Source organism: Bacillus sp. DB-2 (genome assembly GCF_003315125.1).
In the GTDB taxonomy this organism is placed as follows: domain Bacteria; phylum Bacillota; class Bacilli; order Bacillales; family Bacillaceae_G; genus Bacillus_A; species Bacillus_A mycoides.
This window is the reverse complement of sequence record NZ_QNRN01000001.1, coordinates 284,910-342,580: the sequence shown is the minus strand read 5'-3', so window position 1 is coordinate 342,580 and position 57,671 is coordinate 284,910. Positions and strand designations below refer to the sequence as shown.

Sequence of the window (57,671 nt, the reverse complement as noted above, 5' to 3'; positions counted from 1 at the left end):
AAATTAATGAAACTTGAATGGAAGAAACATAAATTATCTAGTTACTGTAAAGGGGTAGCTATTTGTATTATAGCAATTTTTGCTGCGGTAAGTCTTATGGGGATGGGAGCAAAAGGTGAGGGAGATGCGGCGCTCACTGATTTCACAAAGTATATGACGTTAGCAAATATCTTTATTAGGATGACATTTCTTATTTTTAGTGCGGTCATTTTATCACGTTTAGTAATTGATGAGTATAAGAATAAAACAATGCAACTACTATTTATGTACCCATTACAAAGGAAATTGCTAATGAGGGCGAAATTAACAATTGTTTTTAGTTTTTGTTTTATTAGCATGATTATTGCTACTTTCAGTATTAGTTTGCTCATATTTTTTATGAACCCAATGATGGGGCTGTTTGAAACACCTATGACGATGGGGGAAATAATAGCTACCGTTCCAGCTACTTTTATAAGTGCATTTATGATATCTGGTATAAGTTTAATTCCTTTATTTTTTGGGATGAGAAAGAAATCGACACCGACAACGATTACTTCTGCAGTAATAATTGGGATGTTAGTGAACAGTAACTATGGAAATGGTGTAAGCTTTTATGATTATATTGTTATTCCAATTACACTCTGTTTATTAGGAATTTTTATTAGTTATCTATCGTATCGTAAAATCGACAAGATTGATGTGGCGTAAAATAAGCTTAAAACAACAATGAACTGGGGTATGAATGGTGAAAAAAATAATAGTAATAGCAATTTTATTTCTGACAATTGCTAGTGCGATTTTTGGTTTTAAGACATTTCAGGGGAAAGATTTTACGAAAGAAAAGTCTTTTGAGATAAATCATATAAAAGAAATAGAAGTGGACAATGAAAACTGGGATGTTGAATTTAAAAGTACAGATGCTAACAAAATAGTAATTTCGGCTCAAGGTAAACGAGTAGATAAAGAGATAGATCCCGTCGAAATAGAACATGAAGGGAATAAAGTTATAGTTAAGCAAAAACAAAAGGCGGCCAGATTTTTTAATGGTTTTACGTTTAGGAAGAAAAATAGTATATCTATAGCTATCCCGAAGAAAGAAATAGATAAAATTGTATTAAATAATAAATCGGGTGATGTGAAAATAAGCGATATAGTAGTAAAAAGTATCGTGACAAAAGGCAAGTCTGGAGATGAAATGATTGTAGGACTATCAGCCGAGAAAGGTGAATTCATATCGCAAAGTGGAGAGTTAGCTGTAAAAGATAGTTCAGTACAAGAATTAAATATAAAGTCTACGACTGGTGATAACTATATAACAAATGTAAGTAACTCAAATATAAACATCACTTCAACATCCGGTGAAGTATTACTGAAAGATATGAAAGAAGGAAAATCGTTATTTGTAGAAACAAAATCAGGAGATATTGGCGTACGGTATAAAGGTGTTCCGACATCTTTAAAACTTACGGCTAAAAGTAATTCGTCTGACGTAATGGTGAATGTAAATGGACTTAAGAAAAATAAAAATACAGAAAAAATAAAAGCGGGAACCATTGGTGATGCAAAAAACGAAGTGAAGATTTTAAGTAAAACAGGAGCGATTTATATCGATTAAAATGTAAATGAAAGGAGGACTATTATGCTACATCTTATGAAGCTAGAAATGAAGAAGTTTAAGCTTGGATGGTATGTAAGGGGAGCGATTATTGCAAATATCGCTATACTGGCATTAATGATCTTTACGAGCATCGTTGCTCAAGTAGAAGGTGATCCGGAAATAAGGGATCCGCAGATGATGTTATTAACGGCTAGTACATTAGTAAGAGCAACATTTATTATTTTTGGTAGTGTATTAATCGCAAGGTTAATAATTAGTGAATATAAAAACAAAACAATCCTACTTATGTTTTCTTATCCTATTAATCGGAGGAAAATGATGAGTAGTAAGTTGGCCATTATAGCGATAGTAACATTTATAACAGTTATTTTATCTAACATTTTAGTGGTGGGAGTTTTCTTTGGGATAGATAGCTATTTTTCAATTCTTCCTAATTCATTCACAATAGATCAATTGAAGCAAGAAGGGATAAACCTTGTTCCTTTAGCCATTGCAACTGCGGGAATAAGTTTAATCCCTCTATATTTCGGAATGCGTAAACGTTCGGTGCCAACTACAATTGTTTCATCTCTGATTGTTGTATCAATTGCAATTAATAACACTCCTATGCTTTCTACAGCAACTTTTCTTCCCCTTCAACTAGCACTTGCTGCGATTGGAGCTGCGATTGCATATTACGGAATTAAAAATATAGAGAAGGAAGATATAACAGTATGACAAGAATACGTAAAAAAAGAGTTGGCGTTATACCAACTCTTTTTTGTATATGTATGCTTCGTTACTACTCTGTAAATTTATAGTGTTTGCTTAAATACTCTTGCACTCCTGGAGAAATGTTAAAGTTATTAGGACCTTTATATTCGATAGTAAATTCTCCATCTTCAATTGTTTCAAAGGCGATTGCATAGCTATTCATTTTAGAATCGTAAGAAGTATTTTTGACTTTTGCATCTAGATTAAAGTATTTTGTAATATAATTTTTTGATTCTGCAATTGCTGTTTGTTTTCCCCAAGGGGTACCATAACTTGTGAAGTAAAGAGATACACTGATAACTCCAATGATAGAAGTTAGTAAGAGAGTTCTTATTGTTATTTTTTTGTTTTTTGTATTCAATTTAGTTCCCTCCAATTAATATGAATTTATCTTAACGTATTTTCTCATAAAATACCATTTAGTAGAAAATAGTTTCACATGAAACAAGTTACAGAAAAAGACAAGGTGCATAAACACCTTGTCTTTTTCTGTCGTTACATTTGGGGAGCTTCCATTCCAGTAGCAGCCCATTCTTCTTTTGCAGGACCATATACACCAGGGACTGTTAAGCCAGCTTGACGCATTAAAACAGTCATCTGTCCGCGGTGGTGATTTTGATGATTGATGAGTGTCATTAAAAATATAGAATTCGGCATAGGACGACCAAAGAAGTTATTAATAGTAGTTAAGTCTTCATCAGTCCACTCACTTTGAAGTGCTTCAATAAAAGCCGTATTCACTTTGCGATACCCATCTGCAATTGTTTTTGCTGAAGTTGGTACAGGATAATCTTTCGTTTCTCCTTCAAACTTAAGCCCTGTCCCTGATAGCATAACAGGAAGTGCTGTAACGATATGCCAAGCGACTCTCCCTAAAGTCCAGTGCCCAGGTGCAATTTCTTGTGATAAAGATTCATCGGTTAATGCATCGAGCATCTTCTGAGTAGACTCAGCTTCATATTTCCATGATTGTAAAAAGTTTTCAATTGTTTGGTACATTTTTATCCCCCTCATTTATATTCATAAGTTAAATTCGTGAAGAAAAACGAGGTTCCTTGTAAATAATACAAAAAATAATTAAGGAGGCTTCTAACACGAAGCCTCCTTAATTAACTAACTTTTTTCCCACTCTTCCTCATCAACCACAAGAAATAAGGCGCTCCAAGTACAGCAACGTTTAAATTTGCCCTAACGATAAAGATTTGAATAATCGCTGAACCGAGCGCTGAAATTTCGATTCCAATTAAGGCAAGAGCTGTTGGGCTAAATCCTGATTTCCATGAGAAGAAGAGGAAATTCGTTTAATGAGGAAGGCGAAAGTACAAGCGAAAGGAGAGAGAATTGCATGTAATAATTATTAGAATGTTAGGAACGAACCTTTGTCTATAAAAGGTTTGTTTTAGAACGGGTAGTTGATAGTGAAAATAAAACCAAGTTTTTATTAGAATGATGTTTCTTAATTGTTGGCTGTACTTAAAAGATTGAACACGAAGGAAGGGATCAGCATGTCTTTATGGAGCAATAATTGTGGGTGTAATAATCAAAACGGTGTACATGTTGATTCATGCTGTTTTAGTTGCGATGGGACAGTTCCTAAGTTGGGGCCAACAGGGCCAACAGGAGCAACGGGTCCAACAGGATCGACAGGAATAACAGGAGCAACAGGAATAACGGGAGCAACAGGTCCAACAGGAGCAACGGGAGTAACAGGCCCAACAGGTCCAACGGGAGCGACGGGAATAACGGGAGCAACAGGCCCAACAGGTCCAACAGGAGTAACGGGAGTAACGGGCCCAACAGGTCCAACAGGAGTAACGGGCCCAACAGGCCCAACAGGTCCAACGGGAGCAACCGGAATAACAGGAGCAACAGGAGCAACGGGTCCAACGGGAGTAACGGGCCCAACAGGTCCAACAGGAGTAACGGGAGCAACAGGCCCAACAGGTCCAACGGGAGCGACGGGAGTAACGGGTCCAACAGGTCCAACGGGAGCGACGGGAATAACAGGTCCAACAGGTCCAACAGGTCCAACAGGAGCAACAGGTCCAACAGGCCCAACAGGAGTAATAGGAGTAACAGGTCCAACAGGTCCAACAGGAGTAACAGGATCAACAGGTTCAACGGGAGTAACGGGAGCAACAGGTTCAACGGGAGTAACAGGAGCAACAGGAGAAACGGGAGTAACAGGAGAAACGGGAGTAACAGGAGCAACAGGAGCAACAGGTCCAACAGGTCCAACAGGTCCAACAGGAGCGACAGGAGCGACAGGAGCAACGGGAGTAACAGGAGAAACGGGAGTAACAGGAGCAACGGGAGTAACAGGAGCAACGGGAGTAACAGGAGCAACGGGAGCAACAGGTCCAACAGGCCCAACCGGAGTAACAGGAGCAACAGGAGCAACAGGTCCAACGGGAGCAACAGGAGTAACGGGAGCAACAGGCCCAACAGGCCCAACAGGAGTAACGGGAGCAACAGGTCCAACAGGAGCAACAGGAGCAACAGGAGCAACAGGAGCAACAGGAGCAACAGGAGCAACAGGAGCGACAGGTTCAACGGGAGCAACAGGCCCAACGGGAGCGACAGGTTCAACGGGAGTAACGGGAGCAACAGGAGCAACAGGAGCAACAGGAGTAACGGGAGCAACAGGCCCAACAGGCCCAACAGGAGTAACGGGAGCAACAGGTCCAACAGGAGCAACAGGAGATACAGGTACAAGTATAACTGCTACGTATGCATTTGCGAATAATACATCGGGTACGGCAATATCAGTATTACTTGGTGGGACAAATGTCACACTTCCAAATAATCAAAATATCGGTCCGGGAATTACTGTGTCTGGGGGGAATACAGTATTTACGGCCGCAAATGCCGGGAATTATTATATTTCATATACAATTAATATAACGGCCTCATTATTAGTCAGTTCGCGGATTACAATTAATGGAGCAGCGCTTGCTGGAACTATCAATTCCCCTGCATTAGCAACGACATCATTTAGTGCAACAATTATTACGACTCTTGCAGCGGGGAGTGCAATTAGTTTGCAGTTATTTGGATTGTTAGCTGTTGCCACGTTATCAACGACTACACCTGGTGCAGTTTTAACGATTATAAGATTAAGCTAAGTAACGTGAACTCTCTTATTCTTTTAAAATTAGGAGAGTTTCTACATATAATAAGAAGTTAAGGAAGTAAAGCATAGTTATAAAAATTCAGAATATTATGATTGTAACGCTGTTATGACTATAATATAATGAAAACAACTATCATGAATGAACATTCATTTATTTTCACAAGTATTGGAAGGGGGAATGAGAGTGGAAAAACCTTGGCTGCAGAGTTATCCAGATGAAATTCCAGGGACAATTTCTTATGATATTCAGCCACTTCATGGATATTTAGAGAAAATGGCTGCTCGTTATCCAGAAAAGAAAGCGCTTCACTTTTTAGGTAAAGATGTTACATTTTCAGATTTCCATGACAAGGTAAAGAAATTTGCGAATTACCTTCAAAGGCTTGGTATTGAAAAAGGCGATAGAGTTGCGATTATGTTACCGAATTGTCCGCAATCTGTAATTGGTTATTATGGTACTTTGCTTGTGGGAGGGATTGTCGTACAAACGAATCCTCTTTATACAGAAAGAGAGCTGGAGTACCAACTTCATGACTCAGGGGCAAAAGTTATTCTGTGCCTTGATTTAGTGTTTCCGAGAGTTACTAACGTTCAAACTGCAACAAAGCTTGAGCACATTATCGTGACCCGTATTGCAGATTTTTTACCATTTCCTAAAAATTTACTTTATCCATTTGTACAAAAAAAGCAGGCAAATCTTGTTGTGAATGTGTCGGAAAGCGAAACGATTCATCTTTGGAAATCGGTAGAAAGAGAAAGTAATGTTGATGTTGAAGTTCCATGTGATCCTGAAAATGATCTAGCCCTTTTGCAGTATACAGGGGGAACGACAGGGTTTCCAAAAGGGGTTATGTTAACGCATAAAAACCTCGTTTCGAACACTTTAATGGGAGCGCATTGGTTATATAATTGTAAAGAAGGAGAAGAGGTAATTCTTGGTGTTCTTCCGTTTTTTCATGTGTACGGGATGACAGCTGTAATGAATCTAAGTATTATGCAAGGATATAAAATGGTGCTTATTCCGAAGTTTGATATGAAAATGGTTTTTGAAGCAATTAAGAAACATAAAGTTACACTATTTCCAGGAGCACCAACCATTTATATTGCTCTATTAAATAGTCCTCTTTTAAAAGAATATGATATTTCTTCAATTCAGGCTTGTATTAGTGGTTCTGCACCGCTTCCTGTAGAAGTGCAGGAGGAGTTTGAGAGAGTTACAGGTGGTAAATTAGTAGAGGGTTATGGATTAACGGAGTCATCACCAGTTACACATGGGAATTTTTTGTGGGAAAAGCGTGTGCCGGGAAGTATTGGGGTACCGTGGCCGGATACAGAGGCAATCATCATGTCACTTGAAACAGGAGAGTCATTACCTCCAGGTGAAATTGGTGAAATTGTTGTAAAGGGCCCACAAATTATGAAAGGGTATTGGAATAAGCCAGAAGAAACGGCAGCTGTACTGCAAGATGGCTGGCTCCATACAGGTGATGTAGGATACATGGATGAGGATGGCTTTTTCTATGTGAAAGATCGTAAGAAAGATATGATCGTTGCTAGTGGCTTTAACGTATATCCTCGTGAAGTAGAAGAAGTGTTATATGAACACGAAAAGGTGCAAGAAGTGGTAACAATCGGTGTTCCTGATCCGTATCGAGGGGAAACTGTAAAAGCGTTTGTTGTTTTGAAAGAAGGTGCTGAGTGTTCTGAAGAAGAATTAGATCAGTTTGCACGTAAATATTTAGCAGCTTACAAAGTTCCGAAGGTATATGAGTTTAGAAGTGAGTTGCCGAAGACGACAGTCGGAAAAATTTTACGTCGTGTCCTAATAGATGAAGAGAAGAGAAAGAATGAGGATGAGCAAACGGGCTAAGGCCCTTTCTTTTTGAAAAAATAGGATTGACACTTTTCTAAATAGTCAGTATTATAAGAATATGAATGACTATTCATTCAGTCATCTTCTTGAAGGGGACAGTAAAGTGAAGAAAAATAGACCGAAATACAATCAGATTATTGATGCTGCAGTCATTGTGATTGCGGAGAATGGATACCATCAAGCGCAAGTTTCTAAAATTGCAAAGCAAGCTGGGGTAGCTGATGGCACGATTTATTTATATTTTAAAAATAAAGAAGATATATTAATATCCTTATTCCAAGAGAAGATGGGAGAATTTGTTGAAACAATTCGTCAAAAAATAGCAGGAATTGAAAGCGCTGTAGCGAAGTTATTCATGTTGGTAGAAACGCACTTCTTGCTGTTGTCACAAAATGATCCTCTTGCTATCGTTACGCAATTAGAGCTAAGGCAGTCCAATCAAGACTTGCGCCTTAAAATAAATGAAGTATTAAAAGGCTACTTACAAGTTATGGATGAGATTTTAGAGACAGGTATAAAGCAAGGTGAATTTCAGGCGGATTTAAACGTTCGCGTGGCAAGACAAATGATCTTTGGAACAGTAGATGAAGTTGTGACCAATTGGGTAATGAGCGATCATAAGTATGATCTGGTCGCACTTTCAAAAACGGTACATGGGCTACTTATTGCAGCTTGTGGTTATCGTAAATAATGGGAGGGATCATGTTGAAATTCCTATCTGTAAAAGTTGAAGATCATATCGCGGTGGCGACGTTAAACCATGCTCCAGCTAATGCGATGTCTTCACAAGTTATGCATGACGTTACTGAATTAATCGATCAAGTGGAAAAGGATGATAACATTCGTGTTGTTGTTCTACATGGTGAAGGACGCTTCTTCTCAGCAGGGGCAGATATTAAAGAATTTACATCTGTTACTGAAGCGAAGCAAGCAACAGAGTTAGCACAGCTTGGACAAGTTACGTTTGAGCGTGTTGAAAAATGTTCAAAACCAGTTATTGCGGCAATTCATGGAGCGGCACTTGGCGGCGGCCTGGAGTTTGCTATGTCTTGCCACATGCGCTTTGTAACTGAAAGTACAAAGCTTGGTTTACCTGAATTAACACTTGGATTAATTCCTGGTTTTGCAGGTACACAGCGCTTACCACGTTATGTTGGTAAAGCGAAAGCTTGTGAAATGATGTTAACAAGTACACCAATTACTGGCGCAGAAGCATTACAATGGGGACTTGTTAACGGAGTGTTTTCTGAAGAATCCATTTTAGAAGATACGCTTAAAATTGCAAAACAGATTGCTGGAAAAAGCCCAGCAACAACCCGTGCTGTGCTAGAGTTATTACAAACGACAAAATCGTCTCATTATTATGAAGGTGTACAGCGTGAATCACAGATTTTTGGTGAAGTATTTACGAGTGAAGATGGAAGAGAAGGCGTAGCAGCGTTTTTAGAAAAACGTAAGCCTTCATTTAGTGGTAGGTAATCCAATTATTTTTTTAATACAAATTAACAGAATTTTAAAATTGATAGAATCTTTCTGAAAAATAAGGGGGTAAATGAAATGAACATCTACGTACTCATGAAACGAACATTTGATACAGAAGAAAAAATCGTAATTAAAAACGGTGCAATTTACGATGGCGAAGCGGAATTCATCATCAACCCTTACGATGAATATGCGATTGAAGAAGCAATTCAAGTAAGAGATGCACAAGGTGGAGAAGTTACTGTTATAACAGTTGGTGGCGAGGATAGTGAAAAAGAACTTCGCACAGCATTGGCGATGGGCTGCGATAAAGCGGTACTAATTAACATTGAAGATGATGTTGAGAATGGTGACCAATTTACAACAGCAAAAGTACTTGCTGAATATTTAAAAGATAAAGAAATAGATTTAATTTTAGGCGGGAACGTTGCGATTGACGGTGCATCTGGACAAGTTGGTCCACGAGTAGCTGAAGCGTTAAATATCCCATACGTAACGACGATTACGAAGCTTGAAATTGATGGTACAAATGTGAAGATTGAGCGTGATGTTGAAGGGGATACAGAAGTAATTGAATCATCATTACCTCTTCTAGTAACAGCGCAACAAGGTTTAAATGAACCGCGTTATCCATCACTTCCAGGTATTATGAAAGCGAAGAAGAAGCCACTAGAAGAAGTAGAATTAGATGATTTAGATTTAGAAGAAGATGATGTGGAAGCAAAAACAAAAACAATTGAAATCTATTTGCCTCCTAAGAAAGATGCAGGAAAAGTGTTACAAGGCGAGCTGCAAGATCAAGTAAAAGAACTTGTATCGTTGCTCCATACAGAAGCGAAAGTAATCTAATAAAATACGAAATTATATATGCAGGAGGGAAAATCTATGGCTCGTAAAGTATTAGTAATGGGTGAAGTTCGTGATGGATCGCTACGCAACGTTTCGTTTGAAGCGGTAGCAGCAGCAAAAACAATTGCAGAAGGCGGTGAAGTGGTAGGTCTTCTAGTTGGAGACAGCGTTGCCTCTTTTGCAAATGAATTGATTCATTACGGTGCAGATCGCGTTGTGACAGTTGAAAATGATAAATTAAAATCATATACATCTGATGGATATGCACAAGCGTTTTTAGCTGTATATGCTGAAGAGAAGCCAGAAGGCATTGTATTTGGACATACGGCACTTGGTAAAGATTTATCACCAAAATTAGCAGCGAAATTAGAAGCTGGTTTAATTTCTGACGTAACGGCTTTAGAAGTTGAAGGTGGAAATGTTATCTTCACTCGCCCGATTTACTCTGGTAAAGCATTTGAGAAGAAGATTGTAACAGAGGGTATCTTATTTGCGACAGTGCGTCCAAATAACATTGCAACTCTTGAAAAAGACGAGTCTCGCAGTGGTGACGTGTCTTCTATTACAGTAGATGTGAAAGATTTACGTACAATCATTCAAGATGTTGTCCGTAAAACTGCAGAGGGTGTTGATCTTTCTGAAGCGAAAGTCATTATAGCTGGCGGACGTGGTGTGAAGAGTGAAGAAGGATTTAAACCGTTAAAAGAATTAGCTGACGTACTAGGCGGCGCTGTTGGAGCATCTCGTGGTGCTTGTGATGCAGAGTACTGTGATTATTCATTACAAATTGGTCAAACAGGTAAAGTTGTTACACCAGACCTATACATTGCATGCGGAATTTCTGGTGCGATTCAGCATTTAGCTGGTATGTCTAATTCAAAAATAATTGTTGCGATTAATAAAGATCCAGAAGCAAGTATCTTCAAAGTAGCTGACTATGGTATTGTCGGAGATCTGTTTGAAGTATTACCTCTTTTAACAGAAGAGTTTAAAAAGTTAAAAGTACATTCATGATTTGAGTACCCTTGAGTTCCAAGTGAAGTACCCCTATATATAGAAAAAGGTGAGAGATCCCCTGTCTCTCATCTTTTTAGTATTTCATCCATATTTTTATATAGTATAAAGGAACATTTTTTTGTTACAATACATAACGATACATAATATTCGCCACGTATAAAAGTTAATGATATACTCTTGGTAGAATATACTTGAAGGAGGAAATAAAATGGCAATTATAAATGCAAATGACCAAAGCTTCGCAGCTGAAACTAGCGAAGGTGTTGTACTATTAGATTTCTGGGCGCCTTGGTGCGGACCTTGTAAAATGATCGCTCCTGTATTAGAGGAAATCGATTCAGAGTTAGGCGAGAAAGTAAAAGTAGTAAAAGTTGACGTTGATGAAAACCAAGAAACTGCTCGTCAATTCGAAGTAATGAGCATTCCAGCTCTTTTCGTATTAAAAGACGGTAAAGTGGTTGATCAAGCGTTAGGATATAAACCGAAAGAAGCGTTAGTAGAATTAGTTTCTAAACACTTCTAAAATAAAGAAGCTACCATTTGGTAGCTTTTTTTATTTTCTTTTTTACAACCTTTCCGTTACAATAAAAGAACGTATGTTGGGTGTTTTGGCATAGTATGTTTTTATGTGAAAATAAAAATGATAAGCATGTAGAAATGGAGGGAGACGAGTGCACGAGCATTTAAAAGAGAAGTTAGCAATTTTGCCCGATCAACCTGGTTGTTATTTAATGAAGGATAAGCAGGGAACGGTTATATATGTCGGAAAAGCAAAGGTACTCAAAAATCGTGTGCGCTCGTACTTTACTGGTTCGCATGATGGGAAAACACTTCGGCTTGTTGGAGAAATTGTTGATTTTGAATATATTGTGACTTCCTCAAATTTGGAGGCTCTTATTTTAGAGTTAAATTTAATAAAAAAATATGATCCAAAATATAATATTCAATTAAAAGATGATAAAACATATCCTTTCATTAAAATTACAGCCGAAAAACAGCCGCGCTTACTCATTACGCGAAATGTAAAAAAGGATAAAGGAAAGTACTTTGGGCCTTATCCAAATGCGCAATCGGCACATGAAACAAAGAAATTATTAGATCGTATGTATCCACTTCGTAAATGTTCAAATATGCCAGATAAAGTTTGCTTGTATTATCATATGGGTCAATGTTTAGCACCTTGTGTGAAAGAAGTAACGGATGAGCAAAACAAAGAAATTGTTGATGAAATTATTAAATTCTTAAACGGTGGGCATAAAGAAATTCGTTCAGAATTAGAAACGAAGATGTATGAGGCTTCAGAAAAGCTAGAATTTGAACGGGCGAAAGAGTTGCGAGATCAAATTGCTCATATTGATGCAATTATGGAAAAGCAAAAGATGATTATGAGTGATTTAGTGGATCGTGATGTGTTTGGATATGCAGTTGATAAAGGGTGGATGTGTGTTCAAGTTTTCTTCGTTCGAAAAGGAAAGCTAATTGAACGTGATGTTTCTATGTTCCCGATTTATGATGAACCAGAAGAGGGATTTTTAACTTTTATCGGTCAATTTTATGAAAACAGTAGTCATTTCAAGCCGAAGGAAATTGTTGTTCCAGGAAGTATAGATTCAGAATTAGTAGAGCGCTTTTTAGAAGTTGAAGCGACACAGCCGAAGCGTGGGAAGAAAAAAGATCTTGTGGAATTAGCAAATAAAAATGCAAAAATTGCACTAGAAGAGAAATTTCACTTAATTGAACGTGATGAAGAACGGACGATTAAAGCTGTTGATAATCTCGGGAGGCAACTAGGGATTGAAACACCATATCGTATTGAAGCGTTTGATAATTCGAATATTCAAGGAACAAATCCTGTTTCAGCAATGATTGCTTTTATCGATGGGAAACCAGCGAAGAAAGAATATCGGAAATATAAAATTAAAACGGTTCAAGGTCCTGATGATTACGAGTCTATGAGGGAAGTTGTAAGACGTCGTTATACGAGGGCGCTTAAAGAAAATTTACCTTTACCAGATTTAATCATTATTGATGGTGGAAAAGGCCATCTGGCCGCTACAAGTGATGTTCTGGAGAATGAACTCGGATTATATATTCCAATGGCAGGGCTTGTAAAAGATGACAAGCATAAAACATCACATTTAATCATTGGAGATCCGCCTGAACCTGTGATGCTTGAGAGGAATAGCCAAGAATTTTATTTATTGCAACGCATTCAAGATGAAGTGCATAGATTTGCAATTACATTCCATCGCCAGTTGCACGGGAAATCGGTCATTCAATCAGCATTGGATGATATTCCAGGAATCGGTGATAAACGAAAAAAGGTATTGTTAAAACATTTTGGCTCGTTAAAAAAGATGAAAGAAGCTTCCATAGCTGAATTTGTCGAAGCAGGTATGCCGAAAAATATTGCAGAGATGATATATACTTATTTAACAGATAAGAAGACGTTGTAGTTTACAACGTCTTCTGTTTTTTGGTATAATTTCTGAAGATTTAAAATAAACTCACCTGAATGAATATACAAAAAAGTCAACTAAACTTATATGTCTAGTTGACTGTAAGTAGATGCTACACTTCAATGAGATCTTTTATATCCCATTTAACAAGAAATGTAATAGAGTCTGAACGTTTTTTCTGTTCCTCATAGGACTCTGCAACGACGTTTCTTTGTTTTTGAATTTGCTCGGCGATAAATCCAGCTTCTAATTGATAAGATGAATGTCTTTTTTGTTTTTGACGCTCAGTAATAAGTGTACCTTTAAGTTGAAACTGCATTTCACGACGTTTATGTTCAATGATGCTTAAAGTGCCCCAACCAGCTTTTTCAAAAAACTGAATGACTTCTTCAATTGTTTCTAGCGGATATTTTCTCCCAAGGTTTCTACCGGCCCAGTATAAAATACCATCTAAATCGTTACCAATTAAATCAGGTAGTAATTCTTCACGTAGCAATTCATAAGCGAAGGCGTTCAATGAAACATCTTCTAAAGATGTTATATCGATTGTATTTTTGCTCACAATATTCCCCTCTTTCTATAGGGATTATTATATAACATTTTTCATTTATAAAAACAGATTTTTCTTTGGGTAAATCTGAATATATAAGAAAAAAAAAGAATTGGCAAATTATATGCAAATTATGTATACGTTTTCTTGACGCTTCGACAAAAATAGGGGTAAAATGAACTTGGAATCAAATTATGCTGAAATATTTTGAATAATTTTTTCAGTTTTTCTTATGCCAATAGTGAAAAAACATTATTGTTGTAAATTAATCTGAAAACAGCAGTCAAACATTCAAGGGGGTAATGGGGACATGAAAGGCCGCGAGTATACGTTTCGTAAGTGGCACTCATTAATGGGGGTCATCCCGGTTGGTGTCTTTTTGACGCAACATTTAATTGTAAACAACTTTGCAACAAGAGGAGCAGAGGCTTTTAACAAAGCTGCAGGCTTTATGGAGCTCCTTCCATTCCGGTATGCGCTAGAAATTTTCATCATCTTTTTACCTATACTGTACCATGCTATATATGGCTTATATATTGCATTTACAGCTAAGAACAATGCGGTATCTTACGGCTATTTCCGTAACTGGATGTTCGTCTTCCAACGAATTTCAGGTATCGTTACGCTGATCTTCATTTCTTGGCACGTCTGGGAAACTCGTATTCAAGCATTGTTAGGTAAAGAGGTAAACTATGATATGATGGCAGATATTTTAAACAACCCATTTATGTTTGGTTTCTATTTAGTTGGTGTTGTTTCAACAATTTTCCACTTTGCAAATGGACTATGGACATTCTGCATAAGCTGGGGAATTACAGTATCTCCACGTTCACAAAGAATCTCTACTTATGTAACATTAGCTATTTTCTTAGGTCTATCTTATGTAGGTGTGAGTGCATTATTAGCGTTCATCGATCCACAGCTAGCAAACCAGTAAGGAGTGGGAGAGCATGAAAGGGAAACTTATAGTAGTCGGCGGTGGCTTGGCCGGCTTAATGGCAACGATTAAAGCGGCAGAAGCAGGAGTAAATGTTGAACTATTTTCTTTAGTACCAGTAAAACGTTCACATTCTGTATGTGCCCAAGGTGGAATTAACGGTGCCGTAAATACAAAAGGTGAAGGGGATTCTCCATGGATCCACTTTGACGATACAATTTATGGTGGGGACTTCTTAGCGAACCAACCACCAGTTAAAGCGATGTGTGATGCAGCACCTGGTATTATTCATTTAATGGACCGCATGGGTGTTATGTTCAACCGTACGGAAGAAGGACTTCTGGATTTCCGTCGTTTCGGTGGAACACAACATCACCGTACAGCATTTGCTGGCGCAACAACTGGTCAACAATTACTATATGCATTAGATGAGCAAGTACGTCGTCATGAAGTAGCAGGACTTGTAACGAAATATGAAGGTTGGGATTTCTTACGAGCTGTTGTAGATGATGAAGGTGTGTGCCGAGGAATCGTCGCGCAAGACTTACAAACTATGGAGATAAAAAGTTTCCAAGCTGATGCCGTGATTATGGCAACAGGGGGCCCTGGTATCATCTTTGGAAAATCAACAAACTCTATTATTAATACAGGTACAGCAGCGTCTGCTGTATATCAACAAGGTGCATATTATGCGAACGGTGAGTTCATTCAAATTCATCCAACGGCAATTCCTGGAGACGATAAGTTACGTCTTATGAGTGAATCTGCACGTGGTGAAGGTGGACGTGTTTGGACGTATAAAGATGGTAAGCCATGGTACTTCTTAGAAGAAAAATATCCAGCTTACGGAAACCTTGTACCTCGTGATATTGCAACGCGTGAAATCTTTGATGTTTGCGTAGAGCAAAAACTAGGTATTAACGGTGAAAACATGGTGTACTTAGATCTTTCTCATAAAGATCCGAAAGAACTAGATATTAAACTTGGTGGAATTATTGAAATCTATGAGAAATTTACAGGTGATGATCCTCGTAAACTACCAATGAAAATCTTCCCAGCAGTTCACTATTCAATGGGCGGATTATGGGTTGATTATAAGCAAATGACAAGTATTCCAGGTTTATTTGCAGCAGGTGAGTGTGATTATTCTATGCACGGTGGTAACCGCCTTGGTGCGAACTCATTATTATCAGCAATTTACGGTGGTATGGTAGCAGGACCGAACGCAATTGAGTATATGAAAGGTCTTTCTAAATCATCTGATGCTGTTTCATCTACTGTATATGAGCAAAATGAATTAATCGAAACAGAGAAATTTAACAATATTTTAATGCTTGATGGTAACGAAAATGCATATGTTCTTCATAAAGAGCTTGGAGAATGGATGACAGATAACGTTACAGTAGTTCGTGAAAATAAAAAGTTACTAGAAACTGATGCGAAAATTGAAGAGTTAATGGCGCGTTACAAACGCATTAACATTAACGATACAGCAAGATGGAGTAACCAGGGTGCTTCATTTACACGCCAACTTGCAAATATGTTCGAGTTAGCACGTGTTATTACAATTGGCGCATATAACCGTAATGAAAGCCGCGGAGCGCATTACAAACCAGAATTCCCAAATCGTGATGATGCAAACTTCTTAAAAACTACGATGGCGAAATTTGAGGGAGAAGGAAAGGCACCAGCATTCCATTACGAAGAAGTGGATGTTTCATTAATTAAACCACGTAAACGTGACTATTCCTCAAAACATGATGTAGCTGCTAAGGGTGAAGAGAAGGGGGATAAACAACATGTCTGAGAAAACAATCCGCCTCATCATTACGAGACAAGATGGCCCAGATGCACAAGAGTTTGACCAAGAGTTTGAAATTCCATATCGTCCTAATATGAATATTATTTCGGCGCTTATGGAAATTCGCCGTAATCCTGTCGACTCAAAAGGGAACCAAACAACTCCGATCGCATGGGATATGAACTGCTTAGAGGAAGTATGTGGAGCATGTTCGATGGTGATTAACGGAAAACCACGTCAATCATGTACAGCCCTTATTGACCAGTTAGAGCAACCAATTCGCTTAAAGCCGATGAAGACATTCCCGATTGTACGTGATTTACAAGTTGACCGTAGCCGTATGTTTAACGCGTTAAAACGTGTTAAAGCTTGGATTCCAATCGACGGTACGTACGACCTAGGACCAGGTCCAAGAATGCCAGAGAAAAAGCGTCAATGGGCATATGAACTTTCGAAATGTATGACATGTGGTGTTTGCTTAGAGTCATGTCCGAACGTAAACAGTAAGTCTGACTTTATTGGACCAGCACCGCTTTCACAAGCGCGTTTATTTAACTCGCATCCAACTGGTGAAATGCATAAAGCAGATCGCTTACGTGCAATTATGGGTGATGGAGGACTTGCAAACTGTGGTAACTCTCAAAACTGTGTGCAATCATGTCCGAAAGGTATTCCATTAACAACTTCAATTGCAGCATTAAACCGTGATACAACAATTCAATCGTTCAAAGATTTCTTTGGTAGCGACAATAACTATTAATAAACATTGCCTCTTCTTGTTGAAGAGGCAATGTTTATAAGTTTATTTTTCTGTTTATTCTGTTTATCTCGCATTAACGGGCAGTAAAACTCCCACCTCAAAATTCAGGTGGAGCAAAGAAGCTAGGTGGGAGATCAACTGCCCGTAACCGCCCGATTGGTGAAGGCAAATAATCAGTGGGGGATGAACAAAACCCCCACTGATTAAAGTTTCACTTTATTTTAAGGACGAAAAGGAGAGGGAACGATGAAGAGAATTTCTTATATTGAAGACTTTGAGCAATGGGAAAGTGGTTTTTCATTTTATAATCCTGTCAAAGTTCGTTTTGGTGAAGTAGATATGTTTGGACATGTAAATAATGTGGTTGCTTTTACATATTTTGAAGAAGCGCGTATCGCATTGTTTAAAGAACTCGGATTTATGCAAGAATGGACACATGAATCATCAGAAACGATGATAGTCGTCGCAGATCTACAATGCAATTTTATTAAACAAATTTATTTTGATGAGCAGTTGAAAGTATATGTAAAGGCGGGAGCGGTTGGGAATTCCTCTTTAGATTTACACTATATGGTCAAAAATGCAGAAGGAGAAGTTTGTTTAGTTGGACGCGGTATGATGGTCCAAGCATCGAAAAAAACTGGAAGAGGCGAACCGTGGCCGGAGGAATGGAAAAAATTGCTGATATAATAGAATAAAAGAAAAATAAGAGAGCGATTCGCTCTCTTATTTTGTGTCCTCCATCGCCTCTTCTAATGTTAGATGGTGTTTATATATGTATGCGGCATATGGATTGCCGACGTAGCGTAAGTGCCACGGTTCGTATGAATACTCTGTTGTCTTTGTTTTATCCTCTAAATAACGAATGACAAATCCGAACTCATGGGCATGTTCTGCAACCCATTTTCCTTCTGCTGTCTCTCCGAAGATTGGTTCTAATTGGAATTTAGCAGATTTTGAGCTAATATCCATTGCTAGACCAGTTTGATGCTCACTTGTTCCAGGAATTGCACTTACCGAATCAGCTTCAGCTTTTCCTTGGCGTTTAATATATGTGTTATGTAATGACTGTTGGCGTTTGTAAGAACGGTAACCTGAAACTGCTGTAAGTTCTAAACCTTCTTCTTTTGCTGCTTGGAACATCTGCTCAAGAGCGTCTGCAGCATCTTTACGAAGTAATGTTTTCTCTTTATCTTTTGGACTAGTAAATGGTACGTTCGGTTTCGTCAAATCTTCTGGAATGTACCCATCTGGTAATTTACGATGTTTATTGACTAATACAAGAGCAGAATCTGGGTTTGTTACAACGGAAAATTTATCATTTAGTTTCTTTGCATTATGATCAGCTTTTGGAAAAGCAGGGATTTCTTCTTTTGGATGGTTACTATGCTTTTGACTTTCGACAGCTTTCGCCTCGTTTTGCAGTGGTGATTTAGGACCAAAGTAAGCGAAAGATGTGATACCGATTACAATAGTAGCGGCAGAAATAATTATTATCTTTTTCATGATACCTTGTAATCACTGTCCTTTCTTAATAAAATATGTATCGGTTTTATTATAAGTCTAGCTTATTGAAAAAGAAATATAAGAGTCGTAACGTAATAGAAATGCAAAGAAAATGTCAGAAAATGTAGTGTTTTTTCATATAATTCATTTCTTATCTTTCATGAAGTTCATTTTTTATGTAATATATGTATATAAGAAGATGTAGCGATTATCAAGAATAAAGGACTTCTTGTATAGACTAGGAGTGAATGGGAATGGATTTTGCAACAATTATTGGAATCATTTTAGGAGTGTTGGCAGTAGTAGTAGGGATGGTGGTCAAGGGTGCTGACATAACAGCCTTACTAAATCCTGCCGCAGCACTAATTATTTTCGTCGGTACATTTGCTGCAGTGTGTATTGCATTTCCGATGAATCAACTAAAAAGAGTTCCAAAATTATTTAAAGTTCTTTTTGGTTCAAATAAAAAAGATTTAAGTTATGAACAATTGCTAGAATTATTTGTTCATTGGACATCTGAGAGTAGAAAATACGGTATTTTGTCTTTAGAGCAACAATTAGATGAAATTGAAGATGAATTTCTTTTGCGTGGTATGAAATTTGTTATTGATGGCGTATCTGCGGAAGATTTAGAACAAATTTTAGAAGCCGAATTAGAAGCAATTGAAGAGAGGCATGCAAAAGGAGCTGCTATTTTCTCACAAGCAGGTACATATGCACCTACACTAGGGGTTTTAGGTGCTGTTATTGGTCTTGTAGCTGCACTTGGAAATTTAACTGATATTGAAAAGCTAGGGCATGCTATTTCAGGTGCGTTTATTGCAACGATTTTCGGTATTTTTTCAGGTTACGTATTATGGCATCCATTTGCAAACAAATTGAAGCAAAAGTCTGCTGCTGAATTAGAGAAGAAACGTTTAATTATTGATTGTTTATTAATGTTACAAGAAGGTACATATCCGTTTATTATGAAGAACCGTATTTTAGGTGCACTTTCTGCAACTGAGCGTAAAAAGCTAGAAAAAGGAGCAGAAAAAAATGCGGAGTAAGAAAAATAGAAGAGGTAAAAAGAAAAAACATGATGAGCATATCGATGAAACTTGGTTAATTCCATATTCTGATATGTTAACGTTGTTATTTGCATTGTTCATCGTATTATTCGCAATGAGTAGTATAGATGCTGCGAAGTTTAAACAGATGGCAGTTGCTTTTCGAAGTGAGTTAGCCGGTGGAACAGGAAATAAAGAATTTTTAAGCGATCAAAAACCAAATGAGGAAAAAGAATTATCAGCAAATAGCCTTGAGGCAGAACAAGCAAAAAAACAAGCGGAAGATAGAGCTAAAGAAAAAAAAGAAATGGATGAGTTGAAAGCATTACAAAAAAAGATTGATCAATATATTAATGAGAAACAACTATCCTCTTCTTTTCAAACTAAGTTAACTGAAAAAGGATTAATGTTAACGATATTAGAAAATGTACTATTTGATTCAGGGAAAGCAGATGTGAAGTTGGAATCGTTAGGGATTGCAAAAGAGATGTCTAACCTACTTGTTTCAGCATCACCTCGTGAAATTACAGTGTCGGGTCATACAGATACGGTTCCTATCGCAAATGCTCAGTTTGCATCAAACTGGGAGTTAAGTACACAGCGTGCAGTTAATTTCATGCAGGTATTACTCCAAAATAAAGAATTGCAACCAGAAAAATTTAGTGCAGTTGGTTATGGAGAATACCGCTCAATTGCACCAAATGATACACCAGAAGGAAAAGCAAAAAATAGACGTGTAGAAGTATTTATTTTACCTTTAACAAGAAATATGCAATAAAAGAGGATGGCGAAAGCCATCCTCTTTGTTATTTTGCATCAAATGATTTTAAATTGTCACGACGAATTTTATCTTTTTCTGCATCTGATTTTTTGAAATCATAGTCATATAAAGCGCCTTCCCAATCGCCATACATCGGATTAGGGAAAATGATGAATTTCTCACCAAATTGTGCTTTTGAATCTGCGACTGTTTGATTGCGATCTTTTACAGATTTTCCATCAAAACCAGTGAAATCAGATAAGTTGTCACCGAAGAATAGGACGATGTCATGTGTTTGAGAAACAAGTTCACGACGCTTTTCTTTCCCTTTTTCTTTCGGGTCCTGTAGTAATATATGTTCTTTCGTTGCTTGAGGAGCTCCTACGCGCTCAAGGTTTTTAATTGTTGCATCTAGTTGATTCGTTTTACGATTTGAGATGTAGTAAATCTCTACACCTTTAGACTCTGTATATTTTAAGAAATCAATCGCGCCTGGAAGAGCTTCAGCTTCAGCTTTATTAATCCAATCGTCCCATTTATAAGGATAGCCTTTTCCTGTTTTTACGCTCATTGCTTGATGAGGACTGTTATCTAAAACAGTTTCATCTAAATCAAGTACGATAGCAGGTTTTTTGCCTGTCCCTTTTGCAAGAGCTGCATCAAGCTTAAATTGACCAATATTGTATCCTTGGTAGTATAGTGCTTTCGTTTCGCCAGCTGTTTGATACCATAAATCAGCCATTAATTGCTGGTCTGTTAATTTTACTTTTTCTTCTTTCGCCACTGTTTTCTCAGCTGTTCCTGAACATGCTACAAGCGATGTGGAAAGAACGGCTACAGATAATAAAGTGGTAATACCCCTCTTCATCTTCATATGTATCCTCCTTGATGTTAGTAAATCATTTAATATTATATATTAAAATATAATGCTTTTTATATTTTTTTTTATGAACATTTGCATATTGTCTTTTGTATATGTAGTAGTTTGTCCTATATTAGAAAGATGGGTTAAATAATAATAATTATTTTGACAAGTTTTATTGTCGTAATGACAATTATAATTGACAAAAACAGGATTTTTATTTACAATTTTAACTAAATGAAACAAATGATGGGTTAGATGTAGTGATACATATAAGAGAATGAAATATAGTACTATATTTCATTCTGAACAATCATAGGCTTTAACAGAGGGTACGAATGATACTAAAGGGGAGGCTTTATACATTGAGTTTACAAATTCAAAACTTAACAAAAATATTCGGAGAATCTAAAGCAGTTAATGGTTTGCAAATCTCGTTACCGAAAGGTGAAGTGTTAGGGTTACTTGGCCGAAATGGTGCAGGGAAAACAACGACAATTAAAATGTTACTAGGCTTATTAACGCCAAATGAAGGTTCTATTACGTGGGATGGAAAATCATTTGGTGATAGCGGGGTAACAATTGGATATTTACCAGAAGAAAGAGGATTATATACAAAAAGTAGAGTAATAGATCAGTTGCGATATTTTGGCAGATTAGAAGGAATGACGAAAAAAGAAGTGGATCTTGCAATTGATCACTGGTTAGAACGCTTAGCAATTCCAGAATATAAATTTAAAACAGCGGGAGAACTTTCGAAAGGGAATCAGCAAAAAATTCAATTGATTGCTGCTCTTCTTCATGATCCAGAACTTCTTATTTTAGATGAACCATTTAGTGGACTTGATCCAGTTAATGCGGGAATGTTAGCTAATATTATTGGAGAACAAGTACAGAGTGGAAAGACAATTATTTTATCAAGTCATCGTATGGAGCAAGTAGAGGCTTTTTGCCAACATGTATGTATTTTGAAAAAAGGCGAAGCGGTTGTAGAAGGACAGTTAAGTGATATTAAGAAAGAATATGGTTTTCGTAATTTAACGATTGAAGATACAGTAGAGAACGAAAAGGGATTAGAAGCTATACACGTTCCGTATGAAAAACAACAAGGCCTTCTTTATGTAAAAGTACAAGGCGATGCAGAAGCTCTAAAGATTTTGCAACAGTTGCAAGAGCAAGGTGTTAGCTTACGACAATTTAAAATGTTAGAGCCGACGTTAAACGAAATCTTTGTAGAGAGGGCGAAATAAATATGCGTAAATTTTCTCATGTATTTTCATTTTATTTTAAGGAAGCATTTTTATCTAAAAAATCATTAATTACGAGTGCGATTTTATTTTTAGTTGTGTTTGGGATTTTTGCATTTAATCATTTTACTTCAGGCGATGATAAAAATAAGGATAAAGATAAAATTGCAGTTGTAGTAGAGAGTTCCACATACAAAGTACAAAAAGAAGAGCTAAATAAGCTATTGCCATCAGCAAAAATAACGGTCGGTTCAAAAGATGATTTTGATAAACTGCATAAGCAAGTAGAAGAGGGAGATTTAGATGGTCTATTCCATGTGACGGAAAAGGATGGGACTCCAGCAGTTACATATATGTATAATGGATTTCCAAGCCAAGCAACTTCTGCAATTATGGCGGGTTATTTAAAACAACAATATACGAAGGTGACGATTGCAAAAAATAATGTTTCACCAGAAATTGCGCAGCAATTACAAGCAGAAATTCAAGTGAAGCAAGAAGCGATAAAAGATCGTACATCTTCTTTCGGAATTGCATATTTCTTTACATTTGCTTTATATATGTTTATTGTAGCTTTCGGAAATACAATCGCAATGAATATTGCATCTGAAAAGGCGTCACGTGTAATGGAAGTAATGCTTCCGAAAGTAAAGCCTCTTACGATGATGTATGCGAAAATTTTGGCGGTTGTTTCAACGGCGTTATTACAACTTGTAATATTGGCGTGTGGTTATCTTATTCCTTATTTGTTAGGTTGGGTCGATTTAGAAAGTGCCTCATTATTGGGTGTTCCAATTGACTTTACAAAATTAGATGCAAAGGTTATAAGTATGTTTCTTGTTTATTTCATTACAGGGTATTTACTTTATGCGATGATGTACGCTGCGGCTGGAGCTGTTGTGTCTAAGACAGAGGATTTACAAGCCGTATCTTTCCCGATAATGATTTTGATCATGGCTGCATTCTTCATTAGTATTAAATCATTAAGTGATCCAAATAGTACTATTGTTGTTGTAAGTTCGTATGTTCCGTTTTTCACACCGATGGTTACCTTCTCACGGATTGTAGCTGGTGAAGCAGGTATGTTAGAGATTACGATAACATTAGTAGTTTTATTGGCGACGATTGGTATATTAAATGCGATTACAAGCCGTATCTATGTAAACGGTGTAATGAATTACTCTGATAAAGTGAAGTTTAAAGATTTGGCGAAATTTATAAAGCGTCAATAATAGAGGGAAAGTATGATTTTCTAATGGAATCATGCTTTTTCTTTACCCCGCATTAACGGGCAGTAAAACTCCCATCTCAAAATTCAGCTGGAGCAAAGAAGTTAGATGGGAGATCAACTGCCCGTAAACGCCCGATTGGTTCAACTAATAATCAGTGGGGGATGAACAAAACCCCCACTGATTAAAGTTTCACTTTATGTATAAATTAAAAATAGTATATAATAATAAGAGTTGTCTTTTAATAGAATGAATAAAAAGGAGGGTGTGCAGATGGGAATTAGTAGTCGTTTTACAGTAGGTGTTCATATGTTAACGTTACTTGCAATAGATCGAAACTCTCGCTGTACCTCTGAATGGATTGCTGGTAGTGTGAATACAAATCCAGTTGTGATTCGTCGCATTACAGGAATGTTGAAGAGAGCAGGACTTGTTGATGTACAAGCCGGTAAAGGTGGTACGACACTTGCTCGTGATTTAGATGAAATTACATTACTTGATGTATATAAAGCTGTGGAAGTTGTAGAAGAAGGACATCTATTTTCTTTCCATGAAAATCCCAACATTGAATGTCCAGTAGGAGCTAATATTCAATCGGTATTAGAGATTGTTTTAATACAATCGCAAGAAGCGATGGAAAACGTACTTGCAAATGTAACGGTGCAGCAATTAGTTACAAATTTAAAGTCGAAAATTAAAGAATAAAAAAAGCGAGCTTCCTCATGATGAGGGCTCGTCTTTTTTTATTCGGAAATATTGAAAATTCTATTTTTCAGTATTTAAAATAAACTTTCCTACAACAGCTGCTACGATACCACCAAAAATTGGGGCAACGATGAACACCCATAGTTGAGAAATTGCTTCTCCGCCAGCGAATAGAGCTGGTGCGATACTACGAGCTGGGTTAACAGATGTTCCAGTTAACGGAATACCTAATAAGTGAATTAATACTAATGTGAAACCAATTACTAGTCCAGCTAAAGAAGAACTTCCTTTTTTACCTGTTACAGCAACGATAACTAAAACAAATACGAAAGTTAAAATGAATTCAACTAAAAATGCTCCAGATAAACCAAGAGTTCCAAAACTATTTTGTCCTAAATTATCTAAAGGTAATTTAGCAGATCGTAAAATTGTTACTAACGTTGCAGTTCCTAATAAACCACCTAAAATTTGAGCTAATAAATAATAGCTAAGTTCCATAGCGTTCATTCTTTTGTTGATGAACATAGCGATTGATACTGCTGGGTTAATATGACATCCAGAAATTGTTCCAATGCTATATGCCATAGCCACGATAGATAATCCGAAAGCCATAGCGATACCTAATGTTCCGATTCCTTCAATTCCGCCACCAATGACAGCTACTCCAGTTCCGAATAATACAAGTACAAATGTACCAATAAATTCAGCAATTGCTTTTTTTAACATAATTTACCTCCTATTAATGCACATGAAACGTATTATAACATAGGTTTTAGTATAAACAGCTAATGAAATACTATTCTGATAAGGCAAAATAGGGAGATAATAAAAATAGATATGGTTCTATGAAGAAGAACCATATCTATTTTTATGCTGATTTTTTTTGTTTAATGACTGGAACAGAACGGTTTAAAACACTATTTACGATCATTCCTAGCATGATAATAATCATCCCAATCAGTGACAGTCCGCTAGGGAATGAACCATTTAAGAAAATAATCTCACCAAGCACAGTGAAGACCATCGTTCCAGCTTGTGTTGCTTCAACAGCTCCAAGTAAAGCAAGATTGTCTTTTGCTAAGTCAGTAGCAAAGAAAAATGTCATCGTCGCAATAACTCCGGAACATAATGCTAACAAAAATCCTTGCATCATTTGACTTGATGATGGAATACCGGTAGTGGAAAATCCGTATATACCAAGTAGGATTGTAATAGGGAGACTTCCGATTGCCATTCCTAATACACGTTGGAATGTATCAAGACGCCCGCCAACAAGTTCCATCATTTTTCGGTTACCGAAGGGATATAAGAAAGCTGCTAAAACGACAGGCAAAAATCCCGAGATGAACTGAGTCATTGTAATATGACCCGCTGCAGTCGCTTGCATACAAAGTACACCAAGTAAAATAAATAAAGCGACGTATAAACTGCGAAGTGGAATTTTTCCACGTACAAGTTTTGTACCTGATTTTGTTTCTATTTTAACGAAAAATAATGGTGATAGTAGTAAACCTGCTAATATCGTAACTTGCCAAGTTCCAGCAACGAGCCAAGCTGGAGAAAAAACAGCTGCGAAACTTAATAAAGAATAGAAGCCGATGCCAGCGACCGAGCCCCACCCGATCCATACAAATGGATGTTTTTTTAATTCTGCCCATAAAGTTCCTAAGTTTTTGCGAAATAAAACGATAAGGAATAAAATAGGGAGAGCAAATAGAAAACGGAAGGAAGCAGTCCAAGCCCAGCTTGTTCCAGATACATTCATTGCTCTGTTAATAATAAAGGTTGCAGAAAAAAAGGCCGATGATAAAAGACCTAGTAATATTGCGCGCATGAAATATAACACTCCTTTTGGAAAAAATAATTATGTATAGTATAATATACTTTAATATAATAAAAGTAAACTTTTTTATACTTTAAGGTGGTTTTATAGATGAAAGAAAATGAAGATATGCAAACGAAAGAAGTAATTCAGCAAGTAGGTCAGCTATTAAGACAAATTCGAAATGAACAAAAATTAAGTTTAGAAGAATTAGCCCAAAAAACAGGGGTTAGTAAATTAACATTAGGGAAAATTGAGAGAGGCGAAACGAATCCAACGTTAGCTGTCATTTGGAAAATAACGAAAGGGTTATCGATTCCTTTATCGAGATTAATGGTTGTTGGAGAACCTGTAGCTGTTGCGCGCTGCGGAGAAGGATTTGCAGTAGATGTAGGACAAGCATGGCATTTAGAAACGATGTTCCGTTACACGAAAGAAACAGGGATGGAAATGCACCGTGCTTGTTTAAGAGCGAATAGTATATATGAACCGGAAGCTCATCATGAAGGAGCAATTGAGCTTGTAACAGTAATGAAAGGGAAAGTTTCTATTCAAGTTGAGAATGACGTATATGTGCTAAATGAGTTTGACTCCATTCAGTTTGAAGCTAATAAGAAACATAGTTATAAAAATGAAGAGGATGAAGTGGCGGTATTACATTTAACGATGAAATATTCTTCATGAAAAAATCACCTATAGAAAAGAATTCTATAGGTGATTTTTTATATGCTCTTCTTACGTATATGGAATGATACCAGTTAGTACGCGCGTGGCATAAGTAATAAACAAATAAAATAAACTAAAAATCCCGTTCCAAAACATAGAATAGCAATGACCCAAATAATACGAATGAGAGTAGAGCTAATATCAAAATATTCTCCTAAACCACCGCATATACCAAATAACATTTTATCAGTTTCGGATTTATATAACCTCTTCGACATATTATGATCCTCTCCTTTTTATATCACCGCTGTTATGTATGAGTGATACAGTGTACTTTTATTCTATATGGAAATTTATCCCGCTATTTGTGGGCAGTAAAACTCCCACCTCAAAATTCGGCTGAAGCAAAGAAGTTAGGTGGGAGATCAACTGCCCGTAAACGCCCGATTGGTGAAGGCTAATAATCAGTGGGGGATGAACCCCCACTGATTATAGTTTCACTTTATGAGAAGACCATTAGGTTATATTACATTTTTTTGTGAAAGGACAATATAGTGGATTAATTGTCTTAATTTTCAGTTGGTATTAAAATGAAAATGAGGGTGTGACGTATTTTCTAATATAAGGTGGGGAAATGGTAATGACATTATATTGGTTGACTAATGTAATGCTTGAAACAGGTTATACATATGAAGAAGCGAAAATTTCACAAACGGAAACTGAGATATGCAGTCTTCTTATTGAAGATGGGCGAATTAAAAGAATTATATCGGGAATCGCCCAAGAGGAAGGGACGTTAACTTTTGATGCTAATCGTTTATTAGTTTTACCAGCTTTTGAAGAGATGCATATTCATATTGATAAAACATATTATAGTGGGCCTTGGAAAGCTTGTATGCCAGCAAAAAATATTTTTACACGTTTTAATGAAGAAAAAACGATTTTACCAAAGCAATTAGCAACTGCTCAAGACAGGGCGGAAAATATGCTAGAGTTATTGCTTCGAAATGGCGCAACAAATATTAGAACTCATTGTAATGTGGATCCGGTTATTGGACTTCGTAATTTAGAGGCAACGTTAGCAGCTTTAGAAACATATAAAGATCGGTTGTCTGGTAGAATAGTTGCATTTCCGCAACATGGATTATTGCGAAGTAATTCTATGCAACTTGTGAAAGATGCGATGCGTATGGGCGCACAATTAGTTGGCGGAGTGGACCCAGCTACAGTAGATAATGATATTGAAAAATCATTACATACGATTATGGACATTGCGGTAGAATTTAACGCGGATGTTGATATTCATTTGCATGATGCAAATAACCTTGGAACGTTTACAATGAAGAGATTGGCAAGTCTAACAGAGGAAGCAGGATGGCAAGGTCGTGTAACAATTAGTCATGCGCTTGGACTTGGTGGTGTTACTAATAAAGAAGCTGAAGAAGTGGCAGAAAGACTAGCAGCATTAAAGATTGATATCACTTCAACCGTTCCAATCGGTAAACAAGTAATCCCAATTCCGTTACTAGATCGAAAAGGAGTTAAAGTTTCATTAGGAAATGATAGTATTACAGATCATTGGTCTCCGTTTGGCACAGGTGATATGCTTCAAAAGGCAAATCGATTGGCAGAACGATTTGGTTGGAGTGATGAAAAATCTTTAGGGAAAGCTCTTCGTTTTATTACAGGAGGGAAAGCTACGCTAAACGATGAAGGCAAGAGATTATGGCCAAATGTAGGAGATGAGGCAAGTTTTGTCTTGACGAATGCAACATGCGCCGCGGGAGCAGTGGCTCGTCAAACAGAGAAGCGTGTAGTTATGTATAAAGGGAATGTTGTTATAGGAGATTTAGATCAAGTGAAATCTGATAATCTTGTATAGAGGAATCGTTTAGATGTTTTGAGAAGGGTTCTAATTGTGAAAATAGAACCCTTCTTTTTTATTTAGTAGAAACAGGGAAGTACTATACTTCCTTATAAGGAAGCAAGAAGGGATGAAAAGTTTGGACAATCAACATAATCAAAATCATATTATGGGAACTTTGCAATGGTTTATTTTTTTATTAGCAAACTCAATCGCGCTACCAATTGTTGTTGGCGGATTATTTCATCTTACGACGGAAGAAGTATTTTATTTAATGCAGCGTACGTTTTTCGTAGTTGGTATATCTTCTTTTTTACAAGGATGGCTTGGACATAAGCTTCCGATTGCGGATGGACCAGCTGGATCTTGGGTTGGTGTATTTACCGTGCTTGCTTATGCAACTGTAGGGCAGGATCAATTACATAGTACATTGCAAATTTTAGAATTAGGAATGATGGTTGCGGGAGTTGTTTTAATAGCGCTAGGAGTAACGGGAGTTATCGGGCGTATTTTATTTTTATTTACGCCGCTCGTGACAGGGACGTTCTTACTTTTATTATGTTTACAATTAAGTGGTGTATTTTTAAAAGGAATGCTAGGAATTACAGCTACTGTTTCTCAAATTGATGGATTTACAGCATTAATTGCTTTTGGCATATTTTTATTCGTAGTCATACTCTCCAACTTCGGAAAAGGGTTTGTTAAAAGTTATGCGGTTTTAATAGGGTTAATTAGTGGCTGGATTATTTTTCTCATTGCAGGAAAAGTGACGATCCCATCTCAAGTAACTCATTTTGTGCAACTTCCACATATATTCGCGTGGGGAATTCCAAAATGGAATACAGGTATGGCTGTATCAAGTTTCGTTATGGTATGTATTTTAGTTTCAAATACAGTGGCAGCTATTATAGCAATCAATCAAGCTACGATTCATAAAGCGACTATTGAACAAAAACAGTTGAGAAATGGTACGTGGGTCGGAGGGATTTCGCATATGATTTCCTCTTTGTTTTCAACTGTAGGTGTCGTTCCATTACCAGCAACGGCAGGTTTCATACGTTTAACAAATCAAAAGTACATGCGTTCATTCTTATTTGCATGTGTACTATTAGTCGGTATGTCGCTATTTCCAAGTATTATCCGCTACTTAGCCTCTCTGCCATCCGCGGTCGCATCTGCGGTTTTAATGGCTTCGTTCGTACAGTTAATTGGAATTGGGTTTCATAATATAAAACAAGTGCCAATGAGCGAAAGGAATATAACGATTTTAGGAGTTGCTATATTATTTGGAAGTGGTGTTATGTTTTTACCGTCTGGAGCACTCCAATCCTTGCCGTCTGTGATGCAATATATATTCGGAAATGGCTTGTTCGTAGGTACAGTTGTCAGCATATTACTAGAACAAATATGGCGTACTGAAAAGTAAGTGGATAAAAAGAGTGTACGCACTGTATAAAAGTCTAAAATAACATAAGAAATAAAGCCCATTTTCATTCACCACCTGCACATTTCGTTCATACAATATCTTGACTAAATAAACACCCAACTTACACATATACAGCTCTGGCTTAAGCAAGGAGGGTTATACCAGTTGAAGGAAAAAGCGTATCAATCTAAACCGTTACTCACAAAGAGAGAAAGAGAAGTATTTGAATTACTGGTTCAAGATAAAACAACGAAGGAAATTGCAGGTGAACTGTTTATAAGTGAAAAAACAGTACGTAATCACATCTCAAACGTGATGTGTAGTGTTTGCAAAGAAGATAATTGTGTTTGATGCTTGTGTTCATAATTTGTCATGAGGTGGTGCCGAAAATGGGACAGAGATTTCATTTCATTTATTAGAATCTTTATTATAATGGAATAAAAGGAGAGGGAATAATAATGAAAATTTCAAATGTAGAGGGACATTGGAGATGGAACAAGTGGAAGGAATTTATTGATGTAATTTATATAAGCAAAGAATGGCATGCGATTAGCACGGATAATTTTAATGAAATGTTATTTGTTGATTATTTTCCTGATGCCATCAATGTGAAAAATGTCAAAGAAATATTAACTGAAGTGCATAATATCGCTTCAAACTATTATGATTCTCATTATGTAAGGATGATTTTAGATTATTTGTATAATCAAAATGATAATATAAAAGGATATTTGGATATTGTTCGAAAGGCAGAAAAGCCAGTGGCTTTTGTTAAGTTACGGAATATGAATTTTTCGGAAAAAATTGATGTAGAGAAGGTAGAGAAGAGAGTTTACAAAGTGCTTGAAGAAGTAAGTGCCGAATGTATTAGAAACAATTGCAAAATAAAAAAAAGACTAATTCAGCAGTTAGTAGATCAAATTAATTTTCTAAAGGAGTATGAAACTAATTTAGGAGCTAAGGTTATGGGTGAACATCTAGAGATATGTAGAAAAGAATCAATTGATCAATTGATTGATTTTATATTCTATATATTTGATGAACAACAAGTTTCAAAAGGTAGCAAAAATATTAAAGAGAATAAGTATGTGTTAATTTTGCAGGAAATTAACACATATACAAAAAAGAAGCGAAATGAAATTAAGAAGAAGCAAAGAAGGAGAAGAGAACTTGGGGCGACTCCTAGAGAGCCAGATCCAATAAAACCATATGATGAAATTGATTTACTTATGAATCATATGCAATTAGAAGTTCCTCATCAAAAAGATGAAAGTATTAAGGTTTCTGAAAAGAATGTGGAATCCTTTGCAAAAAAGAAATTAAACTCAGGTAACTTTTCTGATACAGAAATCTTAGAACCAATATTAACTCAATTTGATTGTATGGTTCGTTCAGAAGAATAGAAGGCGAGGAGAATACAATGAAGGCGCAAAAAAATAAATCGAAACACACACATAATGTGAACCCACAAGGTTTATCAGTAAAGGGAACTTTAGATAGTGTTATTTACGCAACAGAAGGTGTTAATGATAGTTATAAGGGTCATGCCGCAGGTTTATTGAGACAAGGGAATCCAAGTGTTATGAACACATATCGGAAAAATAAAAATGCTATAGACTTTCTAAAACAGCAACGAGATCAGTTGAATAATTGATGCTTAATGTTTTATAGGGATGGTCTTTGTAGAAATTAAATATATTATTATTGTGTAGAACTTGTTGATATAGTAGAAGGGAAATTAGGGGGATTTGGGGTTGTAATCATATAACATGGATACTGTAATTTAATAAAATGAGCATGAAAAATTAAACATTTACTAAGATGGTATCGGTATTTTAACAGATCCATCTTTTTTTTATTTCCATTAATGATGCAGAAGATTTTTAGAACGGGATCATGATCAAAAAATGCTGTAATAGTATAAAACAAGCTTTGGTATGAAGAGTTATTTTTATGTAAAATCAAATGGGATTACAATTGTAAAGTTGATGTTTCTAAAGTTATGTGTTACTTTTGTATACACATAATGTTATTTTTGTGTTACTTTCTTAGTGGGGTGAACTGTATGAAACGGAAAAAGGTATATAGAAAAATATGTAAAAGATTGATAAAGTTAAGAAATATGATTAAAACTGAAACTATGTTTAAAGGAACTGATAGTGAGGATAAATATATATTAGAAAGAATTGGAAGGCTTTCTATTGAGGTTAAACAAAATATGCTTCCAAAGTCTAGAGAAAAGTATATGATTGTAAAATATAGTCGACCAATTTTTGAAATATGTGCAAATATAATTAATTTAATAGAAAAAGAAGGATATGCAAATTATTTAGATAAGGATTCTGAGCGACGTGCATTAGAAAATTCCCGTGATTACTTAAGAGGGTCCATTGGTTCTCAGGAAAAAAAGGAACGTCTAAAATTTTTGGAAAGAAGCGATGGAAATCGTAGGATTAACAAATTTGCCCAGATGCCTATTAGCTGTATTGAGTTATATCTTGATTCAAGTGCAATAATTCACGATAATCAAGTGTCATACAAGCAATATCCAAAAAAAGAAGACATACGACATCTCGATAACATGTTGTTATATCTTATAACATACATCTACCGTAGGCTGTGTAGTAAATATGAATTTACTAAAAATAAGTATATAGATAAAATTCATGGGAAAATGTATATAAATCTTAAAGTTGACTATAAAGCAATTATTAAAATAGGAAAGAAGGAAAATCAGAAGAAATTAAAGCGAATTGGAGGATAAGGGACAATGGATTCAAGAATTGTTGTGCGTTTGTCTACGGAAGAGAAGGACGCGCTAATTGAAATCTCTTCAGATTTAAAATTAACATTAAGTTCGTATATTAGAGAAAAGCTGTTAGGTGGGAATTTGGAAAATAATTACTTGGTATTTATTAATAACGAGTTAAAGCAATATACTGAAGGACAAGTATTTACGCTTAAAGAACTTTTGGGGAAACATTGGAAGTATTTGTCTAAGTATGAAAGGAGGCATCTTTTAAATATTGTTATTGAGGAAATTGAAGAAGAAGAGATAGAACTAGATCTTTATAAGGTGACAAAAAAGGGGAAATATAAATTTATTAAGTCTAAGGACTCTTATTATATAAATAAAATAATTAGTGAATATATAGAAAGAGATTGAAAATGTTGGTGACTTCTTAAATGGTATTTAATTATAGGATCATTAATGTGAATGGATTAGGTGGGTAAATATGGTTATTAATTTAGTGAGCGTTATTTTAAATAGGGGAAGGGATTTGCTATGGAGCATTATGATGGTAGTATAGTTAATATTTTAGATATTAATACCGATAGAAAACAAATTAGTAAGAACAATAATATTTGGATTCGTACTTATTTGAGTATTCCTCTAAAAGGTGTCAATAATGGGATGGAAATTGCAGTTGTAATGATGAATCCTTCTGATGCAGATGCAAGCATTTCCGATAGAACTGTTAACAAAGTAATTGATTTTTTTTCACTGCAGAATCAAAAGATAGAAAATAAAGTGGGGACAATACATATACTAAATCTTTTTCCCATATGTAGTCCAAGACCAAAGGAAGCATATCAAAAAATACGTGAACTTCATCAGGATGATCAATTGACTAGCCTAATGAAAGAGAACCAGAAGCAGTTAGAAGAGAAAATTGAGAAATGTGAATATGTTGTTCTAGCTTGGGGGTTACCTGGTGAAAGTACGATACCGTATATCTTTCATCATGACAGAGCATTGAAAGTAATAGGGTACACAACAAGTAAAAAGATATGTATGAAGACTTTTGAAGTAAGCGATACAGAATCTATCCTGCGTAAAACTGGTGATCCTAGACACCCTGCAGGAACTAGGAATCAGCAGCTTATAGGATTATATACAATAGGACACGAAGATTTATATGGATTAGGAGCCACCATTATTCATTAGAATGTGATTGGAATTTTGTGTACAAGTTGGTATAAAATAAATTATGAACATGGATCGTTATCTAGAATATGTGATATTTCTTGTTTTTTTGCAGGAAACATTTAAAAATAGAGGTTAGTCCGTAAAGAAAGATTGCATATAGTGGTGATGAGGTGATGCTTCATGACAATAAAAACATCCCCACTTAAGCTAGGCAATGAAATGTACGGTAAGATGAAAATTGAAAAAGCGTTTCTTGAAGCGCTAGAAATGTATTTTATAAAACAGCAAGACAAAAAAACTCCTAGTTAATCGGGAGTTTTTTTATTTTGCCGAAGAGGATAACGTAGTAGAAATGGTTATTCAGTTTTATAAATCCATACGTGATTTTCACCTATATAAGTATCCCAATACTTCCATTGCCAAGGTGGTGGAGGCGTATTTTGATAATATAATTGATAAAAGATGTTTAGCCATTTCAAAGAGTAATGATTCATTTTTAGCGAGTGATACAAAGTGCTTGGAATAGGAAAAGCCAATTGATATCCGCCGCTACCTTTTCTTGAATAGTGATAAATATGGAAAGGTTCATTCAAGGACAAGTTTTTTAAATCAGCTGTGTAAAAAAGAATACCATAGTTTTTAGCTCCTTCAAAAAATTTAATAAGGGATTCAACATCTGAATATTGTGTGTTTCGTATGCCGGTGTTTAATGTGAGAAGTTTCATTAAAGAGCCTCCTAAAGTAATAAGGATTCTTCCTATCCATCATGCTTTCCAGATTTAATAAAAATATTCATCTATATAAAATATTTTTATTAAAATGAAATTTTATTTGTTTGTGTTATACAGTCATGAGACAAAATTATCTCTTCATACATTAAAGAAATAACATACATAGAAAGAAGGAAGAGAGCATGAAAGGGAGGCTTATGACTATTCGACTAAAACAAATTGTACCGATATACACAGAAAGTATTTCTGAAACGGTTAAGAAAAGGATGGTACGTTGCATACGGAATGGTGGAAATCTGTCAAAATATCTAGTTTTGGAGAAAGATCCAAATCACAAAAGATATTATTTACTATCAGGATATGTAGCGTATGAGGCATATAAGGAAGCGGGATTAAGTACCGTCGATTGTATTATCAAGCCTTTTTCGGATAGAACCGAACAGATGGTGCAGCTGTTACAAAATATGTTTCATGATTCTAGAAGTGATTGGATGGGGAAATCGGTTTTCATTTCTACATTGTTAGATAAAGGAACAAGCATAAAGGAAATTGCAAAACGAGTAGGCGTAAAAGCTAAGGATTTGGAACGGTATTTGCTTCATCCGGAAATCCCATAAGGCTTATGAATTAAATTGTGTACCCTTAGTGGACAAAGTAAGGCGTTTATGTGTTTCGGATATATTAAAATATCGTTTATATGAGAGAGTGATATTAGACAAGAGAAACCCTGCGCGCTTAAATCATGATCAGTTACGTAAAGTGAAGTGGTTGTTGAATTTAACAAGATTTTATGAACTGTATGACATTGAATCACAGTGGCAATATATATTGAAAATGATGGACTATAAAACAGTGTTAATAAGTATGTTACAGTACGAAATCGAAAAAGAGCTTTCTCATTGGGGAAGAGGTCCAGATGATAATGATAATTTTCCAAGGTTGCCGAACTAGATGGAAAGTGAGGAGAAGGGAGAATTACATTTATGTTTTTTACTCGTGATAATTGAAAATGATGAAAAATAGGATAAATAAAAAGGTAAGATGGTTGGTAATAAGTTAGAGGGGGGGCAGTTTGTAAGTAGAATTATTATTTGCTAAAAACGAGAAACATGTATGTTACATAATTTCTCGTTTTTATGTTTGGTCAAAAATTTTTTCATTTATGAGGAATTAGATGTCTCTTTAATGGTGATTGTCCTAAACTTTGGTTTAGCTTTTTCTGTATTATTTGGTAAATCATTAAATCGTATGAAGGTGTATCGAATATAATAGTCAATATTTCTTCAGGGTAAATGCGATCTGTGTAATCTGGATTGTTGTATAGAAACTTACATGTGAAGATAAGAGCTTCTTTTGGTTGTGGATTCTGTTGTATCTGAATAGCCATCCAAAGATTTTTATTTTCTTGATGGTAAAGAAGACAAAAATCTTGCTCAATATGTGCTTTCCATTGTTTTTCTATCTCGACTCCGCGTTTAATCTCTTTGAAAGTATTTAATGCAGAAGTATGTTTTTTTTCTAAGTCTGTTATAGAAGATTCTATACTAGATATAGCAGCTTCTAAGTTCGTAATATTAGCTTCCACATTTTGCTTTTGTCTTGTATAAGAATCTAGTTGTGTTATTAAGTTGTTTTGTTCAGATTTTAATTCTTGCATTTCTTTTGATTCAGATCCAGCATAAATAAATCGAGTCCATTTACGGAATTTATTGCTGAATTGTTTTTCTGTTTCTTTGATTTTGGATTTTGTAATGCGAAGGTGCTTTTTTATATTTGCCATGTCAATTAATAATGTGTTATGACGGACAGACATACTGTTTTTCTCCTGGGTTTTCATTTCTTTTTCCTGAAAAAGAAGTTGGTGTTTTTGTTGGATTTTTTGAACTGTTTGTTTTATTTTCTTAAAATTCGATTGAGCTTGTTTATAAAAATTAAACATTTCAGGATGATATGATTGAAGTTTACAATGATGAAACTCCATTGTGCGCGTAAGTAATTTTTGAATTCGATCGATATTAATACTAGGTGTTCTAAAAGGACAAGGCTCACTTTTTTGTAAATCTAAAAATACAATTTGATGATGTAAAGAAAATAACTCTATTTGTGAAAAGCTTTGATTACGATTTAAACGTCCGTAACATCCAATTTTTCTGTTTTCTAGGCATTTTAAATCTATTTCATTATAAATATGATAAGGTGATACAGACAAACGGAATGGACGCTCGGATTTATTTGAGCCTTGTTTAAATATAATATTGATATATCCACCGTTATTACGAGGCTCGACTTTTTGTATTATTCCATATATAATTGCAATTTTGTTTGGAAATTGTTTGGATGAAGCAATTGCTTCATCGGGAGATAGCAATAAATCTTCTATTTTTTTCTCTTCATTATCTTCTGTTATAACAGATAATTCTCCCCAACTTTCTTGGTAACGATTGTAAATGTCCTGTAGAGCACCAAATGTTTGTAGGTGTGAAGATCTATGTGTATTGTGTTTTCCTAAAGTTTTCATGGAGGTTTTAATTTTCGGTTTTAATATTTGATTCATTTGATTTAATATCGTAAGACGGGCGGTTGCTTTTTTTGCAATTTCTATATAATCAAAGGTATCGGACAGTTCTTTATAATAATCTGTTGGGTCATTATAATAGCAGCCTTTAATATGTTCGTGTTTTTTTGCTTCTGAAGGTTTAGTGCGACGGAGTCTAAAGGCAACTTTCTCTTGTGATACGCGATGTGTCAATGTAGGAATTTCGTATTCATAGGGTTCACGGTGATAGATTTCTTGCCAGGTTTCATAACAACCGTGACAACGGAAGGAATCTTTTATTTTTATGTAAGATGGATGCTTATCGCCATATTTTAATTTAATTTCCCCGATTTCTTCTGCACTCACTGTTATCCAACCTGAGGAGGTTTTTTTTGCTGCGCAAGGCATGGAACTTATAGAACTCATATTTCAACATCCTTTTTATAATTTTTTCTTTTAAATTGATTCTTGCTGCTCTTTTTAGAGGGATTGGTAGGTATCTTGTTTTAATTTGTAAAATTCTAATTTTTATTTTGTTAAACTTATTATACTAGAATCATTGTGTTTCAGAAAAGAGAAATATTTATATCCACCTGTGGCTACTTAGTAAAATTAGGTTTGAAAAATTGAGGTTACAAATGGTTGAATTGAATTTGTGAAACGAAAACGGTTAAAGATAAGTATTCTTATAGGGAGTTTAATAATTAATTGAATTTAAATGTTAAATCGTTATATAATTATAATAAGTTTTAATAAGGAGGATAATTTGTGGATATTATAAAGATTGAGGTATTAAAGCCTGTATTTGATCAACTAGCTATGCAGTTAGCATTAATTTTATTTATTCCACTACTGATTGCATTATTAGGTGTTGCAATTTTAAACAAATGTAATGTACCTAGGGCTTTTATTCCATATGGTACAGTGGCGATGTTTTTGTTTTCTGTTTATAAAATGTATGAACTATTCTATATGTAATTAGAGTGCGATTTACTTAATTAAAGTGCTATGTTGGAAATCTACGTATAAAAATACAAGTATAACATTAGTTTTAATATTCAGAATTAAAAAACTAATGTTATACTTGTATTTGTGTTTGACTTTATTTGACCAAACAAATTATAATGAAAATGGACCAATGGAAAATACAAATAACTAGTATTTCTTTTCCATAAAAGATGGTCGTATACTAAAACATGACAGTTTGTATACTACAAGAAAACATAAAGAAACGCAATGTTTGTCACGGAATTGTCAAAAAGTGTTCGTGTTTCGTTCGTATGTTTAATCTTTTTTGTGAATTGGTTTCTGGGTGTTTTTTGCTTTCAGGTGGTCCTTTCTATCATAAATTTGGAAAGGAAAGTGATCAGGTATGTCAGAAGTAGTACAATTAGTATCACAAGAAGCAACGGTAGTAGTAAATGGTAGTTCGCGTTATAATGGTGGTAAATTTGATGAGGTTATGGTTCGTACAACTATAGTGACGAATGGACCTTTGACAGAAAATTACTATGTTCCTAACGGTAGCTCATTATCGAAGGAAGCTATGGCATTAATTCAAAATCAAGGTTTAGAATTCCGCCCGTATCGTGAAACTGAATTATTAGAAGGTACAGAAGATGTAATTGATGTTGCTAAAGCTGGAGATGTGGTAGGGACAGAGCGTGACATCGCACGTTTGTTATTACGCTCATCATTAGTAAGTGTTCCATTACAACAAATTGCTCAACTTGAAAATGGACAATTTGTTTATGAAGTAAAATATGAGTATAAATTGTTCCCAGTTCTTAATGATACTTATGAATTTCAAATTCGTTTGCCGTTCGATGGTACACAGATTATCAATGGCAGCGAAGTGAAGTTAACGGTACTTACTCCAATCGGTGGTAATATTGATGAGAATGCTACAAAAGGTATCGATGAAAATGGACAAGAAATTCAAGAAGTTGTACAGCAATTGGTTCAAACTGGTCGATCTGTAACAACATTCCAATATCGTTTAGATCCGTTATTTACAGTACGTTATGTTCATACGACGCCGGTGTTAAGTAACTTAATTAATCAGTAAACAAAAAAGGATGGCTATTAACAGCCATCCTTTTTTGTTTAAAGTAATAATTTGGAAAATGTGCATTGATAGAAAATAGCATATATTTAATGTTTATTCTTTGTGTTTGGGATTTTTAATTATTAACTGATTATAAAGGGTTACATATCGACCATTTTCAATAACAGTATGTTCTGGGGCGCCATAAAAAATATTATTAACTCCATATTTATCTTGGAGTTTTGAAATAATACTTTTAATTGTTTGTGTCATATCGTTTTGGGTATATAAAATTCCTTCTTCTAGTAACATATCTTCTATTGTGTCAATATAATCATCTCCGATAAAGTTAACATCGCTTTCAAGTTGAACATGTACCCATTCGAGGTAGTCATTAGCTACTTTTAGTAATTCTTCTTTCATATTGATTCATCTCCTTAATTATGAAAAATGAGAACCTTTTAAGAAGGTTCTCCAATTTTTTTATAATTTATTCATAATTATAAAATTAATTCATAATAATGAATAATAAGAGGACAAGGTGTTTAAAATGAGAATCCAATGGCTATTTTATTTGGTACAGTTCTATACCTTTCTCGATATGGTCAATAAAGTAATGAGCTATTTGTGGTTGTGTATCATGGACCTGTTGTAATACTTGACATAATCGTTGTAAACGAAAAGTAAGTTCATGGTTTGGTAAATCTGTTTCCTGGGTGAGAGCAGGAAACAGGTTTAGTTCTTTGTGTATCTGTTCTAGAAATGTAAGTGAAACAGTATCAGTTTTCATTGTTTCTAAATTACTAAGATAACCAGGTGAAACATGTAATTTTGTTGCAAGTTCGTTTAATGTGATTCCTTTGTGCTTTCGTAATGTTCGAATGGTTTGACCAAGATGCTGTAACAAGTAAATACCTCCCTTATTTAGTTCTAAAATAAATATTTTATCTTTAAAAATATATGCAGTAGGAAAAGAAAACAGACTTTCTATAAATTAGTTTTATGAAAATGAATTAGTGGAAGGGTTGAGATTTTTGAAAGATACAGAAGCGTTGGGATACATTGTAATGGGAATAAGCAGGATGGGATATGGATTAGAAGTGATATTTCAAGCAATGGATGTCGCTCAAAACATGTTAAGTCAAACAGTAAAAGAAGAATTTTGGAATGAAGATGTCTTAGAGGTAGTTCAGCAGTTAGGTCATGAAATAGGAATAAATGAAGAAGAGCTAAAGTCCGAATTGTATTGGGGTTTTGATGTTCATACAGAAAACGAATCGGGTAGTATGTATGAACAATTTATAGGGTTAAGAAAGAACGAATCAAAATTAATAAGATAACAATAGTATGATTATGTAAATAGGGTTTAACTTGGAGGAGAGCTAAATCCTATTTTTTATTTTTAATATTACTTTTGTGTAGTTATATCTGTTATATGACATTCATAAGGTTAGTAGAGACATAAAGGGAGGTGGGATATGACCAGGTGGATTAATGCTCAAGAAGCGATGAAGGTTCTCGAGGAAAACTACATAAAAGTAAGTTATAAAACCTTTACGGATTGGCTTCGGAAGTTAGAAATTGCAGCAGTTCCATCAGAGAATCGAAAAGAGGGATGGAGTATTCGTGAGGAAGATTTATTCACATTTATTGATAAAAAACGTCCAGGATTACGTCAAATCTTGCAGGAATATCATCATCTTATTCAAGATATAAATGATGTAAAACAACAAGTACAAGTTTTATTTCATAAAAAAAATGAAGAAGTTGAGTATGTAGAAGGAAGGGAGAGTATAACGGATGAGGAAATTCATTTTTTATGTGATTTGGTAAATATAATGTGTGAAGAGATATCAGCATTGCAAAAGCAGAATCAATGGATGAAAGATGCGTATGAACAAGTGGCAGAAGAGTATGATTTATTGCAACAAAAAGTGAGTAAGTTGGACGCAGTGATTGAAAACAGACAACCACTGAGCAACATAGATGAAAATAGGATCCAGGGTTTGGGTGAAAAAGCATTTCAAGGATTATTAAGAGCTCAATTTAAAAGACTCTTTCCTGATCGTATATATTCATTAAAAGGAGAGAAGGGATTGCAAATATATCAAGATTTTTGCAACCTTGTATTTCCAAAAGAAGATAAACATCTGGGGATAATAAAGAAAGGAGAAGGGTATATTTATCAACGAACAAATGAAAAATCCACACAAGTAAATCGTCTTTATAATAAAGTAATAAAAGAGTTATTAGAAGATATGGAAAAAAGAGCCGTTTTGGGAAAATAGGCTCTTTTTTCAACGTATTTTATTCATTTTTGTAAATTAATTTTATTAAAATGAATAATTAGTTCTTGATTGGTAATAATAACCATAAGATGACTATTCCTTTTGGTATAATATCAATCCTTGTTCAATATGAGAAATAAAATAATTTGCTAACTCGGGATTGGTATCATGTAGCGTTTTCAGTAGTTCGCATATCCGATCTAGCCGGAAATGTAATTCATGATGAGGAGAAGTTGTATGATTCAGGGAAGGAAATAAATTAAATTCCTCATTCAATTTTGCGAGTAACGTTAAAGAAATGGTATCTGTTTTTTGTGTTTCAAGGTTACTTAAATATCCCGGAGAGACTTCAATTTGCTCAGCGAAGTTTTGAAGAGAAATTCCCTTTTGCTTTCTTAAATTACGAATGGTTTGTCCTAATTGCGTAATCAATAGTAATTCCTCCTATGCAATTTGTTTCGAAAGGTGATGATTTTAATGACTGTACAAAAGAAGCTTCAACTCAGATCGATTTCGTATATTCATGATCCTGAAGCTGCACAAAAATGGTTTCAACTATATGTGGAACTTTTAGTAGAAGTAATGAAACAAAATGATTCTATGGACAAGGATGACGTGCATACATTGTAAGCACAACATGATGGAAGGGCTGGTTGTATTGAAGAAGACAGTCGCATATTACCGTAGTTCATCTAAAAAACAAGAACACTCCGTTCGAATGCAGAAATATTATGCAAAGGTGTATTGCAGAGATCAGTATATGAAGCTGGACTATGAATATGAGGATCCATATGTATCGGCTAGAATTATACATATGAATCAGCGACCGGGTTTACGAAAGTTGTTGGAAGCAATTCGAAATGATGAAATTGAACATTTAATTTTGTATAAGAGAGACCGGTTAGCAAGAAATGTAATCGAGTATATGGAAATTTATGAACTTCTTCAGGAGAAACAGATAAAAGTTCATTTTACGACTATTGGAGAACCGGTAATGGAATACACGCCGATGAATCGCTATCTAGAAGTGATTATGGCTGGCTTTGCACAACATGAAGGTGAACAAATTAATAAACGGTTTGATGCTATGCGTCAGAGTAAATTTGATGCAGGAAAAGCAGTGAGTCGGCTGCCATATGGTTTCCAAAATAATAAAAAGAAAAAAGAAATTGAAATCGTAAAAGATGAAATGGATATAGTTATGTTTATTTTTAATGAATTTTTGAACGATACATGCACATCTTTGCAAAAAATAAAAGATCATTTAGATGGAAAAGGTTTTAAGAAACGAAAAGGACTTCCTTGGGAACTACAAGATATTAGACGTACATTAGAAAATTCCTTTTATATGGGTGTATATAGTATTCGATTGAAGGGAGTTCAACAAGAACATCAACTAGAAGGCACAATGCCGATTGAACCGCACCAATGGGAAGCTGCGCAAGAAAAACTAAATCAAATAGTAAATAAGCGTGGTTCTATAAAAATGAAAAAGGAAATTGCTAAAGAAGATATTCTGTATCGTATGGAAGGACTCCTGCAATGTTCTTATTGTAAAAAACAATTAGAGGGAGTGGTTAAACGGAGAGGAGATACATTTTTAATAGGATATCGATGCAAAGAACATCGTTTGTATATTGATAAGGAATATATCGAACAAAAAACATTTGAAAAAATGAAATGTTTTTTTCTTAATTTACGAGAGAAAGAATTTGATGGCTTGTTTCAGCGTTACTATAGACAAAATGTAAAAGAAATAGAACGAATTATACAAGGGCATAGTCAGCGTTTAGATCAAAAGAAAAAGACAGTGCATACAAAAGTACAAAGATGGTTAACGGAAAAGAAAAATGAAAAGTTGCACAAAGAATTACTTGGTTCTTATCAACATTTTCAGGAACACAAACAAATAAAAGAAGAAATGGAATTAAAACTAAATGTATTAAAAAAGGTGCCTGATGTAGTAAAGGATTTGGAGTCTAATATTCATAAACAATTGATGTTAGATTCCTTACCAGATTATAAGAGTATAGGGTTATTTCAAGATTTGATTTTTACTGTAATTGTAGATAGACACGGGTATGAAATTATTTTTAAACATCCATTTTTACATTATCAAGAGGTGCATGCATGTGAAGACAATTCGTGATGTTTTAGAAAAGGGAAAAAAAGGAGCTTTTTATGCGAGGGTTTCGTCTGATCGTCAAACAATCGATGCGCAAAGACATCATGTATATGAATTTATAAAAAACTATGAATGTGAAATTGTGAAAGAATATGTAGATCATGGAGAATCGGCATTTAAAAAGAAGTTAATCAAGCGTCCCCAAGTCATGGCGTTATTACGAGATGTAGAACAAGGGAAATATGATTTTGTGATTACGTATGCAGATGACCGCCTTGCGCGATCGGAGATTGAACATGTACAAATACGAGTAATAATGAAAGAAGCGAAAACAGATGTTATATTGACGAGTACGGGAGAATTGTATACAGAGCGTGATATTATTACACAATTAATTCGAGAGGGTGGAACTCGTTATGAAGTAGAGCGAATCAGTGCACGTACGAAAGATGCGTATGGACAAAGAACAGACTATGGTCAATGGATGGGAGGTCCTGTACCGTTTGGATATGTACAGGATGAAAATACTAAGAACTTTTCTATTGTAGAAGATGAAAAGGAAATTGTATTAAATATATACAGGTTATATCAAAATGGTGAAGGGTTTGCAGGTATCGCTAAAAAATTAAATGAGCAAAAGGTGAAAACAAATACAATACATTGGAAAAAGGAACGAGTAAAGCACATTTTGACCAATCCAATTTATGCGGGGTATGTTACATTCGGAAGATTGAAACCTGGATCTGGAAATAGTATTGAAGATTTATCTAAATGGAAGATGGCAAAATGTGAAGAGATTCCAGCTATTATGACCAAGGAAGAATGGTTAGCTACTTTTCAAATGTTTGAGAAAAAAAGAAACAAGGAATTACCTCCAAAACAATTAAAAACAGAGTATGTTCTGCGGGACTTAGTTTATTGTAAAAGTTGTGATGCGCTTTTGCTTCCAAAGAATCAAGAGACTAGGGGGAAAAATGGAAAGAAATATGGAATGAAAAAATATATGTGCTCGAATAAATTATGTACCGTTTGGTTTTCAACAGATGAGCTACATGCATTGGTTTTTGATAGTGTTATAAAGGAGATTACGGATAAAGTTATTTCTAAATCTCAAACGGAACTGATGTATGAAATGGAACAAATTTTAGAAAAAGACATCAAACAAATAACAAAAGAAATTGGGCGTTTGAAAAAACAGGTGGATAATTGTCTAGTTTGGATCAAAGATGCGGAACGTGAAATAGATGAATTATATAATCAAAAGAAGAAATTGGTGGAAGTTGATTCGAAAATAGATCCTTTGTTGGATGTGATGTTGGATTATCGTTTGCATTTGTTGCACGAAATCAGGGAGACAGAGGAGTTAATCGCAAAGAAAGAAGCAGAAATGAAGCATATTGAAGAAGTCGATTCTAACCAAAGTATGTTACAAAAAAATGTGTTACAAGCATTTCGAATAGAATTTACAAATTTACAAAAAGATATGAAACGAGTTCGTCAATTTTTGGTGTATTTAATTGATAAAATTATAATAGATCAAAATGGGAAAACAGAATATATTTTAAAAATAAATTTAGAGCAATAAAAGGTTTAAGATTGTCTCGAATACACAGATTTGTTATAATTATCTAAAATATATTGACAATTGCAAATGACATTATAATATATCATTGTAAATAAAACAATAAGTGGTGTTGAGATGAAAGGTATTCCATTTGTAAGCAGATCATTTTCTAAAAAATATTCTGGTAACATTATACTAACAGCAGATATTCAGAGTAAGTTAAGGTATCAACATAGCGTCCATTCACAGGATGTTGTAACTTGTATGGATGATAATTGTAAGGTTGTTGTAAAAAATACGCACAAGAAATATACTTCCTTAAAATATCCTGATAGTAAAGTCTACGATATTTTCGGAGAAGTAAATGGAAAAGTTTTGTTCATTGTGGGAAGAATGTTTAATGATGGTAATATATATATTATTACAGCTCGCTGGGCTGAGGGGAACGAGAGTGCTTTTTATTATAGAAATAGTGAGGTGATGTGCATTGAAAAAGAATAAATCCACAATTAAAATAGTGAATGATGTAACTGAGTTAAAACAATATAAAAGTAAAGAAATGTTTAATAAAGATGTTGAGACCTATGAAGAATATAAACCAGGATATGTGAATTCAGGAGATGAATATTCTGATAATGAAAAAACAACTAAAATTATGGAACAAAGATAAAAAAACTCTTAATTTATAAGATGAATAATAAAAAGACTTTACTTTTATATAGTAAAGTCTTTTTATTATTTTCTAATATCAAAAATATGGACGTGCTATGGGTTGTCATTTAGAAATATGCTAGTTTCAAAGAATGTATTTTTCTCGGCAAAAAGGTGAAGGAGTTATGACAGGAAAACGTTTACTCGGTATTAAGTTAGTAATGGTATACCACTACTACTTCTTTACCGAGCAATTTTTTTAAAACTAGGACAAGATCATATGATATATAAAGGGTATATTTTTGTCTGTAAATAAAGAAAATTCAGTATAATATCTTCTCGGTGTAAGGATGAGTAAGTCTTTTTTTATTCGGTATCGAGGTGAAGCATAAGTTAATTAATTTTCAAAGATTGATAGAAATTATCATACTTGAGTCAGGAAGGGACATGAAAAATAGAAAGTTACATTGTTTTTATCTAAATAAATATCTCTATTTAAATTAGTTATGTAACATGTGTTATTTAACCATTATGAAGTTAAGTTTTTTTTTATTTAGGGAGTGTTATTTAAAAGTCTCTTTTGTAATTTCAATGCAACATTAAAAAGTGCGATTAAAACCTGAATCTCTATTAGTGGACCGATAACTGTTACAAAGGCTATGTTTGAATGAATTGTCAATGTAACTGTAATTAAAATTAAATTATGATAAGCCATTTAATTGGAATTTCTAAATTGTGAATATATGTTAAGTGAAAATATGGTAATATTGTAATTAGAATTCAACGTGATATGTCAGAAAACAGCAATGTATTTATAGGGCATATTATATTTTTTATATGATAATTTACTGGAGGAATAATATGTCAAGTTCTACACCGGTATTTGAATCGAATTTTATATTTGAAGAATATATTGAAGAGACCCATTTTCGTGGATTTTCTGTAGGTTATGAAATGGAAGAGTATAGATATGATGCTCTTGTAGAGCATATATTTTCAGCTTTAGTAGATTTTTCTCTTCCACATAGTGAGCTATCGACATTTACACCAATAAATGCGCAGAGAAAAATGAGAAGTGCAGCTAAAGCAGTTTATGCTACTGATAAATATCGTAGTCGTGGAGAGTATGGAGAAATCTTACTTCATATTGTTATGAGGGATTATTTTAATACTGTTCCTGCTATCTCTAAAATGTATTATAAGGATGGACCGAATGAAACAGTAAAAGGTTTCGATGCTGTACATATTGTAGATCAAGGAAATGATTTAGAACTGTGGTTAGGCGAGGTCAAATTTTATCAAAGTATTAGTGGTGCAATTAGAGATGTCATTCCTGAACTTCAAGCGCATGTGGGTAAAGATTATTTACGGAATGAATTTTTATGTATTTCTAATAAAATAGATAATTCTTGGGAACATGCTGAAAAAATGAAAATGTTGATTGATGGAAGAACCAGCTTGGACAAGATTTTTAAAAGAATTAGAATCCCTGTTTTGTTAACATATGATAGTAAAGTAGTCAGTTCGTATAAAGAAGTTAATGAAGAATATCAGACGCAATTAATTGAAGAACTTAATAAGTACCACGATAAATTTAGGAGTAATGAATTACCTAAAAATATTGACGTGATTTTAATATTAATTCCTTTTGAACAAAAAAAGCGCTTAGTCGAATTGTTGCATAAAAAATTAAAGGTGTGGCAGCAGATATGAATTATAATTATATAAAGACATTGATTGCAAATGAGAAACTTTCTACGGAGCAATGTTTTTCTATATTTACTTGGATAAATGGAGTTCTACAAGACGAGAAATATGAAAACGAAGGAAGAGATATTTTACTTCGAATGTTGGATAAGAAACAGGATTTACCTAATGAGGTACATTCGATTTTAATGGATTATATTGAACAAATGGGGTATTTTCCTTACTTACCAATTCATGATTATGATGTTTCAACTAAAACGTTATTACACTATGAATTTTATCGTTCTGAAAATATTCCCGATATTGTAATGCATAGAAAGCAAGCAGAAGTATATGATGCTATTTCAAATCAGCAAAGTGTAATTTTAAGCGCACCAACTAGTTTTGGAAAGAGTTTACTGATTGAAGAAGTTGTTGCATCAAAAATGTACGCAAACATTGTAATTATTTTACCGACATTAGCTTTGATTGATGAAACTAGGCTGAAATTAATAAAATATACAGATGAATATAAGTTGATTTTTTCTTCAAAACAAGGTTTAGGAAATAAAAATATTTTTATTTTAACTCCGGAAAGATTTTTAGAAATAGAAAGCATTTCTGAAATAGACTTTTTTATAATTGATGAATTTTATAAATTAGATAGTTCGAAAAGTGAAGATGAAAGATTGAATGTATTAAATCATGCTTTTTATAGATTAATTAAGTCTACGGGAAATTTTTATTTACTGGGTCCGAATATATCTTCAATTCCAAATGGATTTGAGGAGGAATATAACTGTGAATTTATTCCTTCTAATTATGCTACTGTAGCTTGTGATGAAATATTTATTAAACGTAAAAAGAAACAAGAATTAGAGCAACTTGCAGAATTACTTCACACGCTTCATGAACCAACAATGATTTATTGCAGATCACCACAAAGCGCTGAAAAAAATGTAAGGAATTTTTTGTTGCAAAACAAAGAGCATTTGTCCCGAAATCATTCGCATATTGATGCAATAAATTGGATTGCAAAAAATATTCATCCTGAATGGTTATTAATCGAGGCGTTATCATATGGGATTGCTTTTCACCATGGGTCTATGCCTAGACATTTGGGCAGATACATTGTAGAGGAGTTTAACAAAGGAACAATAAAATACCTTTTTTGTACAAGTACATTGATTGAGGGAATAAATACAACAGCTAAGAATGTAATTGTTTTTGATGATAAAAAAGGGACCAATCGGATTTCTTATTTTGATTATCGTAATATTCGTGGGAGAGCAGGTAGGATGACTCAGCATTTTCTTGGTAAAGTTTATTCATTTTATAGTCTTCCTGATGCTACAGACGAAAGTGTAGATATTCCTTGGTATACTCAAGATAATGCTACGGATGAAATTTTGATTCAAATTGCAGATGAAGATTTGAAAGTTTTTTCTAAAGATAAGCTCAAACCCTATATGGAGCAAGATGTATTAGATATTGGGATAATAAAGAAAAATAACAATATCTCAGTGAAGGGGCAAGTGGCATTAGCAGAATTGATACAAAATGATTTAGAATTTTATCATGAAAACCTAAATTGGAATAACTATCCGTCTTATAAGCAATTGGAAGCCTGTTGCATATTAATATATGACTATTTGCGTTTTAAAAATAGTAAAGATTTTGTTTTTAGTGGTAAACAACTTGCTTTTTATGTAAATAATTATGTGAAAGTCCAATCTAATATGGCTAGATATATTAAATTCTTTTTGGATAATGATGATCAGGTAAAAACTGTAGATCAAGCTGTTCAAAAGGCGACGAAAATAAGTCGAAATTGGTTTGAGTTTCGATTACCAAAATTACTACTGGGGTTACAACAAATTCAAGAATCTATATTTACAAAAAACGGGAAAACATGTGGAGACTATAAGTTTTATGCTTCACAAATTGAATCAGCATTTTGTACACCAGTTTTATCATCATTACAAGAATTTGGATTGCCTATTTCTCTTTTAAAACAGTTAGAACCTTACCTATATTTGAAAAAGTTTGAGGAAGAGGAAGATTTAGATGAGGTAATTATGCAGATTAAGAAATTGGATATTAATTCACTTTCATTAGATGCATTTGAAAGTAAGATATTAAAGGATTTTGTGAGAAATTAATTGATAAGAAACAGCCTATAATTCGAACTGCCCTCCGATTGTTAGACCTAGTCTAATAATCGGAGGGCAGTTCGTTTAAGGGGCTGTTTTTATTTTAAATATCAAAGTTAAATTATATTCATTATAGTGAAAAAAATTTACTATAATGAATATGATTTATTCCACGGAAAATAATAAAAAAAACTTCTTTTTAAATGTAAAAAAATAAAAACAGCATAATTATTAAGTAATAAGCGGGAAATCATTTCGGACAATTAAGGTAACTGATTCAAAACAATGGGGTGAAAGGATGCAATCTTATGGTGTATATGTTCGTATTTCAACTGACCGTGATGAACAAGTATCTTCTGTTGAAAATCAAGTAGATATATGTCGGAATTGGTTGGAACGTAATGGGTTTGATTGGGAGGAGCAATGTGTTTATAAGGATGAAGGGATTAGTGGTACATTATTTGTAAATCGCCCTGCCATTCAATTGCTGTTGAAAAAGGCAAAAGCAAAAGAAATCAATATGGTTGTCTTTAAGTCTATTTCCCGTTTGGCGCGCGATTTAAAGGATTCTCTAGAGATTAGAGAAGTGTTCTTTGCCCATAATGTTCGAATTATTTCTGTGGAAGAGGGTTACGACTCTATAAAGGCTGGAAAAAATGATATGGCGTTTGAGTTATGGTCCTTATTTTCGGCACAATATAGTCGCACATTGTCTTCAAGTATTACAGCCGCTTTAGCAGTAAAAGTACGAAGGGGAGAGCACATTGGTAAGGTTCCTTATGGATATGACCGTATTAATCAAAAATTAGTCATCAATGAGGAAGAGTCTGATGTTGTTCAGAGGATGTATAAATGGTATGCCGAAGGTTGGGGATATAAAAAGATTACAAATGAATTAAATCGATTAGGGATAAGGTCAAAAACTAAAAAGAAATGGCAAATGACATCTGTTCAGCGGATTTTACAAAACCAAATTTATAAAGGAACTTTTATTTTAAATCAATATACTTCAGTTAAAGTAAGCGGTAAGAAAAAACAAATTCGAAATCCAAAAGAAAAGTGGTTCGTTTTTCCGAATCATCATCCCGCAATTATAGATCAAGAAGTTTGGAGTAGAGTAAATGAGAAAAATATAACGCATAATAAAACGAAAATTACAGCATGGAATGAATTTCGTAATTTAGCTAAATGCGCAGTTTGTGGTTCTAATATGGTTATTGTACAATCCCACTTTAAAAAGAAGAGCGGTGAACGAACAGAATGGAAATATTTAAAGTGTTCACAGTACAGGAGGGCTGGGAAGCATGGGTGTGTAAATCATGTACCTATTCAATACCGTGATTTTCGTCAGTTCATTATTGATTTGCTGGTGAAAAAAGGCGAGTTTATCACTTTAAAACTTCAAAGTAATGTTGAAAAAGATCGGGAGAAAAAAATAAAAAAGTTAAATCAAATTTTGGCTGGGAATGTCCAAAAGAAAAAAGCGCTGCTGGATTTGTATTTGGAAAAACTCATAAATAAAGAGGAATTTGAAGAAAAGCGGAATGATCTTGAAATAGAAATAGCCAAGGTGGGTAATGAATTACTTAGTATACAAAATAGTGATGCTGTGCAAGTAGATATTAAAACAATAAAACAAGCTTTGGAGCAGTTGCAAAACCAAGAGCAAGATTTGATTCATGTATTTCAAACATTAATTCAAAAAATAAGTATTCGTAAAGATGGAATAGTAGATGTTATATATAAATTTAAAAAAACAGAATAGGGGTGGGAGTCAATTCCGCCTTATTCTGTGGTTGTTCTTTAGTTCTAGAAAATAAAAAATTTTCAATTGTTTTGTTAAAACTATAGATAAAACTTTATTAAGATAACCTAATTGAAATTTAGAAGTATTTTATTTGGTAAATAATTTCCTTGTAAAGAATCTAGCAATGAAACATTGTTCTCGATTTTAAAGTCGTGTACTAATATCCTTTTGAAAGAATTTATAAAATACAAAACCACCTTAATGATAAGGTGGTCAGGGACTTTTAGCAAGCTACGCTAGCTTGGCACGCCGTCTTGGCTATCTTATTTTATGCTTAAAATATACCATGTATTCTTGCTTTAGTCAATAAGATTACTTAAATCCAATCATCGATGTTGGAATTTCCCATCCTGTCAAATAAAGAGATGGAAATATTGATATTGCCGAATTTTTCTTCGGAATTCCAATAGTCCAATAAAAATAATTTTATTTCGGATAAGTCTACATATACTCTTAAAACTTTTAGTACATCATATAATTTAATAACGTATTGTGACCGTATAGGATTTAGGTGTAGTTCCGAGATTAAACGAGCGTTTATTTTTAGCTTGTTTGGTGTTCTAAAACGGTTAACCAATTCAAAATGCGCACAAGAGTTTCGTAACTCCCTGATTATCTCTAAAGAGTTAAAAAACTTCTCCTTATCGTTAGGATGCAATTTGAAATCTTTTAATACTGCATCAAAAGTGCGCTTTTTTAACCCGTACATTAAAACAATTATATCATTTAACATTAAAGTCTTAATAATTACCCAAAAAGGTGGATTGTTATATTCGTTTATGTATGGGAATTTTATCTTACAATCATCAATATAAGTTAAACCTTGGATTGTCTCGTCCTTAGCTATATTTATTGAAAGAAATATTTTTGTCCCAGAAGTTGTAGTCATTGAATGCAACAAGCTCAAAAGTGCTGACTGCTTTGAGTTATTAAAAGTACAGGAACCTTCTTTAACTTCCCTAATTGAAGTAGATCCAAAACGTCCAGAAAAGGAACCTTTTAATGTTGTTGTGTTAGAATTATAAGTCACAATTCCATCAAATGTACCTCTAAATTTCCCTCTGTAATTATATGTGTTTTTAAATAATTTATGAGTTGTTCTAGGATTGTGTTGGTTATAAAAGTAATCTACATATTGCTTAGGACCATCAGTTGTTTTTGGGATGTTATAACATTGAATGTCGATGTAATTATTGTTCTCTGCTAAAGTTGAACAATGATTTTTACAAAAATGATAAGCTATAGATGCTTTTAATTTTGTTTCGAATTCCGAAATTTTTTGGAATATTAAACTGGAGAACTTTTTATCAAAATCATATATTCTTAAAAAGTTCTCAAAAGACTTTTTTGTATACTTTTTTGGCGGATTTTTTGGGTCATCAAGTAAAAGTGTCTCAAGTCCATTTATAAGATTAAAATAGTTTTTATCTAAAAGATGATTTTTAGCGGAAATAAAATCATTAAATTGTAATCCTCTATCTTTTAATAAACGAATTTGATTAGTAATTGTATTAAATTCTTTATCTACTGGCAATGAACTCCCTCCCTATGTATATATTATAGAAAAATGACACTTAATAAAAGTATTAATATAAAATCTTCAGTATTAAATTCTTTTATATAAATTAGTATATAAGTATATTTTTTGTGAAAGTAAAATTGTTTAATTGAGTGTGATAATTAAACATCAAAGAAAAACCGAACTTTGTTTGAAATAGACGCTAGTATCAATTTGTCTGTTTTTATGGGGAAAGTGCTGTTAATTTCTCTAAAGCAGATTATATTGGTTAGCTGTTTAATATAGGTTTTTTATTCCCTTCAAACACTACACATCTCAAACGCAATGCAAAAGCTAGGGGTTAAAGGACGTTCACAAGCAGTTGTTGAGCTTCTTCGTATGGGAGAGCTCGAACTATAAGAAAGCAGCCGACTTTTATACAAGAGGTCGGCTATTTTTTTTTTTGTTTCATGCTCCATATGAATGATAAGGATGCTTCATACATAAATAGGTAGTAAGGGAGGGGATATGTTGAAAAGGGTATTATTAGTTTCAACAAGCGCTCATAACTTGAATGGACACCCGACTGGTTTATGGCTTGAAGAGCTCGCAGCTCCGTATAATTTATTTAAAAAGGCTAAGTTCGATGTTGATCTTGTATCTATAGAAGGTGGAAGGGTACCTATTGATAGAGTGTCAATTCCAAATGGGATACCTCGTGAATTTAAGCAGGTAGCTACGATATTGCAAAATACGAAGCCGATTTCGAAGGTTCATTCTTCAGAGTATGATGCGGTATTATTTGGTGGTGGGCACGGGGCGATTGTAGATTTTTCAGGTAATCCATATGTAGCAAATTTAATTGAGAATATGTACAATAATAACCGGATCGTAGCGGCTGTTTGTCACGGGGTAAGTTCTTTAGTTGGTGTGAAAAATAAAGATGGCTCGTTTTTTGTTGCCGGTAAGCGTATAACAGGTTATACAAACGATGAAGAAAAAGCTGTACATTTAGAAAATCGAGTTCCTTTTTTGCTAGAAAGTAAGTTGAAAGAAGAAGGGGCTTTATTTTATGTAGCACCTAATTTCACGCCGCATGTTGTAGTAGATGGGCGTTTGATTACAGGGCAGAATCCGCAGTCTAGTGTGGGAATAGGTAAGGCTATAAAAAGAGCTGTAAATAAATTATAGAAAAGGTGCCCGCTACTAACAAAGGTAGCGGGTACTTTTTATGTATAGCGTAGATTGAAATTGTAATAAACTAAAAAGACGTAATGAGTATAATAACTTCATTTATAAACATTCATGAATTTGCTATACTATTTTGTATGAACAAAAGAGGAGGCTCTTTTAAATGAGAAAAGTAGCGTGTGCAAATACTTATATTAATAAAATAAAGTCCGTTATTCGAAAGACGAGTTTTAGCCAATTAAAAATAGATGAAATTGCGAAATATATGGATATTAGTAAAGCTACTTTATATAAACGTTTTTCTTCGAAAGATGAGATTATTGAGGCAGTAGTAGAGGATTTTATAAACTATCTTCTTGAAGGAGATGCGGATAATCAAGATGAAAGTATGTCGTTTACAGAACGTTTCCAAAAGACGTTTATCCATTCTTTAAAATGTGTGACGTATATTTCGGATGTCTTTTTACAAGATTTGAAAGAAGCGTATCCGCATTTGTCGGATCAATTAGTCGCTGCACAACAAAATCGCAATCGTAATTTGCAAATGTTTTTTGAGTCGGGTATGGAACAAGGTTACTTTAATAAAATGAATGCGCAACTATTTATGGTGCAAGATGATGTGATGTTAAGACGCATTATAGATCATACTTTTTGCATTCAGTACGATATTACGTTAAAGCAAGCGATACTTGATTTCTACAATTTGAAGAAATATCAACTGTTTAAACCGGAATTTTTAGATGTAGTTGATGATTCTGAAATTGAAAAAGAAATTAAAGCTAATTTACAAATGATTTCGTAAAAAAAGCAGATTTCCCTTACTAGAGGGAAATCTGCTTTTTTAGTACATATTATTTTTGCAACTGTTTTAATACTAATTCAGCTACTGGACCACCTGAAGCAGGGTTTTGACCAGTAATTACACGATTATCTTCTACAGCGTAAGCTTCCCAAGGCTGCGCAGCTTTTTCGTAAAGCCCTCCATTTTTAATGAGTTCATCTTCTGTTAAAAATGGAACGAATTGATCCAATTCAGCTAGTTTCTCTTCTTCATTTGAGAATCCTGTTACTTTTTTATCGTTAATTAAACGATCCCCGTTACTTAATGTGATATGGAATAAACCAGCAGCTCCGTGACAAACAGAGGAAACAATTCCGCCATTTTCATAAATGTTACGGCTAATATTTTGAAGTTCTTTGTTTTCTGGGAAGTCCCAAATAACTCCGTGACCACCCGCGTAATAAATAACAGCGTAGTCTTCTTGATTCACTTCACTCGGTTTCATTGTAGAGCCGAGACGATTCATAAATTCTTTCTTTTGATACCATTCCCAATCGATGCTCTCCGCCATCGCTAAACTATGCGGATCAATCGGTGTATAGCCGCCTTGTGGACTGACATAATCTACTTCGTAACCAGCTTCTTCTACTTTTTTAACGAAATGGACAGCTTCACCAAGCCAAAGCCCAGTAGCTCTATTTAAATTTGGGTATTTTTCTACGCTCGTTAATACAACTAACATTTTTTTCTTCATCATAATCCTCCTGTAATGTTTCTTCTATATAAAAGTTCTTTATTTACTTGATTTTATTAAGTTAGAAATTGCAAATTTGAATAACCATGTCAGTCCCCCTTATACCGGATTCGAAATTAGTGTATAACAATTTTTGGACAAAGTAAACTAAAAACACTAAATTAGTTTACTTTGTATATTTTTCGTTGACAAACTGTAATGCTGAAACTATGATAGTTCCATGAATATCGAACAACATAATGTTACGTTTCGAATTCAATTTGTCGCGCGATAAATTTATACATTTGATGAAGTTGTTTAGTAGTGATAGAGGAGCTAAACAACTTTATTTTTCATTTACAGTTACTACAATCAGAAGAGGTGTTACGCATGGGGAAAGATATAAGTAACCATTCAAAATGGTTTGTTTTCACATTATGTTTTATCGTTTTATTAGGACCGATGAATGCGGTTTTATTTAATGTAGCGTTAGAGGATATTGCTAATGATTTATCTATTAGTCAATCGAAAGTAAGTTGGGTTGTAGTAGGTTATTCCTTAGTTGTCGGTATTGGTTCGATGATATATGGGAAGTTGGCTGATCGTTATAGCGTAAAAAAACTATTGATTATTTCAATTATCATATTTGTAGCGGGTTCTATTATTGGATTTATGAATCAATCTTATGCGATTACCATTCTTGCAAGATTAGTGCAGGCGAGTGGGGGCGCGGCGTTTATTGCGCTTAGTATGATTGCAGTGGCAAAATTAGTTGCTCCTGCTAAGAAGCCTGGTGCATTAGCGATGATTAGTTCTTCTATTGCATTAGCAATAGGCATTGGTCCTTTAGTTGGCGGGGCTATTACAAATACATTAGGGTGGCCATATTTATTTTTATTTATGGTTATTTCAGTAGTTGGGATTTTCTTGCTTATAAAATTTATGCCAGAAGAAGCGCAGCATACGGATGAAGCGTTTCATTTTGATTACATTGGAGCGGCGTTATTATTTGCATTCATTACGACTGTTTTATTAGGTGTCAATATTAATAGTTGGCTATTTGTGTTATCGGTAGCTTTCTTATTTTTATTCACGGTTCGTATGAAGAACGCGGAGCATGCATTTATTGATATTGAGTTATTTTCGAACAAACCATTTCTTCGTTTAATAGCGGTCGGGTTTATAATTAATGTGGCGTTATGTGCTAGTCTATTATTATTGCCATCACTGTTAGGAAGAGTGCACGGATTGTCGCCATTCGTTATCGGAATTGCACTGTTTGTTGCATCACTCTTTGGTATTATATCTAGTTTTATTACGGGAAAGATTGTCCCTTCGTTTGGAAATGTGAATATGATTTATGTAGCGTCTGTCATTATGATCGTTGGCTTTTTAATTTTAGGGTTTATTCCGAATGGAAGCATAGTCGTTATTGTATTGGCGATTATTTTAACATTTATGAGTTATTCAGCTATTCAAGTATCATTAAACACATTTATACCGAAAACATTACATCCAGCTAAAGTTGGAGTCGGTCTTGGTTTATATAATTTAATTAACTTTTTCGGTATGGCATTTGGACCAGCTGTAGCGAGCAAA

The 57,671-nt window shown here is 34.4% G+C and carries 61 protein-coding genes and 2 pseudogenes (2 of these 63 cut by a window edge); 48 read left to right on the top strand and 15 right to left on the bottom strand.

All coding sequences use genetic code 11. From position 1 onward, the window contains the following. The 3 genes in view from DET63_RS01845 to DET63_RS01835 are tightly spaced (at most 34 nt apart) and all read left to right on the top strand, a layout consistent with a single transcriptional unit that may run on beyond the window. Window positions 1-690: the 3' portion of an ABC transporter permease gene (locus DET63_RS01845; protein WP_113935696.1), read on the top strand. The gene continues 6 nt to the left of window position 1, outside the view; the window shows 690 of its 696 coding nt (coding positions 7-696); the start codon falls outside the window, past its left edge; the stop codon is at window positions 688-690. Between the two features lie 34 nt (window positions 691-724). Beyond that, window positions 725-1,597: a DUF4097 family beta strand repeat-containing protein gene (locus DET63_RS01840; protein WP_113935695.1), complete on the top strand. Its 873-nt coding sequence runs from the start codon at window positions 725-727 to the stop codon at window positions 1,595-1,597. Between the two features lie 24 nt (window positions 1,598-1,621). Next, entirely contained in the window at window positions 1,622-2,317 is a 696-nt protein-coding gene (locus DET63_RS01835) for an ABC transporter permease (protein ID WP_113935694.1), read from the top strand. A 64-nt stretch (window positions 2,318-2,381) separates the two neighbouring features. On the opposite strand, the gene DET63_RS01830 is transcribed toward DET63_RS01835, so the two are convergent. Continuing rightward, window positions 2,382-2,714: a YfjL-like protein gene (locus DET63_RS01830; protein WP_088293456.1), complete on the bottom strand. Its 333-nt coding sequence runs from the start codon at window positions 2,712-2,714 to the stop codon at window positions 2,382-2,384. Between the two features lie 134 nt (window positions 2,715-2,848). Continuing rightward, entirely contained in the window at window positions 2,849-3,352 is a 504-nt protein-coding gene (locus DET63_RS01825) for a DinB family protein (protein ID WP_113935693.1), read from the bottom strand. A gap of 950 nt (window positions 3,353-4,302) precedes the next feature. Here DET63_RS01825 and DET63_RS01820 point away from each other — a divergent pair. The 8 genes and pseudogenes from DET63_RS01820 to uvrC form a co-directional block, all read left to right on the top strand. Further along, a pseudogene (locus tag DET63_RS01820) lies at window positions 4,303-5,478 on the top strand (BclA C-terminal domain-containing protein); the annotation flags it as partial. Between the two features lie 192 nt (window positions 5,479-5,670). Beyond that, window positions 5,671-7,356 (top strand): long-chain-fatty-acid--CoA ligase, encoded by a 1,686-nt coding sequence (locus DET63_RS01815; RefSeq protein ID WP_113935691.1) that lies wholly within the window; start codon window positions 5,671-5,673, stop codon window positions 7,354-7,356. 106 nt (window positions 7,357-7,462) lie between these two features. Continuing rightward, window positions 7,463-8,050 (top strand): fatty acid metabolism transcriptional regulator FadR, encoded by a 588-nt coding sequence (locus tag DET63_RS01810; protein ID WP_087945806.1) that lies wholly within the window; start codon window positions 7,463-7,465, stop codon window positions 8,048-8,050. Window positions 8,051-8,061: 11 nt separating this feature from the next. Continuing rightward, window positions 8,062-8,838: an enoyl-CoA hydratase gene (locus DET63_RS01805; protein WP_002088868.1), complete on the top strand. Its 777-nt coding sequence runs from the start codon at window positions 8,062-8,064 to the stop codon at window positions 8,836-8,838. A gap of 78 nt (window positions 8,839-8,916) precedes the next feature. Further along, the gene (gene etfB / locus DET63_RS01800; RefSeq protein WP_002088867.1) at window positions 8,917-9,690 is read left to right on the top strand and encodes an electron transfer flavoprotein subunit beta; all 774 of its coding nucleotides are present in this window, start codon (window positions 8,917-8,919) and stop codon (window positions 9,688-9,690) included. A 36-nt stretch (window positions 9,691-9,726) separates the two neighbouring features. Next, window positions 9,727-10,704, top strand: coding sequence for an electron transfer flavoprotein subunit alpha (etfA, locus tag DET63_RS01795; protein ID WP_113935690.1), 978 nt, complete (start codon window positions 9,727-9,729; stop codon window positions 10,702-10,704). Window positions 10,705-10,915: 211 nt separating this feature from the next. Next, the gene (gene trxA, locus DET63_RS01790; protein WP_000974757.1) at window positions 10,916-11,230 is read left to right on the top strand and encodes a thioredoxin; all 315 of its coding nucleotides are present in this window, start codon (window positions 10,916-10,918) and stop codon (window positions 11,228-11,230) included. Between the two features lie 148 nt (window positions 11,231-11,378). Next, window positions 11,379-13,163, top strand: coding sequence for an excinuclease ABC subunit C (gene uvrC, locus DET63_RS01785; RefSeq protein WP_113935689.1), 1,785 nt, complete (start codon window positions 11,379-11,381; stop codon window positions 13,161-13,163). Between the two features lie 115 nt (window positions 13,164-13,278). On the opposite strand, the gene DET63_RS01780 is transcribed toward uvrC, so the two are convergent. After that, the gene (locus tag DET63_RS01780) at window positions 13,279-13,728 is read right to left on the bottom strand and encodes a YslB family protein (RefSeq protein WP_113935688.1); all 450 of its coding nucleotides are present in this window, start codon (window positions 13,726-13,728) and stop codon (window positions 13,279-13,281) included. Window positions 13,729-14,026: 298 nt separating this feature from the next. Here DET63_RS01780 and sdhC point away from each other — a divergent pair, with 298 nt between their 5' ends. From sdhC to DET63_RS01760, 4 genes are all read left to right on the top strand, one after another. Then, entirely contained in the window at window positions 14,027-14,653 is a 627-nt protein-coding gene (gene sdhC / locus DET63_RS01775) for a succinate dehydrogenase cytochrome B558 (RefSeq protein WP_002015407.1), read from the top strand. Window positions 14,654-14,666: 13 nt separating this feature from the next. Beyond that, window positions 14,667-16,460 carry a succinate dehydrogenase flavoprotein subunit gene (gene sdhA, locus DET63_RS01770; RefSeq protein ID WP_002034228.1) on the top strand — a complete coding sequence of 598 codons (1,794 nt, stop codon included), beginning with the start codon at window positions 14,667-14,669 and terminating at the stop codon, window positions 16,458-16,460. Further along, a complete protein-coding gene (gene sdhB, locus DET63_RS01765) occupies window positions 16,453-17,214 on the top strand; it encodes a succinate dehydrogenase iron-sulfur subunit (protein ID WP_002088861.1) in 762 nt (253 codons plus the stop codon). The genes sdhA and sdhB overlap by 8 nt, the downstream gene beginning before the upstream one ends. 246 nt (window positions 17,215-17,460) lie before the next feature. Then, window positions 17,461-17,904, top strand: coding sequence for an acyl-CoA thioesterase (locus DET63_RS01760; RefSeq protein ID WP_113935687.1), 444 nt, complete (start codon window positions 17,461-17,463; stop codon window positions 17,902-17,904). A gap of 36 nt (window positions 17,905-17,940) precedes the next feature. On the opposite strand, the gene DET63_RS01755 is transcribed toward DET63_RS01760, so the two are convergent. Next, window positions 17,941-18,720 (bottom strand): M15 family metallopeptidase, encoded by a 780-nt coding sequence (locus tag DET63_RS01755; protein WP_113935686.1) that lies wholly within the window; start codon window positions 18,718-18,720, stop codon window positions 17,941-17,943. Window positions 18,721-18,974: 254 nt separating this feature from the next. Between DET63_RS01755 and motA the strand changes: the two genes are divergently transcribed. Further along, window positions 18,975-19,769 carry a flagellar motor stator protein MotA gene (gene motA, locus DET63_RS01750; RefSeq protein ID WP_002129301.1) on the top strand — a complete coding sequence of 265 codons (795 nt, stop codon included), beginning with the start codon at window positions 18,975-18,977 and terminating at the stop codon, window positions 19,767-19,769. Then, window positions 19,759-20,547 carry a flagellar motor protein MotB gene (motB, locus tag DET63_RS01745; protein WP_002184884.1) on the top strand — a complete coding sequence of 263 codons (789 nt, stop codon included), beginning with the start codon at window positions 19,759-19,761 and terminating at the stop codon, window positions 20,545-20,547. The genes motA and motB overlap by 11 nt, the downstream gene beginning before the upstream one ends. 28 nt (window positions 20,548-20,575) lie before the next feature. Here motB and DET63_RS01740 read toward each other — a convergent pair whose 3' ends face one another. Continuing rightward, window positions 20,576-21,403 carry a 5'-nucleotidase, lipoprotein e(P4) family gene (locus DET63_RS01740; protein ID WP_113935685.1) on the bottom strand — a complete coding sequence of 276 codons (828 nt, stop codon included), beginning with the start codon at window positions 21,401-21,403 and terminating at the stop codon, window positions 20,576-20,578. 353 nt (window positions 21,404-21,756) lie between these two features. On the opposite strand from DET63_RS01740, the gene DET63_RS01735 reads away from it, so the two are divergent. From DET63_RS01735 to DET63_RS01725, 3 genes are all read left to right on the top strand, one after another. Then, window positions 21,757-22,641, top strand: coding sequence for an ABC transporter ATP-binding protein (locus tag DET63_RS01735; RefSeq protein ID WP_113935684.1), 885 nt, complete (start codon window positions 21,757-21,759; stop codon window positions 22,639-22,641). Between the two features lie 2 nt (window positions 22,642-22,643). After that, on the top strand, window positions 22,644-23,870 hold the full coding sequence (locus tag DET63_RS01730; protein WP_002015418.1) for an ABC transporter permease: 1,227 nt from the start codon (window positions 22,644-22,646) through the stop codon (window positions 23,868-23,870). 270 nt (window positions 23,871-24,140) lie between these two features. Next, window positions 24,141-24,572: an Rrf2 family transcriptional regulator gene (locus DET63_RS01725; protein ID WP_002112095.1), complete on the top strand. Its 432-nt coding sequence runs from the start codon at window positions 24,141-24,143 to the stop codon at window positions 24,570-24,572. Window positions 24,573-24,632: 60 nt separating this feature from the next. Here DET63_RS01725 and DET63_RS01720 read toward each other — a convergent pair whose 3' ends face one another. Further along, on the bottom strand, window positions 24,633-25,298 hold the full coding sequence (locus tag DET63_RS01720; protein ID WP_002067333.1) for an aquaporin: 666 nt from the start codon (window positions 25,296-25,298) through the stop codon (window positions 24,633-24,635). A gap of 142 nt (window positions 25,299-25,440) precedes the next feature. Continuing rightward, window positions 25,441-26,406 (bottom strand): DMT family transporter, encoded by a 966-nt coding sequence (locus tag DET63_RS01715; protein ID WP_113935683.1) that lies wholly within the window; start codon window positions 26,404-26,406, stop codon window positions 25,441-25,443. 99 nt (window positions 26,407-26,505) lie between these two features. Here DET63_RS01715 and DET63_RS01710 point away from each other — a divergent pair, with 99 nt between their 5' ends. Beyond that, the gene (locus DET63_RS01710; protein WP_002034214.1) at window positions 26,506-27,078 is read left to right on the top strand and encodes a helix-turn-helix domain-containing protein; all 573 of its coding nucleotides are present in this window, start codon (window positions 26,506-26,508) and stop codon (window positions 27,076-27,078) included. A gap of 74 nt (window positions 27,079-27,152) precedes the next feature. Here the strand turns inward: DET63_RS01710 and DET63_RS01705 are convergent, their stop codons facing one another. Continuing rightward, window positions 27,153-27,338: a PspC domain-containing protein gene (locus tag DET63_RS01705; protein WP_002088845.1), complete on the bottom strand. Its 186-nt coding sequence runs from the start codon at window positions 27,336-27,338 to the stop codon at window positions 27,153-27,155. A gap of 362 nt (window positions 27,339-27,700) precedes the next feature. Here DET63_RS01705 and DET63_RS01700 point away from each other — a divergent pair, with 362 nt between their 5' ends. From DET63_RS01700 to DET63_RS30490, 9 genes are all read left to right on the top strand, one after another. Next, a complete protein-coding gene (locus tag DET63_RS01700) occupies window positions 27,701-28,942 on the top strand; it encodes an amidohydrolase family protein (RefSeq protein ID WP_113935682.1) in 1,242 nt (413 codons plus the stop codon). A gap of 112 nt (window positions 28,943-29,054) precedes the next feature. Continuing rightward, a complete protein-coding gene (locus tag DET63_RS01695) occupies window positions 29,055-30,350 on the top strand; it encodes a purine/pyrimidine permease (RefSeq protein ID WP_113935681.1) in 1,296 nt (431 codons plus the stop codon). A gap of 165 nt (window positions 30,351-30,515) precedes the next feature. Then, a complete protein-coding gene (locus DET63_RS01690; RefSeq protein ID WP_113935680.1) occupies window positions 30,516-30,701 on the top strand; it encodes a helix-turn-helix domain-containing protein in 186 nt (61 codons plus the stop codon). A 107-nt stretch (window positions 30,702-30,808) separates the two neighbouring features. Further along, entirely contained in the window at window positions 30,809-31,753 is a 945-nt protein-coding gene (locus DET63_RS01685) for a hypothetical protein (protein WP_113935679.1), read from the top strand. 17 nt (window positions 31,754-31,770) lie between these two features. Next, window positions 31,771-32,004 (top strand): hypothetical protein, encoded by a 234-nt coding sequence (locus DET63_RS01680; protein ID WP_113935678.1) that lies wholly within the window; start codon window positions 31,771-31,773, stop codon window positions 32,002-32,004. Between the two features lie 411 nt (window positions 32,005-32,415). Then, the gene (locus tag DET63_RS01675; protein ID WP_113935677.1) at window positions 32,416-33,114 is read left to right on the top strand and encodes a hypothetical protein; all 699 of its coding nucleotides are present in this window, start codon (window positions 32,416-32,418) and stop codon (window positions 33,112-33,114) included. A gap of 6 nt (window positions 33,115-33,120) precedes the next feature. Continuing rightward, on the top strand, window positions 33,121-33,516 hold the full coding sequence (locus DET63_RS01670) for a hypothetical protein (RefSeq protein ID WP_113935676.1): 396 nt from the start codon (window positions 33,121-33,123) through the stop codon (window positions 33,514-33,516). Window positions 33,517-33,636: 120 nt separating this feature from the next. Further along, on the top strand, window positions 33,637-34,299 hold the full coding sequence (locus DET63_RS01665; RefSeq protein WP_113935675.1) for a DUF1643 domain-containing protein: 663 nt from the start codon (window positions 33,637-33,639) through the stop codon (window positions 34,297-34,299). A gap of 162 nt (window positions 34,300-34,461) precedes the next feature. After that, window positions 34,462-34,590, top strand: coding sequence for a hypothetical protein (locus DET63_RS30490; RefSeq protein WP_258550626.1), 129 nt, complete (start codon window positions 34,462-34,464; stop codon window positions 34,588-34,590). A gap of 47 nt (window positions 34,591-34,637) precedes the next feature. Here DET63_RS30490 and DET63_RS01660 read toward each other — a convergent pair whose 3' ends face one another. Further along, entirely contained in the window at window positions 34,638-35,006 is a 369-nt protein-coding gene (locus DET63_RS01660; RefSeq protein WP_113935674.1) for a hypothetical protein, read from the bottom strand. Between the two features lie 188 nt (window positions 35,007-35,194). Between DET63_RS01660 and DET63_RS30485 the strand changes: the two genes are divergently transcribed. Together DET63_RS30485 and DET63_RS30480 are read left to right on the top strand one after the other, a co-directional pair. Beyond that, the gene (locus DET63_RS30485; protein ID WP_258550625.1) at window positions 35,195-35,629 is read left to right on the top strand and encodes a ParB/RepB/Spo0J family partition protein; all 435 of its coding nucleotides are present in this window, start codon (window positions 35,195-35,197) and stop codon (window positions 35,627-35,629) included. A 28-nt stretch (window positions 35,630-35,657) separates the two neighbouring features. Continuing rightward, window positions 35,658-35,963, top strand: a complete 306-nt coding sequence (locus tag DET63_RS30480) for a hypothetical protein (protein ID WP_235661769.1) — start codon at window positions 35,658-35,660, stop codon at window positions 35,961-35,963. A 205-nt stretch (window positions 35,964-36,168) separates the two neighbouring features. Here DET63_RS30480 and DET63_RS01650 read toward each other — a convergent pair whose 3' ends face one another. Continuing rightward, window positions 36,169-37,974: a hypothetical protein gene (locus DET63_RS01650; protein WP_113935673.1), complete on the bottom strand. Its 1,806-nt coding sequence runs from the start codon at window positions 37,972-37,974 to the stop codon at window positions 36,169-36,171. 342 nt (window positions 37,975-38,316) lie between these two features. On the opposite strand from DET63_RS01650, the gene DET63_RS01645 reads away from it, so the two are divergent. Further along, window positions 38,317-38,526, top strand: coding sequence for a hypothetical protein (locus tag DET63_RS01645; protein WP_113935672.1), 210 nt, complete (start codon window positions 38,317-38,319; stop codon window positions 38,524-38,526). 394 nt (window positions 38,527-38,920) lie between these two features. Beyond that, the gene (locus DET63_RS01640; RefSeq protein ID WP_113935671.1) at window positions 38,921-39,616 is read left to right on the top strand and encodes a hypothetical protein; all 696 of its coding nucleotides are present in this window, start codon (window positions 38,921-38,923) and stop codon (window positions 39,614-39,616) included. A 93-nt stretch (window positions 39,617-39,709) separates the two neighbouring features. Here the strand turns inward: DET63_RS01640 and DET63_RS01635 are convergent, their stop codons facing one another. Both DET63_RS01635 and DET63_RS01630 read right to left on the bottom strand, forming a co-directional pair. Continuing rightward, entirely contained in the window at window positions 39,710-40,018 is a 309-nt protein-coding gene (locus DET63_RS01635) for a hypothetical protein (RefSeq protein ID WP_076868779.1), read from the bottom strand. A 142-nt stretch (window positions 40,019-40,160) separates the two neighbouring features. Further along, window positions 40,161-40,502 carry a helix-turn-helix domain-containing protein gene (locus DET63_RS01630; protein WP_033691259.1) on the bottom strand — a complete coding sequence of 114 codons (342 nt, stop codon included), beginning with the start codon at window positions 40,500-40,502 and terminating at the stop codon, window positions 40,161-40,163. 127 nt (window positions 40,503-40,629) lie between these two features. Between DET63_RS01630 and DET63_RS01625 the strand changes: the two genes are divergently transcribed. After that, window positions 40,630-40,935, top strand: a complete 306-nt coding sequence (locus DET63_RS01625) for a hypothetical protein (protein WP_258550624.1) — start codon at window positions 40,630-40,632, stop codon at window positions 40,933-40,935. Between the two features lie 138 nt (window positions 40,936-41,073). Then, window positions 41,074-41,883, top strand: a complete 810-nt coding sequence (locus DET63_RS01620; RefSeq protein ID WP_113935669.1) for a DNA-binding protein — start codon at window positions 41,074-41,076, stop codon at window positions 41,881-41,883. Window positions 41,884-41,976: 93 nt separating this feature from the next. On the opposite strand, the gene DET63_RS01615 is transcribed toward DET63_RS01620, so the two are convergent. Then, the gene (locus DET63_RS01615; RefSeq protein ID WP_113935668.1) at window positions 41,977-42,315 is read right to left on the bottom strand and encodes a helix-turn-helix domain-containing protein; all 339 of its coding nucleotides are present in this window, start codon (window positions 42,313-42,315) and stop codon (window positions 41,977-41,979) included. A gap of 45 nt (window positions 42,316-42,360) precedes the next feature. Here DET63_RS01615 and DET63_RS30090 point away from each other — a divergent pair, with 45 nt between their 5' ends. From DET63_RS30090 to DET63_RS01575, 8 genes are all read left to right on the top strand, one after another. Then, on the top strand, window positions 42,361-42,513 hold the full coding sequence (locus DET63_RS30090; RefSeq protein WP_000218031.1) for a hypothetical protein: 153 nt from the start codon (window positions 42,361-42,363) through the stop codon (window positions 42,511-42,513). Window positions 42,514-42,541: 28 nt separating this feature from the next. Beyond that, window positions 42,542-44,032, top strand: coding sequence for a recombinase family protein (locus DET63_RS01610; RefSeq protein ID WP_258550623.1), 1,491 nt, complete (start codon window positions 42,542-42,544; stop codon window positions 44,030-44,032). Beyond that, window positions 44,016-45,593 (top strand): recombinase family protein, encoded by a 1,578-nt coding sequence (locus DET63_RS01605; protein ID WP_258550622.1) that lies wholly within the window; start codon window positions 44,016-44,018, stop codon window positions 45,591-45,593. Before DET63_RS01610 ends, DET63_RS01605 begins: the two co-directional genes overlap by 17 nt. A 114-nt stretch (window positions 45,594-45,707) precedes the next feature. After that, a complete protein-coding gene (locus tag DET63_RS01600) occupies window positions 45,708-46,073 on the top strand; it encodes a hypothetical protein (protein WP_113935665.1) in 366 nt (121 codons plus the stop codon). Then, entirely contained in the window at window positions 46,060-46,242 is a 183-nt protein-coding gene (locus DET63_RS01595; RefSeq protein WP_113935664.1) for a hypothetical protein, read from the top strand. The genes DET63_RS01600 and DET63_RS01595 overlap by 14 nt, the downstream gene beginning before the upstream one ends. Window positions 46,243-47,084: 842 nt before the next feature. After that, window positions 47,085-47,936 carry a HamA C-terminal domain-containing protein gene (locus tag DET63_RS01585; protein WP_113935663.1) on the top strand — a complete coding sequence of 284 codons (852 nt, stop codon included), beginning with the start codon at window positions 47,085-47,087 and terminating at the stop codon, window positions 47,934-47,936. Then, a complete protein-coding gene (locus DET63_RS01580; RefSeq protein ID WP_113935662.1) occupies window positions 47,933-50,071 on the top strand; it encodes a DEAD/DEAH box helicase in 2,139 nt (712 codons plus the stop codon). The genes DET63_RS01585 and DET63_RS01580 overlap by 4 nt, the downstream gene beginning before the upstream one ends. A 289-nt stretch (window positions 50,072-50,360) precedes the next feature. Beyond that, window positions 50,361-51,827, top strand: coding sequence for a recombinase family protein (locus DET63_RS01575; protein ID WP_113935661.1), 1,467 nt, complete (start codon window positions 50,361-50,363; stop codon window positions 51,825-51,827). Window positions 51,828-52,185: 358 nt separating this feature from the next. Here DET63_RS01575 and DET63_RS01570 read toward each other — a convergent pair whose 3' ends face one another. Further along, on the bottom strand, window positions 52,186-53,403 hold the full coding sequence (locus DET63_RS01570; RefSeq protein ID WP_113935660.1) for an Abi family protein: 1,218 nt from the start codon (window positions 53,401-53,403) through the stop codon (window positions 52,186-52,188). 294 nt (window positions 53,404-53,697) lie between these two features. Here DET63_RS01570 and gerE point away from each other — a divergent pair. The 3 genes and pseudogenes from gerE to DET63_RS01555 all read left to right on the top strand — a co-directional run. Next, window positions 53,698-53,787, top strand: a pseudogene (gene gerE, locus DET63_RS01565) (spore germination transcription factor GerE); the annotation flags it as partial. A 108-nt stretch (window positions 53,788-53,895) separates the two neighbouring features. After that, window positions 53,896-54,558 (top strand): type 1 glutamine amidotransferase domain-containing protein, encoded by a 663-nt coding sequence (locus DET63_RS01560; protein ID WP_113935659.1) that lies wholly within the window; start codon window positions 53,896-53,898, stop codon window positions 54,556-54,558. Window positions 54,559-54,721: 163 nt separating this feature from the next. Next, window positions 54,722-55,360 (top strand): TetR/AcrR family transcriptional regulator, encoded by a 639-nt coding sequence (locus DET63_RS01555; RefSeq protein ID WP_113935658.1) that lies wholly within the window; start codon window positions 54,722-54,724, stop codon window positions 55,358-55,360. A gap of 49 nt (window positions 55,361-55,409) precedes the next feature. Here DET63_RS01555 and DET63_RS01550 read toward each other — a convergent pair whose 3' ends face one another. Further along, window positions 55,410-56,093, bottom strand: a complete 684-nt coding sequence (locus DET63_RS01550) for a type 1 glutamine amidotransferase domain-containing protein (protein ID WP_113935657.1) — start codon at window positions 56,091-56,093, stop codon at window positions 55,410-55,412. 369 nt (window positions 56,094-56,462) lie between these two features. On the opposite strand from DET63_RS01550, the gene DET63_RS01545 reads away from it, so the two are divergent. Further along, a protein-coding gene (locus DET63_RS01545) for an MFS transporter (protein WP_113935656.1) crosses the window boundary here: on the top strand, window positions 56,463-57,671 show its 5' portion. It continues 117 nt past the right edge of the window; the window shows 1,209 of its 1,326 coding nt (coding positions 1-1,209); it begins with the start codon at window positions 56,463-56,465; the stop codon falls past the right edge of the window.

Bases quoted from the DNA above. Each gene is read 5' to 3' on its own strand.
- DET63_RS01840 (WP_113935695.1), top strand. From the start codon at position 725: ATGGTGAAAAAAATAATAGTAATAGCAATTTTATTTCTGACAATTGCT.
- DET63_RS01835 (WP_113935694.1), top strand. From the start codon at position 1,622: ATGCTACATCTTATGAAGCTAGAAATGAAGAAGTTTAAGCTTGGATGG.
- DET63_RS01825 (WP_113935693.1), bottom strand. From the start codon at position 3,352: ATGTACCAAACAATTGAAAACTTTTTACAATCATGGAAATATGAAGCT.
- DET63_RS01805 (WP_002088868.1), top strand. From the start codon at position 8,062: ATGTTGAAATTCCTATCTGTAAAAGTTGAAGATCATATCGCGGTGGCG.
- etfB (WP_002088867.1), top strand. From the start codon at position 8,917: ATGAACATCTACGTACTCATGAAACGAACATTTGATACAGAAGAAAAA.
- etfA (WP_113935690.1), top strand. From the start codon at position 9,727: ATGGCTCGTAAAGTATTAGTAATGGGTGAAGTTCGTGATGGATCGCTA.
- trxA (WP_000974757.1), top strand. From the start codon at position 10,916: ATGGCAATTATAAATGCAAATGACCAAAGCTTCGCAGCTGAAACTAGC.
- sdhC (WP_002015407.1), top strand. From the start codon at position 14,027: ATGAAAGGCCGCGAGTATACGTTTCGTAAGTGGCACTCATTAATGGGG.
- sdhA (WP_002034228.1), top strand. From the start codon at position 14,667: ATGAAAGGGAAACTTATAGTAGTCGGCGGTGGCTTGGCCGGCTTAATG.
- sdhB (WP_002088861.1), top strand. From the start codon at position 16,453: ATGTCTGAGAAAACAATCCGCCTCATCATTACGAGACAAGATGGCCCA.
- DET63_RS01760 (WP_113935687.1), top strand. From the start codon at position 17,461: ATGAAGAGAATTTCTTATATTGAAGACTTTGAGCAATGGGAAAGTGGT.
- DET63_RS01755 (WP_113935686.1), bottom strand. From the start codon at position 18,720: ATGAAAAAGATAATAATTATTTCTGCCGCTACTATTGTAATCGGTATC.
- motA (WP_002129301.1), top strand. From the start codon at position 18,975: ATGGATTTTGCAACAATTATTGGAATCATTTTAGGAGTGTTGGCAGTA.
- motB (WP_002184884.1), top strand. From the start codon at position 19,759: ATGCGGAGTAAGAAAAATAGAAGAGGTAAAAAGAAAAAACATGATGAG.
- DET63_RS01740 (WP_113935685.1), bottom strand. From the start codon at position 21,403: ATGAAGATGAAGAGGGGTATTACCACTTTATTATCTGTAGCCGTTCTT.
- DET63_RS01730 (WP_002015418.1), top strand. From the start codon at position 22,644: ATGCGTAAATTTTCTCATGTATTTTCATTTTATTTTAAGGAAGCATTT.
- DET63_RS01725 (WP_002112095.1), top strand. From the start codon at position 24,141: ATGGGAATTAGTAGTCGTTTTACAGTAGGTGTTCATATGTTAACGTTA.
- DET63_RS01720 (WP_002067333.1), bottom strand. From the start codon at position 25,298: ATGTTAAAAAAAGCAATTGCTGAATTTATTGGTACATTTGTACTTGTA.
- DET63_RS01715 (WP_113935683.1), bottom strand. From the start codon at position 26,406: ATGCGCGCAATATTACTAGGTCTTTTATCATCGGCCTTTTTTTCTGCA.
- DET63_RS01710 (WP_002034214.1), top strand. From the start codon at position 26,506: ATGAAAGAAAATGAAGATATGCAAACGAAAGAAGTAATTCAGCAAGTA.
- DET63_RS01705 (WP_002088845.1), bottom strand. From the start codon at position 27,338: ATGTCGAAGAGGTTATATAAATCCGAAACTGATAAAATGTTATTTGGT.
- DET63_RS01700 (WP_113935682.1), top strand. From the start codon at position 27,701: ATGACATTATATTGGTTGACTAATGTAATGCTTGAAACAGGTTATACA.
- DET63_RS01695 (WP_113935681.1), top strand. From the start codon at position 29,055: ATGAAAAGTTTGGACAATCAACATAATCAAAATCATATTATGGGAACT.
- DET63_RS01685 (WP_113935679.1), top strand. From the start codon at position 30,809: ATGAAAATTTCAAATGTAGAGGGACATTGGAGATGGAACAAGTGGAAG.
- DET63_RS01680 (WP_113935678.1), top strand. From the start codon at position 31,771: ATGAAGGCGCAAAAAAATAAATCGAAACACACACATAATGTGAACCCA.
- DET63_RS01675 (WP_113935677.1), top strand. From the start codon at position 32,416: ATGAAACGGAAAAAGGTATATAGAAAAATATGTAAAAGATTGATAAAG.
- DET63_RS01670 (WP_113935676.1), top strand. From the start codon at position 33,121: ATGGATTCAAGAATTGTTGTGCGTTTGTCTACGGAAGAGAAGGACGCG.
- DET63_RS01665 (WP_113935675.1), top strand. From the start codon at position 33,637: ATGGAGCATTATGATGGTAGTATAGTTAATATTTTAGATATTAATACC.
- DET63_RS30490 (WP_258550626.1), top strand. From the start codon at position 34,462: ATGACAATAAAAACATCCCCACTTAAGCTAGGCAATGAAATGTACGGT.
- DET63_RS01660 (WP_113935674.1), bottom strand. From the start codon at position 35,006: ATGAAACTTCTCACATTAAACACCGGCATACGAAACACACAATATTCA.
- DET63_RS30485 (WP_258550625.1), top strand. From the start codon at position 35,195: ATGAAAGGGAGGCTTATGACTATTCGACTAAAACAAATTGTACCGATA.
- DET63_RS01650 (WP_113935673.1), bottom strand. From the start codon at position 37,974: ATGAGTTCTATAAGTTCCATGCCTTGCGCAGCAAAAAAAACCTCCTCA.
- DET63_RS01640 (WP_113935671.1), top strand. From the start codon at position 38,921: ATGTCAGAAGTAGTACAATTAGTATCACAAGAAGCAACGGTAGTAGTA.
- DET63_RS01635 (WP_076868779.1), bottom strand. From the start codon at position 40,018: ATGAAAGAAGAATTACTAAAAGTAGCTAATGACTACCTCGAATGGGTA.
- DET63_RS01620 (WP_113935669.1), top strand. From the start codon at position 41,074: ATGACCAGGTGGATTAATGCTCAAGAAGCGATGAAGGTTCTCGAGGAA.
- DET63_RS30090 (WP_000218031.1), top strand. From the start codon at position 42,361: ATGACTGTACAAAAGAAGCTTCAACTCAGATCGATTTCGTATATTCAT.
- DET63_RS01600 (WP_113935665.1), top strand. From the start codon at position 45,708: ATGAAAGGTATTCCATTTGTAAGCAGATCATTTTCTAAAAAATATTCT.
- DET63_RS01585 (WP_113935663.1), top strand. From the start codon at position 47,085: ATGTCAAGTTCTACACCGGTATTTGAATCGAATTTTATATTTGAAGAA.
- DET63_RS01580 (WP_113935662.1), top strand. From the start codon at position 47,933: ATGAATTATAATTATATAAAGACATTGATTGCAAATGAGAAACTTTCT.
- DET63_RS01575 (WP_113935661.1), top strand. From the start codon at position 50,361: ATGCAATCTTATGGTGTATATGTTCGTATTTCAACTGACCGTGATGAA.
- DET63_RS01560 (WP_113935659.1), top strand. From the start codon at position 53,896: ATGTTGAAAAGGGTATTATTAGTTTCAACAAGCGCTCATAACTTGAAT.
- DET63_RS01555 (WP_113935658.1), top strand. From the start codon at position 54,722: ATGAGAAAAGTAGCGTGTGCAAATACTTATATTAATAAAATAAAGTCC.
- DET63_RS01550 (WP_113935657.1), bottom strand. From the start codon at position 56,093: ATGAAGAAAAAAATGTTAGTTGTATTAACGAGCGTAGAAAAATACCCA.